Annotated in this window: 55 protein-coding genes and 1 riboswitch (1 of these 56 only partly in view); of the genes, 4 read left to right on the top strand and 51 right to left on the bottom strand. The window is 71.6% G+C overall.

Features of this window, described 5'->3' with window-relative positions; genetic code table 11:
- Positions 1 to 13: 13 nt before the first annotated feature.
- The 15 genes from pyk to VGN50_RS12515 form a co-directional block, all read right to left on the bottom strand.
- The gene (gene pyk, locus VGN50_RS12445; protein ID WP_327445119.1) at positions 14 to 1,471 is read right to left on the bottom strand and encodes a pyruvate kinase; all 1,458 of its coding nucleotides are present in this window, start codon (positions 1,469 to 1,471) and stop codon (positions 14 to 16) included.
- Between the two features lie 129 nt (positions 1,472 to 1,600).
- Positions 1,601 to 3,055: a glutamate synthase subunit beta gene (locus VGN50_RS12450; protein ID WP_327445120.1), complete on the bottom strand. Its 1,455-nt coding sequence runs from the start codon at positions 3,053 to 3,055 to the stop codon at positions 1,601 to 1,603.
- On the bottom strand, positions 3,048 to 7,592 hold the full coding sequence (gene gltB, locus VGN50_RS12455) for a glutamate synthase large subunit (RefSeq protein WP_327445121.1): 4,545 nt from the start codon (positions 7,590 to 7,592) through the stop codon (positions 3,048 to 3,050). Before gltB ends, VGN50_RS12450 begins: the two co-directional genes overlap by 8 nt.
- A 170-nt stretch (positions 7,593 to 7,762) precedes the next feature.
- Positions 7,763 to 8,626: a prolipoprotein diacylglyceryl transferase gene (lgt, locus tag VGN50_RS12460; RefSeq protein ID WP_327445184.1), complete on the bottom strand. Its 864-nt coding sequence runs from the start codon at positions 8,624 to 8,626 to the stop codon at positions 7,763 to 7,765.
- A gap of 2 nt (positions 8,627 to 8,628) precedes the next feature.
- Positions 8,629 to 9,378 carry a DsbA family protein gene (locus VGN50_RS12465; RefSeq protein ID WP_327445122.1) on the bottom strand — a complete coding sequence of 250 codons (750 nt, stop codon included), beginning with the start codon at positions 9,376 to 9,378 and terminating at the stop codon, positions 8,629 to 8,631.
- Positions 9,375 to 9,890 carry a MauE/DoxX family redox-associated membrane protein gene (locus VGN50_RS12470; RefSeq protein ID WP_327445123.1) on the bottom strand — a complete coding sequence of 172 codons (516 nt, stop codon included), beginning with the start codon at positions 9,888 to 9,890 and terminating at the stop codon, positions 9,375 to 9,377. Before VGN50_RS12470 ends, VGN50_RS12465 begins: the two co-directional genes overlap by 4 nt.
- Before the next feature lie 3 nt (positions 9,891 to 9,893).
- Complete coding sequence (gene trpA / locus VGN50_RS12475; protein WP_327445185.1) at positions 9,894 to 10,691, bottom strand: tryptophan synthase subunit alpha; 798 nt, start codon at positions 10,689 to 10,691, stop codon at positions 9,894 to 9,896.
- 2 nt (positions 10,692 to 10,693) lie between these two features.
- Positions 10,694 to 11,935: a tryptophan synthase subunit beta gene (gene trpB / locus VGN50_RS12480; protein WP_327445124.1), complete on the bottom strand. Its 1,242-nt coding sequence runs from the start codon at positions 11,933 to 11,935 to the stop codon at positions 10,694 to 10,696.
- Positions 11,932 to 12,723, bottom strand: a complete 792-nt coding sequence (gene trpC / locus VGN50_RS12485; RefSeq protein ID WP_327445125.1) for an indole-3-glycerol phosphate synthase TrpC — start codon at positions 12,721 to 12,723, stop codon at positions 11,932 to 11,934. Before trpC ends, trpB begins: the two co-directional genes overlap by 4 nt.
- Before the next feature lie 85 nt (positions 12,724 to 12,808).
- The gene (locus VGN50_RS12490) at positions 12,809 to 13,066 is read right to left on the bottom strand and encodes an HGxxPAAW family protein (protein ID WP_327445126.1); all 258 of its coding nucleotides are present in this window, start codon (positions 13,064 to 13,066) and stop codon (positions 12,809 to 12,811) included.
- A 53-nt stretch (positions 13,067 to 13,119) separates the two neighbouring features.
- Positions 13,120 to 13,719: a Trp biosynthesis-associated membrane protein gene (locus VGN50_RS12495; protein WP_327445127.1), complete on the bottom strand. Its 600-nt coding sequence runs from the start codon at positions 13,717 to 13,719 to the stop codon at positions 13,120 to 13,122.
- Complete coding sequence (locus VGN50_RS12500; RefSeq protein ID WP_327445128.1) at positions 13,716 to 15,269, bottom strand: anthranilate synthase component I; 1,554 nt, start codon at positions 15,267 to 15,269, stop codon at positions 13,716 to 13,718. The genes VGN50_RS12495 and VGN50_RS12500 overlap by 4 nt, the downstream gene beginning before the upstream one ends.
- On the bottom strand, positions 15,266 to 15,640 hold the full coding sequence (gene hisI, locus VGN50_RS12505; protein ID WP_327445129.1) for a phosphoribosyl-AMP cyclohydrolase: 375 nt from the start codon (positions 15,638 to 15,640) through the stop codon (positions 15,266 to 15,268). Before hisI ends, VGN50_RS12500 begins: the two co-directional genes overlap by 4 nt.
- A gap of 12 nt (positions 15,641 to 15,652) precedes the next feature.
- Positions 15,653 to 17,434, bottom strand: coding sequence for an ABC transporter ATP-binding protein (locus VGN50_RS12510; RefSeq protein ID WP_327445130.1), 1,782 nt, complete (start codon positions 17,432 to 17,434; stop codon positions 15,653 to 15,655).
- Complete coding sequence (locus VGN50_RS12515) at positions 17,431 to 19,260, bottom strand: ABC transporter ATP-binding protein (protein ID WP_327445131.1); 1,830 nt, start codon at positions 19,258 to 19,260, stop codon at positions 17,431 to 17,433. The genes VGN50_RS12510 and VGN50_RS12515 overlap by 4 nt, the downstream gene beginning before the upstream one ends.
- Before the next feature lie 68 nt (positions 19,261 to 19,328).
- On the opposite strand from VGN50_RS12515, the gene VGN50_RS12520 reads away from it, so the two are divergent.
- On the top strand, positions 19,329 to 19,970 hold the full coding sequence (locus VGN50_RS12520) for a TIGR03085 family metal-binding protein (protein WP_327445132.1): 642 nt from the start codon (positions 19,329 to 19,331) through the stop codon (positions 19,968 to 19,970).
- Positions 19,971 to 20,001: 31 nt separating this feature from the next.
- On the opposite strand, the gene hisF is transcribed toward VGN50_RS12520, so the two are convergent.
- Positions 20,002 to 20,775 carry an imidazole glycerol phosphate synthase subunit HisF gene (gene hisF, locus VGN50_RS12525; RefSeq protein ID WP_327445133.1) on the bottom strand — a complete coding sequence of 258 codons (774 nt, stop codon included), beginning with the start codon at positions 20,773 to 20,775 and terminating at the stop codon, positions 20,002 to 20,004.
- A 31-nt stretch (positions 20,776 to 20,806) separates the two neighbouring features.
- Here hisF and VGN50_RS12530 point away from each other — a divergent pair, with 31 nt between their 5' ends.
- Together VGN50_RS12530 and VGN50_RS12535 are read left to right on the top strand one after the other, a co-directional pair.
- Positions 20,807 to 21,361 (top strand): hypothetical protein, encoded by a 555-nt coding sequence (locus VGN50_RS12530; protein WP_327445134.1) that lies wholly within the window; start codon positions 20,807 to 20,809, stop codon positions 21,359 to 21,361.
- A 48-nt stretch (positions 21,362 to 21,409) separates the two neighbouring features.
- On the top strand, positions 21,410 to 22,603 hold the full coding sequence (locus tag VGN50_RS12535; protein ID WP_327445135.1) for a CynX/NimT family MFS transporter: 1,194 nt from the start codon (positions 21,410 to 21,412) through the stop codon (positions 22,601 to 22,603).
- 30 nt (positions 22,604 to 22,633) lie between these two features.
- Here VGN50_RS12535 and VGN50_RS12540 read toward each other — a convergent pair whose 3' ends face one another.
- The 9 genes from VGN50_RS12540 to rpe all read right to left on the bottom strand — a co-directional run bounded on the left by VGN50_RS12540 (position 22,634) and on the right by rpe (position 29,357).
- Entirely contained in the window at positions 22,634 to 23,146 is a 513-nt protein-coding gene (locus VGN50_RS12540; RefSeq protein WP_327445136.1) for a PH domain-containing protein, read from the bottom strand.
- Complete coding sequence (hisG, locus tag VGN50_RS12545) at positions 23,134 to 23,979, bottom strand: ATP phosphoribosyltransferase (protein ID WP_327445137.1); 846 nt, start codon at positions 23,977 to 23,979, stop codon at positions 23,134 to 23,136. Before hisG ends, VGN50_RS12540 begins: the two co-directional genes overlap by 13 nt.
- A 9-nt stretch (positions 23,980 to 23,988) precedes the next feature.
- A complete protein-coding gene (locus VGN50_RS12550; protein WP_327445138.1) occupies positions 23,989 to 24,252 on the bottom strand; it encodes a phosphoribosyl-ATP diphosphatase in 264 nt (87 codons plus the stop codon).
- A complete protein-coding gene (gene ribH, locus VGN50_RS12555; protein ID WP_327445140.1) occupies positions 24,249 to 24,734 on the bottom strand; it encodes a 6,7-dimethyl-8-ribityllumazine synthase in 486 nt (161 codons plus the stop codon). The genes VGN50_RS12550 and ribH overlap by 4 nt, the downstream gene beginning before the upstream one ends.
- Positions 24,731 to 25,954: a bifunctional 3,4-dihydroxy-2-butanone-4-phosphate synthase/GTP cyclohydrolase II gene (locus tag VGN50_RS12560; RefSeq protein ID WP_327445141.1), complete on the bottom strand. Its 1,224-nt coding sequence runs from the start codon at positions 25,952 to 25,954 to the stop codon at positions 24,731 to 24,733. The genes ribH and VGN50_RS12560 overlap by 4 nt, the downstream gene beginning before the upstream one ends.
- On the bottom strand, positions 25,954 to 26,664 hold the full coding sequence (locus VGN50_RS12565) for a nicotinamide mononucleotide transporter family protein (RefSeq protein WP_327445142.1): 711 nt from the start codon (positions 26,662 to 26,664) through the stop codon (positions 25,954 to 25,956). The genes VGN50_RS12560 and VGN50_RS12565 overlap by 1 nt, the downstream gene beginning before the upstream one ends.
- Positions 26,661 to 27,332 (bottom strand): riboflavin synthase, encoded by a 672-nt coding sequence (locus VGN50_RS12570; protein WP_327445143.1) that lies wholly within the window; start codon positions 27,330 to 27,332, stop codon positions 26,661 to 26,663. The genes VGN50_RS12565 and VGN50_RS12570 overlap by 4 nt, the downstream gene beginning before the upstream one ends.
- Entirely contained in the window at positions 27,332 to 28,399 is a 1,068-nt protein-coding gene (gene ribD / locus VGN50_RS12575; RefSeq protein WP_327445144.1) for a bifunctional diaminohydroxyphosphoribosylaminopyrimidine deaminase/5-amino-6-(5-phosphoribosylamino)uracil reductase RibD, read from the bottom strand. The genes VGN50_RS12570 and ribD overlap by 1 nt, the downstream gene beginning before the upstream one ends.
- 105 nt (positions 28,400 to 28,504) lie before the next feature.
- Positions 28,505 to 28,633, bottom strand: a riboswitch (FMN riboswitch).
- A gap of 67 nt (positions 28,634 to 28,700) precedes the next feature.
- A complete protein-coding gene (rpe, locus tag VGN50_RS12580; protein ID WP_327445145.1) occupies positions 28,701 to 29,357 on the bottom strand; it encodes a ribulose-phosphate 3-epimerase in 657 nt (218 codons plus the stop codon).
- A 128-nt stretch (positions 29,358 to 29,485) separates the two neighbouring features.
- Here rpe and VGN50_RS12585 point away from each other — a divergent pair, with 128 nt between their 5' ends.
- Positions 29,486 to 30,928: an HNH endonuclease signature motif containing protein gene (locus VGN50_RS12585; RefSeq protein WP_327445146.1), complete on the top strand. Its 1,443-nt coding sequence runs from the start codon at positions 29,486 to 29,488 to the stop codon at positions 30,926 to 30,928.
- Here VGN50_RS12585 and VGN50_RS12590 read toward each other — a convergent pair.
- The 26 genes from VGN50_RS12590 to mltG all read right to left on the bottom strand — a co-directional run.
- Positions 30,925 to 32,472 (bottom strand): RsmB/NOP family class I SAM-dependent RNA methyltransferase, encoded by a 1,548-nt coding sequence (locus VGN50_RS12590; protein ID WP_327445147.1) that lies wholly within the window; start codon positions 32,470 to 32,472, stop codon positions 30,925 to 30,927. The two genes, VGN50_RS12585 and VGN50_RS12590, sit on opposite strands and share 4 nt — an antisense overlap.
- Positions 32,465 to 33,403, bottom strand: a complete 939-nt coding sequence (gene fmt / locus VGN50_RS12595; protein ID WP_327445149.1) for a methionyl-tRNA formyltransferase — start codon at positions 33,401 to 33,403, stop codon at positions 32,465 to 32,467. Before fmt ends, VGN50_RS12590 begins: the two co-directional genes overlap by 8 nt.
- Positions 33,404 to 33,405: 2 nt before the next feature.
- Entirely contained in the window at positions 33,406 to 33,951 is a 546-nt protein-coding gene (gene def / locus VGN50_RS12600) for a peptide deformylase (RefSeq protein ID WP_327445150.1), read from the bottom strand.
- A 135-nt stretch (positions 33,952 to 34,086) separates the two neighbouring features.
- Positions 34,087 to 36,144 carry a primosome assembly protein PriA gene (locus VGN50_RS12605; protein WP_327445151.1) on the bottom strand — a complete coding sequence of 686 codons (2,058 nt, stop codon included), beginning with the start codon at positions 36,142 to 36,144 and terminating at the stop codon, positions 34,087 to 34,089.
- Between the two features lie 75 nt (positions 36,145 to 36,219).
- Positions 36,220 to 37,440, bottom strand: a complete 1,221-nt coding sequence (metK, locus tag VGN50_RS12610; protein ID WP_327445152.1) for a methionine adenosyltransferase — start codon at positions 37,438 to 37,440, stop codon at positions 36,220 to 36,222.
- Between the two features lie 85 nt (positions 37,441 to 37,525).
- A complete protein-coding gene (gene coaBC, locus VGN50_RS12615) occupies positions 37,526 to 38,770 on the bottom strand; it encodes a bifunctional phosphopantothenoylcysteine decarboxylase/phosphopantothenate--cysteine ligase CoaBC (RefSeq protein ID WP_327445153.1) in 1,245 nt (414 codons plus the stop codon).
- A 27-nt stretch (positions 38,771 to 38,797) separates the two neighbouring features.
- Positions 38,798 to 39,061, bottom strand: coding sequence for a DNA-directed RNA polymerase subunit omega (gene rpoZ / locus VGN50_RS12620; protein ID WP_327445154.1), 264 nt, complete (start codon positions 39,059 to 39,061; stop codon positions 38,798 to 38,800).
- A gap of 22 nt (positions 39,062 to 39,083) precedes the next feature.
- Positions 39,084 to 39,668 (bottom strand): guanylate kinase, encoded by a 585-nt coding sequence (gene gmk, locus VGN50_RS12625; RefSeq protein ID WP_327445155.1) that lies wholly within the window; start codon positions 39,666 to 39,668, stop codon positions 39,084 to 39,086.
- Positions 39,665 to 39,982 (bottom strand): integration host factor, actinobacterial type, encoded by a 318-nt coding sequence (gene mihF, locus VGN50_RS12630; protein WP_327445156.1) that lies wholly within the window; start codon positions 39,980 to 39,982, stop codon positions 39,665 to 39,667. Before mihF ends, gmk begins: the two co-directional genes overlap by 4 nt.
- A gap of 178 nt (positions 39,983 to 40,160) precedes the next feature.
- A complete protein-coding gene (pyrF, locus tag VGN50_RS12635; protein WP_327445157.1) occupies positions 40,161 to 41,027 on the bottom strand; it encodes an orotidine-5'-phosphate decarboxylase in 867 nt (288 codons plus the stop codon).
- Positions 41,024 to 42,070, bottom strand: coding sequence for a dihydroorotate dehydrogenase (locus tag VGN50_RS12640; protein WP_414694599.1), 1,047 nt, complete (start codon positions 42,068 to 42,070; stop codon positions 41,024 to 41,026). The genes pyrF and VGN50_RS12640 overlap by 4 nt, the downstream gene beginning before the upstream one ends.
- Complete coding sequence (locus VGN50_RS12645) at positions 42,070 to 42,963, bottom strand: dihydroorotate dehydrogenase electron transfer subunit (RefSeq protein WP_327445158.1); 894 nt, start codon at positions 42,961 to 42,963, stop codon at positions 42,070 to 42,072. The genes VGN50_RS12640 and VGN50_RS12645 overlap by 1 nt, the downstream gene beginning before the upstream one ends.
- Entirely contained in the window at positions 42,960 to 46,265 is a 3,306-nt protein-coding gene (gene carB / locus VGN50_RS12650; protein WP_327445159.1) for a carbamoyl-phosphate synthase large subunit, read from the bottom strand. Before carB ends, VGN50_RS12645 begins: the two co-directional genes overlap by 4 nt.
- Positions 46,265 to 47,461 carry a glutamine-hydrolyzing carbamoyl-phosphate synthase small subunit gene (gene carA, locus VGN50_RS12655; RefSeq protein ID WP_327445160.1) on the bottom strand — a complete coding sequence of 399 codons (1,197 nt, stop codon included), beginning with the start codon at positions 47,459 to 47,461 and terminating at the stop codon, positions 46,265 to 46,267. Before carA ends, carB begins: the two co-directional genes overlap by 1 nt.
- Entirely contained in the window at positions 47,458 to 48,054 is a 597-nt protein-coding gene (locus tag VGN50_RS12660; RefSeq protein ID WP_327445161.1) for a hypothetical protein, read from the bottom strand. Before VGN50_RS12660 ends, carA begins: the two co-directional genes overlap by 4 nt.
- Positions 48,051 to 49,346, bottom strand: a complete 1,296-nt coding sequence (locus tag VGN50_RS12665) for a dihydroorotase (protein WP_327445162.1) — start codon at positions 49,344 to 49,346, stop codon at positions 48,051 to 48,053. Before VGN50_RS12665 ends, VGN50_RS12660 begins: the two co-directional genes overlap by 4 nt.
- A complete protein-coding gene (locus tag VGN50_RS12670; protein ID WP_327445163.1) occupies positions 49,343 to 50,293 on the bottom strand; it encodes an aspartate carbamoyltransferase catalytic subunit in 951 nt (316 codons plus the stop codon). The genes VGN50_RS12665 and VGN50_RS12670 overlap by 4 nt, the downstream gene beginning before the upstream one ends.
- Entirely contained in the window at positions 50,290 to 50,892 is a 603-nt protein-coding gene (gene pyrR, locus VGN50_RS12675) for a bifunctional pyr operon transcriptional regulator/uracil phosphoribosyltransferase PyrR (protein WP_327445164.1), read from the bottom strand. The genes VGN50_RS12670 and pyrR overlap by 4 nt, the downstream gene beginning before the upstream one ends.
- Before the next feature lie 169 nt (positions 50,893 to 51,061).
- Positions 51,062 to 51,475, bottom strand: a complete 414-nt coding sequence (gene nusB, locus VGN50_RS12680) for a transcription antitermination factor NusB (RefSeq protein ID WP_327445165.1) — start codon at positions 51,473 to 51,475, stop codon at positions 51,062 to 51,064.
- Positions 51,476 to 51,492: 17 nt separating this feature from the next.
- On the bottom strand, positions 51,493 to 52,053 hold the full coding sequence (gene efp / locus VGN50_RS12685) for an elongation factor P (protein ID WP_327445166.1): 561 nt from the start codon (positions 52,051 to 52,053) through the stop codon (positions 51,493 to 51,495).
- An 80-nt stretch (positions 52,054 to 52,133) separates the two neighbouring features.
- Positions 52,134 to 53,249 (bottom strand): 3-dehydroquinate synthase, encoded by a 1,116-nt coding sequence (gene aroB, locus VGN50_RS12690; protein ID WP_327445167.1) that lies wholly within the window; start codon positions 53,247 to 53,249, stop codon positions 52,134 to 52,136.
- Positions 53,246 to 53,770: a shikimate kinase gene (locus tag VGN50_RS12695; protein WP_414694600.1), complete on the bottom strand. Its 525-nt coding sequence runs from the start codon at positions 53,768 to 53,770 to the stop codon at positions 53,246 to 53,248. The genes aroB and VGN50_RS12695 overlap by 4 nt, the downstream gene beginning before the upstream one ends.
- Positions 53,764 to 54,987, bottom strand: a complete 1,224-nt coding sequence (gene aroC / locus VGN50_RS12700) for a chorismate synthase (RefSeq protein WP_327445168.1) — start codon at positions 54,985 to 54,987, stop codon at positions 53,764 to 53,766. The genes VGN50_RS12695 and aroC overlap by 7 nt, the downstream gene beginning before the upstream one ends.
- 37 nt (positions 54,988 to 55,024) lie before the next feature.
- A complete protein-coding gene (locus VGN50_RS12705; RefSeq protein WP_327445169.1) occupies positions 55,025 to 55,720 on the bottom strand; it encodes an A24 family peptidase in 696 nt (231 codons plus the stop codon).
- A complete protein-coding gene (locus tag VGN50_RS12710; protein ID WP_327445170.1) occupies positions 55,717 to 56,556 on the bottom strand; it encodes a shikimate dehydrogenase in 840 nt (279 codons plus the stop codon). The genes VGN50_RS12705 and VGN50_RS12710 overlap by 4 nt, the downstream gene beginning before the upstream one ends.
- Positions 56,549 to 57,135, bottom strand: the end of a protein-coding gene (mltG, locus tag VGN50_RS12715) for an endolytic transglycosylase MltG (RefSeq protein ID WP_327445171.1). It continues 631 nt past the right edge of the window; the window shows 587 of its 1,218 coding nt (coding positions 632-1,218); its start codon lies beyond the right edge, outside the window; it ends in the stop codon at positions 56,549 to 56,551. The genes VGN50_RS12710 and mltG overlap by 8 nt, the downstream gene beginning before the upstream one ends.

The following is a 57,135-nucleotide window of genomic DNA, read 5'->3' on the forward strand; positions in this document are numbered from 1 at the left end:
GAGCCCGGCCCGCTCAGGCTCCGGCGTCGAGGTCCTCGTAAGCCGGCGCCACCTTGTTGATGGCATCACCCATCTTGTGGACCCGCAGGGCGTTGGTCGAGCCGGGAATGCCGGGCGGGGACCCGGCGACGATGACGACGAGGTCGCCCTCCACCGCCCGGCCGTTGGCCAACAGCGTCAGGTCGACCTGACGCGCCATCTGGTCGGTGTGCCGAGCCATCGGGACGAGGAACGTCTCGATGCCCCAGGCCAACGCGAGCCGGGAGCGCGTGTGCTGCTCGGGAGTGAAGGCCAGCATCGGGATGCGGGGACGCACCCGGGACATCCGCTTGGCGGTGTCACCGGACTGGCTGAACGTGATGAGGTACTTGGCCCCCAGGAGCTCACCGATCTCGACCGCGGCAGCAGAGACTGCCCCACCCATCGTGTGGGGCTTGGTCCCCAGCGGTGGGATGCGCTCGAGCCCGTGCTCCTCGGTGCTCTCGATGATGCGCGCCATCATGCGCACGGCCTCGATGGGATGGGCGCCGACGCTGGTCTCGCCCGAGAGCATGAGCGCATCGGCACCGTCGAGGACGGCGTTGGCGGCGTCGGACGCCTCGGCCCGGGTGGGGCGCGGGTTCTCGATCATCGACTCGAGCACCTGGGTGGCGACGATGACCGGCTTGGCCTGGCGCCTCGCCAGCTCGATCGCGCGCTTCTGGACGATCGGCACCTCCTCCAGGGGGAGCTCCACGCCGAGGTCGCCGCGGGCCACCATGACGCCGTCGAAGGCCGCGATGATCTGCTGGAGGTTGTCCACCGCCTGCGGCTTCTCGATCTTGGCGATCACCGGCAGCCGCACGCCCACCTCGTCCATCACCTCGAACACGTCGTCCAGGTCTGAGGCGGAGCGGACGAACGACAGCGCGATCATGTCGGCGCGCAGCCGCAGGGCCCAGCGCAGGTCCTCCTTGTCCTTCTCGGACAGGGCCGGCACCGAGACGGCCACCCCCGGCAGGTTGATGCCCTTGTTGTTGGACACCGTGCCCGGGACCCGGACCACCGTGCGCACGTCGGTGTCCGTCACCTCGGTCGCCTCGAGCGCCACCTTGCCGTCGTCGATGAGCAGCATGTCGCCGGGGTTGACGTCGCCGGGAAGGCCCTTGTACGTGGTGCCGACCTCGTGCCTGTCGCCGTCGACCTCACGGGTGGTGATGGTGAAGACGTCGCCCTCCGCGAGCTCCACCGGGCCATCCTTGAAGCGGGCCGTGCGGATCTTGGGCCCCTGCAGGTCGACCAGGATGCCGACCGCGTGGCCGCTCTCGTCGCTGGCCGCGCGGATGTGGCGATAGATGGCCTCGTGGTCGGAGTACGCCCCGTGGGAGAGGTTGAGCCGAGCGATATCCATGCCGGCGGCGACCAGCTCACGGATCCGCTCCGGGGAGGAGACAGCGGGGCCCAGGGTGCAGACGATCTTGGCGCGGCGCATGGGTTTGAGCCTATCGGTCGGCCCCGCGCCACGTGACCCCGGTCACTCTGCGGACAGGGGTGCCGGACAGGCGTCGGCTAGGTGTCAGAGAGGCGTCGGCTAGGTGTCGCACCGCCCTGCCGGACGCCGCTAGACGACCAGCGGGCGGTCGGTCGGGTTGACCGGTCGCGGCAGGGCCGAGTGCCCGGTGAGGAACCGGTCCACCCCCGCCGCGGCCGAGCGTCCCTCGGCGATGGCCCAGACGATGAGCGACTGCCCACGCCCGGCATCCCCGGCGACGAACACCCCTGGCACCGAAGCCATGTAGTTCCGGTCGCGCTTGACGTTGGAGCGCTCGTCGAGCTCGACCTCGAGCTGCTCGACGACCCCGGTGCCCTGCGGCCCCAGGAAGCCCATGGCCAGCAGGATGAGCTGGGCCGGGAGCACCCGCTCGGTGCCCTCGACCTCCTCGAAGCCCTTCTCGCCCAGGCGCACGTCCACGACCTGTATGCCGGAGACCTTGCCGTCCTCGCCGAGGATCTGCTTGGTCGACGCGGCATACACCCGGTCGCCGCCCTCCTCGTGAGCCGAGGCGATCCGGAAGAGCATGGGGTAGGTCGGCCAGGGCTGGTTCGGCGAGCGCTCCTCGCCCGGCTGGGGCATGATCTCGAGGCTCGTCACCGAACGTGCGCCCTGGCGGTGCGACGTGCCGATGCAGTCGGCACCGGTGTCACCTCCGCCGATGACGATGACGTCCTTGCCCTCCGCCGTCACCTGACCGGGGACCGTCTCGCCGAGGGCGACCCGGTTCGCGGGAGGGAGGAACTCCATGGCCTGCATGACACCGTCGAGCTCACGCCCGGGCACCGGCAGGTCACGCGGGACGGTCGCGCCGATGGCGAGGACCACGGCGTCGTAGCGGTCGCGCAGCTGCTTGCCCGTGACATCCGTGCCCACGTCCACGCCGCTGCGGAAACGGGTGCCCTCCGCCTCCATCTGGGCGATGCGGCGGTCGAGGACGGACTTCTCCATCTTGAACTCCGGGATGCCGTAGCGCAGCAGCCCGCCGGGCTTGTCGGCACGCTCGTAGACCGCGACCGTGTGCCCGGCGCGCGTGAGCTGCTGGGCGGCGGCCAATCCCGCGGGACCCGACCCGACGACGGCGACCGTCTTGCCGGACAGCCGCTCGGGCGCCTGCGGTAGCACGTAGCCGGAGTCGAAGGCGCGGTCGATCGTCGTGACCTCGACCTGCTTGATCGTCACCGCAGGCTGGTTGATACCCAGGACGCACGCCGTCTCGCACGGCGCCGGGCAGAGGCGGCCGGTGAACTCCGGGAAGTTGTTGGTGGCGTGGAGCCGCTCGATCGCCTCGCGCCAGTCGCCCTTCCAGGCCAGGTCGTTCCACTCGGGGATGAGGTTGCCCAGCGGGCAACCGCTGTGGCAGAACGGGATGCCGCAGTCCATGCAGCGCCCGGCCTGACGCTGCAGCTGCCCGAGCTCCTGCTCCTCGTAGACCTCTTTCCAGTCTCTGATGCGCACCGGAACCGGCCGGCGGGCCGGCAGCTCGCGCTCGCGGGTCTTCAGAAAACCCTGGGGGTCAGCCACGGGAGGCCTCCATGATCCGCTCCCACACCTCGGAGCCGTTGACGTCGAGTCCTTCTGCCTCAGCGGCGGCGCGCACGTCGAGGACGCGCTGGTAGTCCCGCGGAAGGACGAGCGTGAACCGCTCGCGCACCGCCTCCCAGTCGGACAGCAGCGCGGCGGCCACCATGGACTCGGTCCACTGGACGTGCTTCTCGAGCAGCTCGCGCACGACCGGCTCATCGCCGGGGCGCAGGGCCGACAGGCCGACGAGCTCGCCGTTGACGCGGTCGTGGTCGAGATCGAGGACGTACGCGACGCCGCCTGACATGCCGGCCGCGAAGTTGCGTCCCGTCGGTCCGAGGACCAGGACTGTGCCTCCGGTCATGTACTCGCAGCCGTGGTCACCGACCCCCTCGACCACCGCGGTCGCGCCAGAGTTGCGCACGCAGAAACGCTCACCGACCTTGCCGCGCAGGTAGATCTCGCCGGTCGTCGCGCCGTAGCCGATGACGTTGCCGGCGATGACATTCTGCTCTGCGGGTAGGGCCGCGGCCCGGTCCGGCCGCACCGCGATCCGGCCACCGGACAGGCCCTTGCCGACATAGTCGTTGGCATCGCCAAAGAGCCGCAGCGTGATGCCCTTGGGCAGGAAGGCGCCCAGGGACTGGCCCGCCGAACCCGTCAAGGTCAGGTCGATCGTGTTGTCAGGCAGCCCGTGCGGATGGGCCTTGGTGACCTCGTGCCCCAGCAGGGTGCCGATCGTGCGGTTGACGTTGCGCACCGCCACCTCACCGGTGACGGGCGTGCCGTCGTTGATCGCCTCGCGCGCCAGGGCGATGAGGCTGTGGTCCAGCGCCTTCTCGAGGCCGTGGTCCTGGACCGTGGTGTTGCGGCGGGCGGAGCCGTCGGGGCTCTGGACGTCAGCGAAGATGGGCGACAGGTCGAGCCCCGCCGCCTTCCAGTGGGCGACCGCCCGGCTGGCGTCGATCACCGACACCTGGCCGATGGCCTCCTCGACCGAGCGGAAGCCCAGGGCCGCGAGGTGCTCGCGCACCTCCTCGGCGATGTACTCGAAGAACGTCTCGACGAACTCCGGCTTGCCGGAGAAGCGGGCTCGCAGCTCGGGGTTCTGGGTCGCGATGCCGACCGGACAGGTGTCGAGGTGGCAGACCCGCATCATGACGCAGCCGGACACGACCAGGGGTGCCGTGGCGAACCCGAACTCCTCGGCGCCCAGCAGCGCAGCGATGACGACGTCCCGGCCCGTCTTGAGCTGGCCGTCGCACTGCACGACGATGCGGTCGCGCAGGCTGTTGAGGACCAGGGTCTGCTGGGTCTCGGCAAGACCGATCTCCCACGGGCCACCCGCGTGCTTGAGCGAGGTGAGCGGCGAGGCGCCGGTGCCGCCGTCATGACCTGAGATGAGGACGACGTCGGAGTGCGCCTTGGAGACGCCCGCGGCCACGGTGCCGACGCCGACCTCGGAGACGAGCTTGACGTGGATCCGGGCCTCGGGGTTGGCGTTCTTGAGGTCGTGGATCAGCTGGGCGAGGTCCTCGATGGAGTAGATGTCGTGGTGCGGAGGTGGGCTGATGAGACCGACGCCCGGGGTGGAGTGCCGCGTCTTGGCGACCCACGGGTAGACCTTGTGGCCGGGCAGCTGGCCGCCCTCGCCGGGCTTGGCGCCCTGCGCCATCTTGATCTGGATGTCACCGGACTTGGTCAGGTAGAGCGACGTGACACCGAACCGTCCCGAGGCGACCTGCTTGATGACGGAGCGGCGCTCGTCGTCGAGCAGCCGCTCGACGTCCTCGCCACCCTCTCCGGTGTTGGAGCGGCCGCCGAGGCGGTTCATCGCGATGGCCAGGGTCTCGTGGGCCTCCTGGCTGATCGAGCCGTAGGACATGGCGCCGGTGTTGAAGCGCTTGACGATCGCGCTGACCGGCTCGACCTCCTCGATCGGCACCGGCGGACGCTCGGCCGACCCCGTGAGCTCGAACAGCCCACGCAGGGTCATCAGCCGTTCGGACTGCTCGTCGACGCGCTGGGTGTACTGCTTGAAGATGTCGTAGCGCCGCTGCCGCGTCGAGTGCTGCAGCCGGAACACGGTGTCGGGGTCGAAGAGGTGCGGCTCGCCCTCGCGGCGCCACTGGTACTCGCCACCGACGGTGAGCTTGCGATGCGGCAGGCGCACCCCGTCCGGCGGGTATGCCGCGGCGTGCCGGGCCGCGGTCTCGGCCGCGATCACGTCGAGCCCGATGCCCCCCAGCTGGGAGACGGTGCCGGTGAAGTAGCGGTCGACCAGCTCCTGGGACAGGCCGATGGCCTCGAACACCTGCGCGCCGCGGTACGACGCCACCGTCGAGATGCCCATCTTGGACATGACCTTCAGGACGCCCTTGCCGAGCGCCTTGATGAGGTTCTTCACAGCCTTCTCGGGGTCGACACCCTCGATGGCCCCGGAGCGGACGAGGTCCTCCACCGACTCCATCGCGAGGTACGGGTTGACCGCTGCGGCGCCATACCCGATGAGCAGCGCGACGTGGTGAACCTCGCGCACGTCACCGGCCTCCACGAGCAGGCCGACCAGCGTTCGGGTCTTCTCGCGGATGAGGTGGTGGTGGACGGCCGAGGTCAGCAGCAGCGACGGGATCGGCGCGAAGTCGCGACCCGAGTCGCGGTCGGACAGCACGACGAACCGGGCGCCCTCGGCGATGGCCTGTGAGACCTCGGCGAAGATCTCCTCGAGCCGGGCCTGCATGGCCTGCGCGCCGCCGGTGACGTCGTAGAGGCCGCGCACCACGTGGGTCGCGTAGCCGGGCAGGTCGCCGTCGGCGTTGACGTGCACGATCTTGGCGAGCTCGTCGTTGTCGATGACCGGGAAGGGCAGGACCACCTGGCGGGCGTGCGCTGGGGTCGCCGCCAGGGCGTTGCCCTCGGGCCCGATGACCGTCCCGAGCGACGTCACCAGCTCCTCGCGGATGGCGTCCAGCGGCGGGTTCGTCACCTGCGCGAACAGCTGGGTGAAGTAGTCGAAGATGAGCCGCGGACGGTCGGACAGCACGGCGATGGGCGTGTCGGTGCCCATCGACCCGAGCGCCTCCCCCCCGGTCTTGGCCATCGGCGACAGGAGGATCTTGAGCTCCTCCTGGGTGTAGCCGAAGGTCTGCTGTCGGCGCGCGACGGACGCAGCGGTGTGCACGATGTGCTCGCGCTCGGGCAGGTCCTCGAGGTGGATCAGGCCGGCGTGCAGCCACTCCTCGTACGGCTGCTGGGCGGCGAGCGAGGACTTGACCTCGTCGTCGGAGACGATGCGGCCGTGCTCGGTGTCGACAAGGAACATCCGGCCCGGCTGGAGCCGTCCCTTGCGGACCACGCGGGTCGGGTCGAGGTCGAGGACTCCGGCCTCGGACGCCAGCACCACGAGCCCGTCGTCGGTGACCGAGTAGCGGCCGGGGCGCAGGCCGTTGCGGTCCAGGACCGCCCCGATCAGGGAGCCGTCGGTGAAGGTCACACAGGCGGGGCCGTCCCACGGCTCCATGAACGTCGAGTGGAACTCGTAGAAGGCCCGGCGCTCGGCGTCCATCTCCTCGTGGTTCTCCCACGCCTCCGGGATCATCATGAGGACCGCGTGGGGCAGCGAGCGACCGCCCAGGTGCAGCAGCTCCAAGGTCTCGTCGAAGGACGCCGAGTCCGACGCCTCGGGCGTGCAGATGGGGAACAGCCGCTCGAGGTCGCCCGGGATGAGGTCGGAGACGAGCTGGCTCTCGCGAGCCCGCATCCAGTTCCGGTTGCCCTTGACCGTGTTGATCTCGCCGTTGTGAGCGATGAGCCGGTAGGGGTGGGCCAGCGGCCAGCTCGGGAAGGTGTTGGTGGAGAACCGGGAGTGCACCAGCGCCAGCTGGGTCTCGAAGCGACGGTCCGACAGGTCGGGGAAGAACGGCTCGAGCTGGCCCGTCGTGAGCATGCCCTTGTAGACCAGGGTGCGGCACGACAGCGACGGGAAGTAGACCTCGGTCTCGCGCTCGGCGCGCTTGCGCAGGCAGAAGGCCAGCCGGTCGAGCCCGAGGCCCACCATGCGCCCCGCCGAGGCGGCGACGAAGAGCTGCCGGAAGAACGGCATACAGTCACGGGCGGTCTGGCCCACCAGCTCGGCGGCCACCGGCACGTCGCGCCAGCCGAGGACGCGCAGCCCCTCCTCAGCGGCGATGGCCTCGATGCGCTGCACCACGGTCGCGCGCTCATCGCCGTCCTGCGGCAGGAAGGCGATGCCCACGGCGTAGGCGCCCGCGACGGGGAGGTCGAAGTCCACCGCTTCGCGCAGGAAGGCGTCGGGGACCTGCGTCAGGATGCCGGCGCCGTCGCCCACGAGGGGGTCGGCACCCGTGGCGCCGCGGTGCTCCAGGTTGCGCAGCGCCGTCAGGGCGTGGTCGACGATGTCGTGACCGGCACTCCCCCGCATCGTGGCGACCAGCGCGACGCCGCAGGCGTCGTGCTCGAACTCGCGGCGGTACAGCCCGGTGTCCGCGGGCTGGGCGGAGAAGCGCGCGAAAGTCACGTTCGGGTCACCGTCCTTGTGGGGTCAAAGCGTTGTGACCTCTGACCCGAGAGCTGAGTCGTCAGCGGTCCGGTCTCGTGAAGGGCACATCGGTCATGCTCGTGGACGGCCTTGGCCACGGCTGCACGCAGAATAGCCCTTGCCACTCTCGTCCCGCTATGTGAGCCGGCTCATTCCGGATGTTGAGATAGCCGGGATGCGGCGACCGCCGGCTCACGGCGTCGCGCCCACCAGACCAGGAAGACGCCGAACAGGAACACCAGGATGCTGGTCCAGACGTTCACGCGCAGCCCGAGGATGTGGTTCGCCTCGTCACTGCGCATCAGCTCGAAGACGACCCGGCCCAACGGGTAGCCCGCCACGTAGAGCCCGAAGACCTGCCCGCGGCGCAGGGCGAGCCTGCGGTCGGCCAGGACCAGTCCCAGGGCGAGCAGCATGCACCACACCGACTCGTAGAGGAACGTGGGCTGGAAGGTGCCGAGCACCACGGGGTGACCGGCGGCGTCGCGGACGGCCCGGCCGGCCGACTGGTCCCACTCGTGGATGGTCAGACCCCACGGAACGGAGGTCGGGCGCCCGTAGAGCTCGTTGTTGAACCAGTTGCCCCACCGGCCCAGCGCCTGCGCCACGGCGACGCCCGGAGCCGCAGCGTCGACGAAGTCGAGGAAGGGCACGCCCTGGCGTCGGGCGCCGATCCAGGCGCCGAGGGCGCCGAGGGCCACCGCGCCCCAGATGCCGAGACCGCCCTGCCAGATGTAGAGCGCGCGGATGGGGTGGCCGCCGACGCCGAAGTAGGGCTGCGGCGTGGTGATGACGTGGTAGAGCCGTCCGCCCACGATGCCGAACGGGACCGCCCAGGCCGAGATGTCGATGGCCAGCTCGCGCCGGTGACCGCGGTCGACCAGCCTGCGGCCGGTCATCCAGACGGCGACCACGATGCCGGCCAGGATGCACAGGGCATAGGCGCGGATCGGGAAGGGGCCGAGATGCCAGACCCCGGTGGTGGGGCTCGGGATCGAGGCGGGCAGGGACAGGATCACCGCTGCGCTGCCTTGACGGCGTCGTCGAGGGACTGGGCGTTCGTGAGCGAGGAGAGGGGCACGTCCTTGCCGTTGAGCCTGATCGTGGGCGTGCCGTTGACGTGGTCCTTGTCGGCCTGGTTCTGCACCGACACCACGTACTGGTTGTGCCTCTTGGCGGAGTAGCAGGACTGCCAGGTCCGCAGCGCCGGGCCAGTGATGCCGGCGGTCTGCGCGAAGCCGGCCAGCTGGGCGTCGGTGTAACCCGCCCCCTCCTGTGTCGGCTGCCCCGCGAAGACCGCGGCGTGGTAGGGGAAGAACCGACCTGCGTCAGCCGCACAGGCGGCTGCGTTCGCCGCCCGGTTGGAGCTGTCGTTGCGCAGGTTGTCGTCCAGGAAGCTGAGCATGTGGACGACCAGCTTGACGCGGTTCTGGGCGGCGAGCTGGGTGACCCGGGTGCCGTAGAGCTGCTCGAACCGGCCGCAGATGGGGCACTGGAAGTCCTCGTAGAGGTCCATGGTCGGCACCGTCGAGGGTGCGCCCGGGTTGACCACGATGCCGGCCCCGATCGCCGCGACGTTCTTGGGCAGCGCCGACCCACCTGCAGAGTCCGCCTGGCCCTTGCCGCGGGCTCCGAGGATCACGGCCGTGACGACCGCAGCCAGGACCAACACGACGACGACGGTGGCGACCACCACGCGGTTCGGGCCGCCACCGCGTGGGGCGGCCGCCTCGATCTTGCTCCGGCGGGCGTCGGCGTTGCTCATGCGGTGGTTCCTTCGTCGGCGGTCAGGGACGGGGCGGCTCCCGGGAAGAGCATGCGGTCGAGGCCGTATGCCGTGTGCGGGCGGACCGCCAACCAGGCGGCGCAGACGATCAGCCCGAGATCCCGGGCGATCTCCTGGGGGTACTGGGTCTGGGAGGCGGCGATGGTTCCCCCATGGCCGAAGCAGCCGCAGTCGATGGACAGCCCACGGGCCCAGGCAGAGGAGATGCCCACGACGAACGCGGCCATGAGCAGGCCCCCGATGATCGCGTTGACCCGGGTGAACAGCCCCAGCACCAGCAGGACGCCGACAGCGATCTCGAGGACCGGCAGCGCGTAGCCGACATAGCCGGCGACGTCGAAGGGCAGAAGCTGGTAGGCCCGGACCGACCGGGCCGAGGTCTCGGGGTGGCCCACCTTGAGCGCGCCCGCTACGAGCACCACCACCCCCAGGACGAGACGGGCCAGCAGGCCGGTCACGTCGAGCAGGCGAGAGCTGCGCAGGTCGGGCACCGGTCAGCGCCCCCGACGCACGCCGTCAGCCAGCTCCTCGACGAGGCCGCGCAGGGCCTTCAGACCCGACTCCAGGTCTCCTGCCTCGGTGAGACAGCGCACGAGGGCCGAGCCCACGATCACGCCGTCCGCGTAGGCGCCGACCTCCGCCGCCTGGTCGCCGTTGGAGACGCCCAGGCCCACGCACACCGGCAGGTCGGTGACCTCGCGCGTGCGGCGCACGATCACCTCGGCGGCATCGCCCATCGAGGTCCGTGCTCCGGTCACGCCCATGTGCGACACGGCATAGACGAAGCCACGGCACTGGCGGGTCACGAAGGCGAGGCGCTCGGGGGTCGAGCTCGGCGCGACGAGGAAGATGCGGTCCAGGCCCGTCTCGTCGCTGGCCCGGATCCAGGGACCGGCCTCGTCGGGGACCAGGTCGGGAGTGATGATGCCAGCACCACCCGCCGCAGCCAGGTCGCGGGCGAACTCGCCGGGCCCGTGGCGCAGGATGAGGTTCCAGTAGCTCATCACCAACGGAGGCGCGCCGGCGTCGCGCACGGCTCGGGTCGCGGTGAAGACGTCGCCCACCCGCACGCCCCGCTTGAGGGCCTGGTCCGCGGCATACGCGATCACCGGGCCGTCCATGAGCGGGTCGCTGTAGGGCACACCCACCTCGACGATGTCGACGCCGGCCTTGACCATGGTCACCATCGCCTCGACCGAACCCTCGACGGAGGGGAACCCGACCGGCAGATAGCCGACCAACGCGGCCCGGTCCTCGTCGTGGCAGCGCCGCAGCACCTCGGAGACGCCGATGCTCACTGGACACCGTCCCTGTCGTCGATGAGACCGAAGTACTCGGCGGCCGTGTGCATGTCCTTGTCGCCCCGGCCCGACAGGTTGACCAGCAGCAGGGCCTCCGGGCCCAGCTCGCGACCGACCTCGATCGCCCCGGCGAGCGCGTGAGCGGACTCCAGGGCCGGGATGATGCCCTCGGTGCGGCACAGCAGCTCGAACGCGTGCATGGCCTGCTCGTCTGTGGCGTAGCGGTACTCGGCCCGGCCCGTGTCGCGCAGGTAGGCGTGCTCGGGACCGACGCTGGGGTAGTCCAAGCCGGCCGAGATGCTGTGGGACTCGAGGGTCTGGCCGTCGTCGTCCTGCATGAGGTAGCTGAACGTGCCGTGCAGGACGCCCGGCGAGCTGGCGGCGAAGCGGGCGGCGTGCCGGCCCGACTCGACTCCGGTGCCGCCGGCCTCGATGCCGATGAGGCGCACTGCGGCGTCGTCGATGAAGCGGTGGAAGATGCCCATCGCGTTGGACCCGCCGCCCACACAGGCGATGACGGCGTCGGGCAGCCGGCCGACGACGTCGAGGACCTGCCCACGCGCCTCCACGCCGATGATGCGGTGGAAGTCGCGCACCATCTCGGGGAACGGGTGCGGGCCGGTGACCGTGCCGAGGATGTAGTGGGTGTTGCCCACATTGGTGACCCAGTCGCGCAGCGCGTCGTTGATGGCGTCCTTGAGGGTGGCGCTGCCCGTCGGGACGGCCACCACGGTGGCGCCGAGCATTCGCATGCGCGCGACGTTGAGCGCCTGGCGCTCTGTGTCGACCTTGCCCATGTAGATGACGCACTCCAGGCCCATGAGGGCTGCAGCGGTCGCCGTGGCGACGCCGTGCTGGCCCGCGCCGGTCTCGGCGATGACGCGGGTCTTGCCCATGCGCTTGGTCAGCAGCGCCTGGGCCAGGACGTTGTTGATCTTGTGGGAGCCGGTGTGGTTCAGGTCCTCGCGCTTGAGGATGATGCGCGCCCGCCCGGCGTGCTCGGCGAACCGCGGCACCTCGGTGATGATGCTCGGACGCCCGGTATAGGTGCGGTGGAGGCGGTCCAGCTCGCCGAGGAACTCGGGGTCGACCATCGCCTTGCGGCGGGCCTCGTCCAGCTCCTCCAGGGCGGGGATCAACGCCTCAGGCACATAGCGCCCACCGAACTCACCGAACCGGCCCAGCCGGCTCAGCGGCTCGGGGGTCATGCCCGTCGTCACGGCAGTCTCGTTCATCGCTGTGCTCCTGCCGCAACCAGGTCGTGTGCCGCTCGGCGCGGGTCGCCGTCGCGGACGAGGGCCTCGCCGACGAGGACGGCTCCGGCGCCCTCCGCGGCATACCGAACGGCGTCGGCCGGGCCGGCCACGCCCGACTCCGCCACCCGCACGCACGTGTCCGGGATCAGCGGGGCCAGCCGGCCGAACGTGTCGGGGTCGACCGTCAGCGTCTTGAGGTTACGGGCGTTGACGCCGATGACGGTGGCCCCCGCATCGATGGCCCGCGCGGTCTCGTCCTCGTCGTGCACCTCGACGAGCGCCGTCATACCGAGGTCACGAGCGAGTGCCTGCATCCGGACGAGATCGGCCTGGGTGAGCGCGGCCACGATGAGCAGGATGAGGTCGGCACCGTGGGCCCGCGCCTCGAACAGCTGGTAGTCCGCGACCATGAAGTCCTTGCGCAGCACTGGAATCCGCACCGACTTGCGCACGGCATCGAGATCGTCGAGGGAGCCCTTGAACCGGCGACGCTCGGTGAGCACACTCACCGCCGAGGCCCCGGCGGCTTCGTATGCGGATGCCAGCGCGGCAGGGTCGGCGATGTCGGCCAACGCGCCCTTGCTGGGGCTGGCCCGCTTGACCTCGGCGATCAAAGACAGCCCCGGCCGGCGCAGGACCGCCTCGGCGTCGAGGGCCGCAGGGGCCTCGGCCGCGAGCTGCTCGACACGGGCCCGCGGGACGGCCGCCTCGGCGTCCGCGAGGTCGGCGCGGACGCCGGCAACGATGTCGTCGAGCACGGTGGGCATGCAGACAGGCTAACCAGCGGACCTGAGGTCACCGGGGCCGGGTCACGAGCTGGACGCGAGGTGTCCAGCCGGACACCGGCTCAGCTCACTTGACGCCCATCTCCGGCTTGGTGCTCTCGGGGGTGTCCACACCGCTGACCGTCTTGGCGCCATAGCCGGCCATGCCGAGCAGCTTGCCTGCGACCGCACCGATGACGCAGATGACGATGCCCACGACGAAAAGCGGGACGCTGGCCAGGACCACGGCCAAGGAGGCCACGGCGGAGCCGACCAGGATGATGACGACGGCCGTCCAGGCGGCGACGCTGTGGCCGTGGTCTTCGTGGATCTCGTGCTCTGACATGAGCTGCTGCTCCTGTGGGTGGGGTGTCGACGAGGGCATCGGCGGTATCAGGTTCATTGTGTCAGGTCGCGGGGCTCCGGCGCCGTGGGGTCGTCGCCTGCGTCGAGGCGGTCCCAGTCGCTGGCGACCCGCTGGCCGCGCGCTCCGGTGGCCGTCCCCTGCGCCTCGTAGCGCGCCCCCAGGCCGCGCCACGATGAGGCTCCCACCCAGCCGCCGATCGCTGCCACCAGCAGGAGCAGGCCAGCCACGAGGCACACCCACGGCCAGGCCGTCGTCGTCACGTGCGTCTGCACCGAGCCGGTGCGGCCCATCGCGCGGGCGGCCACCGAGCCCATGACTCCCGACGGGTCATGGAGCACCCGACCGGACAGCACCCCCAGCCCGACCGCGGCGAGGGCAAGCACGACCAGGGCGACTCGCCGCACGACCCGCCCCGACGTGGCACTGGCGAGGGCGGCGGCAGCGCCCACCAGGGCCAACGCAGCCAGGCCAGAGGCCACCTCGGTGCCGGTCCCGGTGATCTGGCTGGCGCCGAGGGGGTCCTGCACCGACCCGTGGACCCACTCGCGCGAGCCGCTCACGAGCACGAGCAGGGCCCCGCCGACGGCGAGCACGATGACCATAGCCTTGGAGGTCACCCGCAGCCGGCTCATCGGACGGTCCTCAGGGCGCCGGCTGTGGCGACCGCTCGCAGGGCTGCGGCAGCCTTGTTGACGGTCTCCTCATACTCGGCCGTGGGGACCGAGTCGGCGACGATGCCGGCGCCCGCCTGCACGTGGGCCACCCCGTCCTTGATCACCGCGGTGCGGATGGCGATGGCCATGTCGAGGTCGCCGTGGAAGTCCAGGTAGCCCACCACGCCTCCGTAGACCCCTCGCCGGCTGGGTTCGTAGTGCTCGATGAGGGTCAGCGCCCGGGGCTTGGGGGCGCCGGAGAGGGTGCCCGCCGGGAACGTGGCGGCGAGGACGTCATAGGCGCTGCGGTCCGGCTGCAGCTCCCCCACGACCGTCGACTCCAGGTGGATGACGTGGGAGTAGCGCCGCACGGTCATGAGCTCCACGACGTCCACGGTGCCGGCACGGCATACGCGCTGGAGGTCGTTGCGGCCGAGGTCCACGAGCATGACGTGCTCGGAACGCTCCTTGGGGTCGGCGAGCAGGTCCTCGGCGAGCCGCTGGTCGTCCTCGGGGGACTTGCCACGCGGTCGCGACCCGGCGATCGGGTGGGTGATGGCCTTGCGCCCGGTCACTTTGACGAGCGCCTCGGGCGAGCTGCCCACGACGTCGTAGGTCGAGCCGTCGGCTGCCGGGAGGCGTAGGAGGTACATGTACGGGCTCGGGTTGGAGGACCGCAGGGCCCGGTAGACGTCCAGCGAGTCGGCCGGGCAGGGCGTGGAGAACCGCTGGGACAGCACGACCTGGAAGACCTCGCCGGCGCGGATGTCCTCCTTGGCCTGCTCGACCATCGCCTCGAAGTCGGCCTGGGAGAAGTTGCTGCGCACATCGGCTCGGGCGCGGTCGAAGGACTCGGCATCCACGGTGGCGACGGTGCTCGGCGCGGGGACGGCCAGGTCACGCGTCATAGCGTCCAGACGGCCCATGGCGTCGGCCCAGGCCTGCTCGACCCGCTCGTCGGTGGCGTCGTAGTTCACGGCGTTGGCCACGAGCAGCAGCGACCCGTCGGAGTGGTCGAGCACGGCCAGGTCGGTCGCCAGCATCATCGAGATCTCCGGCAGCCCGAGCTCGTCGGGCAGGGTCGCAGGCACGCGTTCCCAGCGACGGACGGCGTCGTAGGTGACCGCGCCGACCATCCCACCGGTCAGCGGCGGGAGACCGTCGATCGGGTCGGTGGCGAGGGCCGCGACGGTCTGGCGGAGCGCCTCGAGCGGGTCGCCGCTCGTCGGCACTCCCGCCGGCGGCTCGCCGACCCAGTGCGCCTCGCCGTCGCGCTCGGTCAGCGTGGCGTGACTGGCCACCCCGACGATGGAGTAGCGGGACCAGACACCGCCGTGCTCGGCAGACTCCAGCAGGAACGTGCCGGGGGCGTCCTTGGCCAGCTTGCGATAGACACCCACCGGGGTCTCGGCATCGGCCATGAGCCGGCGCACGACAGGGATGAGCCGGCGGTCCTTGGCGAGGATCGTGAAGGTCTCGAGGCTCGGCCAGGTCGACCCGAACGCCAAGTCGGGAGCCACGTCGCTCACGGCTCTCCCACCTGCGCGTCCAGGTCGCCGGCGTCGAAGCAGGTGCGGTCGCCGGTGTGGCAGGCGGCCCCCACCTGGTCGACCCGGACGAGCAGCGCGTCGCCGTCGCAGTCGATGGCCACCGAGCGGACCAGCTGGACGTGGCCGCTGGTGTCGCCCTTGCGCCAGTACTCGCCTCGGCTGCGGGACCAGAACGTCACCCGGCCCTCGCCCAGAGTCCGGCGCAGCGCCTCGTCGTCCATCCACCCCAGCATCAGGACCTCGCCGGTGTCGTGCTGCTGCACGATCGCCGCCACCAGCCCGGCGGGGTCTCGCTTGAGGCGGCCCGCGATCGCAGGGTCCAGCGGAGTCGGTGAGGTCACGGCCCCCATTCTGCCAACCCCTCAGCCGCGTTGCTGCGCCGCCCACGAAGCGTGCAGCGCGGCATACACCCCGCCTTGGGTGACCAGGAGGCGATGGGGACCACGCTCGACGACCCGGCCCCGGTCGACGACGACCACCTCGTCCGCAGCCTCAGCCGTGGACAGGCGGTGCGCGATGGCCACCGAGGTGCGACCCCGCGTCAGGCCCTCGAGGGCCCGCTGGAGGCGCACCTCCGTGGAGGGGTCGACCGCGGACGTGGCCTCGTCGAGCACGAGCAGGTCGGGGTCGGCGAGGTAGGCGCGGGCCAGGGCCACGAGCTGCCGCTCGCCCGCCGACAGCGACTCGCCACGCTGACCCACCTCGGTCGCCAGGCCCCCTGGCAGCCCGGCCAGCCAGGCGTCCAGGCCCAGCTCGGTCAGCGCCAGCTGGACGTCCTCCTCGGTCGCGCTGGGCCTGCCGAACCGGACGTTCTCGAGCAGCGTCGCGTCGAACAGGAAGCCCTCCTGGGGGACCATCACCACCCGCTCGCGCAACGAGGAGAACCGCACCTGGCGCAGGTCCACCCCGTCGATGCGGACCATTCCCTCCGTGGGGTCCATCAGCCGCGTCAGGAGCTTGGCCATCGTCGACTTGCCGGAGCCGGTCTCGCCGACGATGGCGATGCGCGAGCGGGGGGCGATGGACAGCGTGACGTCGTGGAGCACGGTCCCGGCTCCGGGATACGCGAACGACACCCCGTCGAAGTCGACCGTGATCGGCCCGCGAGGCAGCACCGTGCCGGCGTCGCCGGGGTCGGCGACGTCGGCCGGGGTGTCGATGACGCCGATGACGCGACGCCACCCCGCCACGGCGTTCTGGAGGTCGTTGAGGATCTCGGTGGCCTGCTGCACCGGCTGGGTGAACAGGTTGACCAGGAAGGTGAAGGCGAGCAGCTCGCCGATGGTGAGATGACCGCCGGCCGCCTGCACCGTGCCGACCACGAGCACCACCGCCAGCGTCAGGCCCGCGACCAGCTGGCCCGACGAGAACGCCACGACGGACCGCACCTGCGCGCCGATGGCCGCGCGCCGATGCGCCTCGATGGCCTCGTCGATCCGCTCCCCGGTGCGCTCCTCCACGCCGTACGCGCGGATCGTCGCGGCGCCGACCACGGCCTCGGAGACCGCGGCGAGCAGGTCGCCGACGCGTTGTCGCACGGCCGTGTAGGCGCGGCCCACGATGGCTTGGAATCGCCGGACGACGAACAGCACGGGCACGAAGCAGAGCCAGACGACCGCGGTGAGCAGCGGGCTGTAGTAGAGCATCAGCCCACTCGCCACCGCGATCTGCCCGAGGCTCAGGATCAGCGTGATGCCACCGGACTGCACGAACTGGCTGATGGTGTCGACGTCCGAGGTGACCCGGCCGACCATCGACCCGCGCCGCTCGGTGTTCTGGGTGAGCATCGACAGGTCGTGGATGTGGCGGAAGCCCTTGAGCCGCAACGTCGCCAAGCCCGCCTCGGACGCGCGGAAGAGCCGCACGTTCACGGCATACGCGGTCGTCGCGGTCACCAGCACGGCGATGACCGCGAGGCCGACGTAGCGCCACACCAGCGCCGGGTCGGGCCCCTGTTTGCCGAGCAGGCCGTGGTCCGTCGTCTGCTGCACCACCAGCGGGACGACGACGCGACCGACCGTCGTCACCGCCGCCAGGGCGAGTGTCACGCCCAGCCCTCGGCGCAGCTCCGGGGACAGCTCGAACCCCCGGCGCAGGGTCGCCCACGTGCCCAGGCTCGACGTCGCCTCCACGGTGGTGCTCATACGCTCGCCCCCTGCTCGTCCGCAGCCACGGCGGCCCGCTCCGCGGCCTCTCTGGCGTATGCCGTGACGAGATGCTCATAGCCCTCGCACCGGGCCAACAGCTCCGCATGGGTGCCGTGGTCGAGGACGCGGCCCAGCTCCACGTAGACGATGTCGTCGGCCAGAGTGATGGTGGACATCCGGTAGGCGACGACCAGCACGGTCGTCTCGGTGCTCGACTCGCGCAACGCACCGAGGATCTGCAGCTCGACCGCGGGGTCCACCGCGCTCGTGGCGTCGTCGAGCACCAAGAGCTGGGGGCGCCGGATGATGGCTCTGGCCAACGCGACCCGCTGTCGCTGGCCACCGGAGAGAGAGGCGCCCCGCTCCCCCACCCTGGTGTCCAGACCGGCCGGGAGCTCGCGCACGAACCCCGCCGCCTGGGCCACCTCGAGCGCCCACCACACCTGGTCGTCGCCGAAGTCGGCCCCCAGGGTGATGTTGCCGCGCACGGTGTCGTCGAACAGGAAGGTCTGCTGCGGGACCAACGTGGCTGCCGCGCTCACGCCGCCCTTGGCCACCTCGCGCAGGTCGAGGCCGTCGAGGGTCACCACACCGCTGGTCGGGTCGACCAGCCGCAGGGTCAGGTTGGTCAGGGTGGACTTGCCCGAACCGGTCGGCCCCACCAAGGCCGTGGTCCATCCTGCGGGGACGTCGATGGTGACGCCGTGCAGGGCCGGGAACGGCGAGAGCCGCCCGTGCTCGTCCATCACCTCGTAGGCATAGTCGACGGAGTCGAGCCGCATGGCGGAGGCGTCGCGCCTCGGCACGCTAGCCGTCCCGAAGGGCAGCTCGCCTCGAGCCTGGAGCACCGCGTCGACGCGGTCCCAGCCGACGACCGTCCGGGGCAGCTCACCGAGCACCCAGCCCAGGGCACGCACAGGGAACGCGAGCACCGAGATGAGATAGGCCACCTGCACCACCGCCGCGGGGGTCAGCGCTCCGGAGGCCACCTGCTCGGCGCCGACCGCCAGCACGGCCAGGGTGCCGAGAGTCGGTATGGCCTCGATGACGGGGTCGAAGGTGCCGCGGGTCCGGCCGACGTCGACGTTCGCCACCTGCAGCCGCCTCGCGACCTCCTCGAAGCGGGCCGCCTCCTGCTCCTCGCGGCCCATCGCCTTGACGACCAGCGCGGCCTCGAAGCTCTCGTGGGCGACCTCGCTGACCTCTGCGCGCAGCTGCTGGGCCCGAGACACCTTGGGCGACATGGCCCGCTGGAACACCAGGTTCGCGACGAACAGGGCGGGAAACACGGTGAGGCCGATGACCGCCATGGCCGGCGCGACGAGGACCATCTCGACCACGCCGGCGACGAGCATCACGACGACGCCGATGGCCATGGGGAGCGGGGCGAACACGTTCCAAGTCGCCTCCACATCGGCGTTGGCGTTGGACAGCAGCTGCCCGGAGGGGTGGCGGTGGTGCCAGGACAGTGGGAGCCGCAGGTACTGGCGGGTGACCTCACGCCGGAAGCCCGCGGCGACGTTGAACATGGTGAAGCCGGCCGCGATCCGGCGGATCACGACACCGACGACGTTGGCGACCACGACGCCGGCCACCCAGCCGAAGATGGCCATCAGCTGTGCGGTCGTCGCATGGCCGGCGGCCACGGCCGGCTGGATCTCCTCGCGGGTGACGCGGCCGATGGCCCAGGCCGTCAGCACGGTCATCACGCCGTAGACGGTGCTGCCCGCCACGGCCAGCGCGAACGACCGCGGCTCGCGCCGCACCCCCACGCCGACGATCCGCAGACTGCGCCGTAGCGAGGGACCGGCGTCGACAGACACAGCTGACCTCCGGGACGAGCGTGTGGGCGGGAGGTCCAACCCTCTCACGCGGACGGCATGATGGGCTCATGACCCACCTCGCTCGGATCGAGCGCGACGCCCTCTGTGCCACCTTCGCCGACGTGGGTCCCCAGGCGCCCACCCTGTGCTCCCCGTGGAGCGCCGCGGACCTCGCCGCCCACCTCGTGCTGCGCGAGCGGCGGCCCGACCTCGCGCCCGGCATCTGGCTGCCCGCGCTCGCCGCCCGTACCGAGCGAGGCATGCGGGAGTATGCCGCCAAGCCGTGGCCCGAGCTCGTCGACCTGGTGCGCTCCGGCCCGCCCGTATGGTCGCCCGCGCGGGTGCCGTCCGTCGACGACACGGTGAACTTCGTCGAGCTCTTCGTGCACCACGAGGACGTCCTGCGCGGCGACGAGACGCCCGGACCCCGCCGCGAGCTGTCCACGCGCGAGACGGCTGCCGTGTGGAAGGCCCTGACCCGCAGCGCCAGACTGATGTTCCGGCGCAGCCCGGTCGGCGTCGTCCTGGAGACCCCACAGGGGCAGCGCCTGCAGGCGCGCGCCACCGATGGCGACGCGGTGGTCCTGCGGGGCGCACCAGCGGAGCTGCTCCTCGCGGCATACGGCCGTCGACGCGTGGCCGAGCTCGAGGAGGTGGGCGACCACGCGGCCGTACAGGCCCTCTGGGCCGCCCCGACGGGGCTGGGCTGACGGGCGCGACCGGCAAAGGGCGACCGGCGCCTCAGCGTACGGTGATGCCGTCGGCGCGCAGCGCGTCCTTGACCTGACCGATGCTGAGGTCGCCGAAGTGGAACACGCTCGCCGCGAGCACCGCATCCGCGCCCGCCCGTACTGCCGGCGTGAAGTGCTCGACCCGGCCCGCGCCCCCACTGGCGATCAGCGGCACGTGCACCTCGCGGCGCACCAGGGCGATGAGCTCGAGGTCGAATCCGTCCTTGGTGCCGTCGGCGTCCATCGAGTTGAGCAGGATCTCGCCCGCACCCAGCTCGGCGGCCCGCGCACACCACTCCACGGCATCCAGGCCCGTGCCGGTGCGACCACCATGCGTCGTCACCTCGAACCCGCCCACCAGCTCACCCGACGGGTCACGCCGCCGCCGCACGTCCGCCGACAGGACCAGGACCTGGGACCCGAAGCGGTCGGCGATCTCGCTGATGAGCTCAGGCCGAGCGATGGCGGCGGTGTTGACGCCCACCTTGTCGGCGCCCGCTCGCAGCAGCAGGTCGACGTCGTCGGCAGAGCGCACGCCGCCCCCCACGGTGAGCGGGATGAACACCTGCTCCGCGGTGCGCCGCACGACGTCGTAGGTCGTCTGGCGGTTGCTGCTGCTGGCCGTGACGTCCAGGAACGTGAGCTCGTCGGCGCCCTGGTCGCCGTACGCCTTGGCCAGCTCCACCGGGTCACCGGCGTCGCGCAGGTTCGCGAAGTTGACGCCCTTGACGACCCGGCCGGCATCGACGTCCAGACACGGGATCACGCGGGTAGCCAGGCTCACGAGGGGATCGTATCCACCTAGGGTGGAGCGCATGCCGGCCGACCACGTCCCTGCCCTGGTCGCCCTCGTGGAGGCCAGCGCACCCCGTTGCGGCCGCACCCGCCTGGTCGCCATCGACGGACCGAGCGGGGCCGGCAAGACCTGCCTGGCGGCCCGGGTGGCGGCGGCGTTCGATGCCCCGACCGTGCACATGGACGACCTCTATCCCGGGTGGGACGGGCTCCAGGAGGGCACTCTGCGCGCCCAGGAGTGGGTCGTCGAACCGCTGACAGCGGGCCGGGCCGCCCGTTACCGCCGCTGGGACTGGGCTGCGGGGGCGTATGCCGAGTGGGTGCAGCTCCCCGTCTCCGACGTCGTCGTGCTCGAAGGCTGCGGTGCGGGAGCCCTGCCCGCGGGCGCTTCGGCCTCGGTGCTGGCCTGGGTCGAGGCGGACGAGGCGGTGCGGTACGCCCGGGGCATCGCCCGCGACCCCGAGTACGCCGACCACTGGCAGCGCTGGGCCCGACACGAGCGCAGCCTCTATGACGCCGACGGCACCCGGGCGCGCGCCCACCTGGTCGTCGACACCACCGACGAGCCGTACTGACCCACCACCGACGACCGGCACCGCCCCAGCCTGAGAGACTCGGGGACGATGACTCCCCAGCGCCCTCACCTGCCCCCGGTCTGGTTCCTGTGCGTCGCCCTCGTCGCGGTGTCCGCGAACCTGCGCACGGCCATGGCCAGCGTGCCGCCGTTGACCCAGACGATCGCGGCCGACCTCGGCCTGTCCAACACCGCCCTCGGTGCCCTGACCACCCTTCCCGTCCTCTGCATGGGGTTGTTCGCTCCAGGCGCGCAGCGCGTCGCGGCCCGGCTCGGTGCGGCGGCGTCCGTCGAGGTGGCCATCGGCTGCGTGGTGGTGGGCCTGGGGCTGCGGTTCCTGGGCGGCGAGGTGTGGCCCCTGTATGCCGGGACCTTCGTCGCGGGAGTGGGCATCGCCCTGGGTGGCACGCTGCTGCCAGGCCTGGTCAAGGAGCTCTTCCCGCCCGAGCGGTCCGGGCTCGTCACGGGCCTCTACATGCTGGCGATGATGAGCGGCGCCGGCGCCTCGTCGGCCCTGTCCGTCCCGCTCCAGGGCTGGCTGGGGTCCTGGCAGGCCTCGCTGGGCTCGTGGGCGGTGCTGGCCCTCGTGGGCGCGGTGGCCTGGCTTCCTGTGGTCTCCGGGCATCGGCGCCACCGGGCCGCCAACCCCACGGTCGTCGCGCCGACCCGCCTACCTTGGCGTCACCTCACCGCCTGGCTGGTGGCGGCCTACCTGGCGGTGCAGTCCGTGGAGTTCTACTCCTCGCTGGCGTGGCTGGCGCCGTCCTACACCGCCCGCGGCTGGGACCCGACCCACGCGGGATACCTCCTCTCTGCCTTCACCGCCGCCCAGCTCGTCTCCGGCCTCCTCGGGCCCGCGCTGACCGACCGGATCAGCGACCACCGGCTCCTGCTCCTCGGGGCCTCCGTGCTGGGCCTGGCCGGCCAGGTCGGACTGTGGCTGGCGCCGACGTCCGCACCCTGGGGGTGGGTCGTCGTGCTGGGCCTCGGACAAGGAGCCTCGTTCGCGCTCGGGCTGGTGCTGATGGTCGACTACGCCCGCACGCCCTCGGCCAGCGCCCGCCTGGCGGGCATGGCCTTCTTCGTCAGCTACACGCTGGCGTCGTTCGGGCCGGCCACCCTGGGCGCGGTGCGGGACGCGACCGGTGGCTTCACGACGGTCTGGATGACCCTCTCACTGCTGATGGTCGTGCAGCTCGGTCTGTGCGCCCTGATGCGCCCCGGACTGCCCAAGATCGACTGACCACCCCCTCCACGAGCCCGGCTCGCCGACTCAGTCGAGGGTGACGCCCGGGCTGGTCGCGGAGGGGCCGAGCGCCTGCACGAGCGCGACGAGGCGACGGGCCTCGGCCCGGGCGAACGCACCGTCGGCCTTCTGGATCGCCATGAGGGCCAGCACATCGGTGTCCTCGAGCTCGAGGCTCACCCACGGGTCGCCCCCGGCGAACCGGACATCGACGATCGAGCGCCAGGAGACCACCCGCGTCGTGAACAGGTTGCGGACCGTGAGCACCTCCCGCGTGGGGGTCGCCTGAATCGAGGCGTAGCGCCACAGGAGCAGCGCCATGGCCACACCCAGCGCCGCGAAGAAGAGACGGTCACCGATCTGCCAGTTCCCACCGTCGGCAGGTCCCGGCAGGAAGAGTGCGATGGCGACGAACACCACGACCGACAGCACGGCGGAGACCAGCGCCACCGACCGTCCACGACGTGGTCGGAAAGGGGCGAACGCCTCCTGCTCGTCGGTCGGATGCTCGCCTTGGCGCATCGAGGTCAGAGCCGGCACGCGGCGATGTCGGTGACCAGGATCGCGCGCGCGCCGAGGTCGTAGAGCTCGTCCATGATGGCGTTGGTGCGGGCTCGCGGCACCATGGCCCGGACCGCAGCCCAGTCCTTGTTCTGGAGCTGGGAGACGGTGGGCGACTCGAGCCCAGGCGTGACAGCGCAGGCCTGCTCGACGAGGTCCACCGGCACGTCGTAGTCGAGCATGACGTAGTGACGCGCGGTGATCACTCCGGTCAGCCGACGGCGCAGAACCTCGACGGCGGCCGTCTCGTGCGAGCCCTCCCGGCGGATGAGCACCGCCTCGCTGCGCAGGATGGGGTCGCCGAAGACCTCGAGGCCCTGGTTGCGCAGCGTCGTGCCGGTCTCGACGACATCGGCGATGACGTCGGCCACCCCCAAGGTGATCGCCGTCTCGACGGCGCCGTCGAGCCGCACGACCTGGGCACCGACCCCGTGCTCGGCCAGGTGCTTCTCGACCAGACCGGGATAGCTCGTGGCCACGCGGTGCCCCGCGATCTGCTCGACGCTTGCACAGGTGCCCGGCTTCGCGGCATAGCGGAAGGTGGAGCCACCGAACCCCAGGGTCATCACCTCGATCGCCGCGCTGCCCGAGTCGAGCAGCAGGTCGCGACCGGTGATGCCGCAGTCCACCGTGCCGGATCCGACGTAGACGGCGATGTCGCGCGGCCGCAGGTAGAAGAACTCCACCTCGTTGTCGACGTCGCTGACGACGAGCTCCTTGGCGTCACGGCGCACGCGGTAGCCGGACTCGCGGAGCATGTCGACGGCCGGCTCGGACAGGGAGCCCTTGTTGGGGACGGCGATTCGCAGCATGGTGACTCTCTAGAGGTGGGCGTAGACGTCGTCGAGCGAGATGTCGGAGGCCACCATCAGCACCTGCAGGTGGTAGAGCAGCTGGCTGATCTCCTCGGCGGCCCGGTCCTTGCCTTCGTGCTCGGCGGCCATCCACACCTCGGCCGCCTCCTCGACGATCTTCTTGCCGATCGCATGCACGCCGGCGTCGAGCGCGCGCACGGTGCCCGAACCCTCCGGGCGGCTCACGGCCTTCTCGGCCAGCTCGGCGTAGAGATCCTCGAAAGTCTTCACGCGCCAAGCCTACGGGGAGCCAGCCGCCCCACCGTGACCGCCGTGGCCACTGCGGCCATCGCAGCCTCGTAGCCCTTGTCCTCGCTCGATCCAGGCAGACCGGCCCGGTCCAGCGCCTGGGCGTCGTCGTCACACGTGAGCACGCCGAACCCGATCGGGATACCGGTCACCACGCTCACCTGGGTCAGCCCGTGGGTGACGCCGGAACAGACGTAGTCGAAGTGCGGCGTGCCGCCGCGGATGACGACCCCGAGAGCGACCAGCGCGTCGTATGCCGGGGCGAGACGAGCGCAGGCCACCGTGAGCTCGACCGTGCCCGGGACCCGGACCACCAGCGCGTCCTGCACGCCGGCCTCGGCGAGCGCGCGCTCGGCTCCGGCGACCAGGCCGTCCATCACCTCGGTGTGCCACGAGGCGGCGACCACCGCCACTCTCAGCCCGCTGCCGTCCGCGTGGACGACCGGGGCACCGTGTCCGCTCATGCGGTCTCTCCGTTGTCGAGTGCGTCCACGAGCAGGTCGTGGCCCATCCGGTCGCGTTTGGTGCGCAGGTAGCCGCGGTTCGCCGCCGTGGCCGCGACGGAGATCCGCTCCACGGCGGCCACCTCGACGCCGTGACCGCGCAGCGCCTCGACCTTCGCCGGGTTGTTCGTCAGCAGCCGCACCGCGCCGACGCCGAGATCGGTGAGGATCGCCGCACCGGCGGCATACTCACGGGCATCCACCGGCAGGTCGAGCTCGAGCTGGGCGTCGACGGTGTCGAAACCCTGGTCCTGCAGCGCGTAGGCCTGCAGCTTGGAGACCAGACCGACCCCACGGCCCTCGTGGCCGCGCAGGTAGACCAGGACCCCGCCCTCGGCGCCGATGCGCTCCATCGAGCGCTGCAGCTGCGGGCCGCAGTCACACCGCTGCGAGCCGAACGCGTCGCCTGTGAGGCACTCGGAGTGCAGCCGCACCAGGGGCACCGAGCCGCCGAGGCCCGCCGGGCTGACCAGCGCGACATGCTCGTCGCCCGTGAGCCGGTCACGGAACGCCAGGGCGGCGAACTCGCCGTGACGCGTCGGCAGAGTCGTCTCGGCCAGTCGCTCCACGCGGTCGTGCCGCTGCCGCCACGCGATGAGCTGGGCGATCGTGACGACCGGCAGGTCGTGCTCGGCCCCCGTCGCGAGGACCTGGGGCAGACGCATCATCGTGCCGTCGTCGTTGACGAGCTCACCGATCGCCGCCACCGGAGCCAGGCCTGCGATCCGGCACAGGTCGACGCCGGCCTCGGTGTGGCCGGGGCGCTCGAGGACGCCACCGACCTTGGCGCGCAACGGAACCACGTGACCGGGGCGCACGAACGAGTCGGCGGTGGCGGCCGGGTCAGCGAGCAGCCGGATGGTCAGCGCCCGGTCGGCGGCGCTGATCCCCGTGGTCACCCCCGCCGCCGCGTCGACGGTCACCGTGTAGGCGGTCCGGAGCGGGTCGCGGTTCTCGGTCACCATCAGGGGCAGCCCGAGCCGGTCCGCCGTCGACGACGTCATCGGCGCGCAGATGTACCCGCTCGTATGCCGGATGGTCCAGGCCATCCACTCGTCGGTGAGCGTCTGCGCGGCGAGGATGACGTCGCCTTCGTTCTCGCGGTCCTCGCTGTCGGTGACCAGCACCGGTCGACCGTCTCGCAAGGCCTCCAGAGCCTGTTCGACCGTGGCCAGCGCCATCACGCGAGCACCTCCTCACGTTGAGGCTCCGGCGCCCGCTCGGTGCGCGATGCCTTGAGCCACACGAAGAACCCGTAGATGACCAGTCCGGCATAGACGACGTAGAGCACCGCAGACGGGTAGAACTTCGACTGGACCAGAAGAGGCACACCGACGAGGTCGACCGCGATCCAGGCCAGCCAGAAGTCGTTCCAGCCGCGGGCCATCGCGAAGGTCGCGACGATCGACCCGACGAAGATCCAGGCGTCGCACCAGTAGTACCAGCGCGGGGCGGGCCAACCGGCGCCCACCACGGCGAAGACCCACTGCAGGACGACGACGGCCGCGACCCAGAAGCCGACGTAGGCCAGACGCTCGCGAGGGGTCGCCCAGCGCGGGGTGAGGACGGGACGGTCCTTGCCCTCCGCGTGGTTGACCCGGCGGACCTGGTTCCAGCGCCACCAGCCGTAGACGCTGGTGATGATGAAGAAGATCTGCCGGGCAGCCTGGCCGAACAGGGTCGTGTGCTGCGGGTTGCTGAAGGCCACGCCGAAGAAGACCGTGAACAGCAGGGCGTTCCCGACGATGCCGACGGGCCAAGCCCAGACGCGGCGACGCAGGCCGCCGATGGCAGAGGCGAAGCCGAAGACGTTGCCGATCACCTCGCGCCACAGGATCTGCTGGCTTCCGATGGTCAACTGGGCTTCGAAAAGACGCTCGAGCCAGCTCATGCGTGGGTCTCCCTGCTGTCGGTGGTTGCGTGGGGGGTGGTTGCGTGGGGGGTGGTTGCGTGTGCGGTGGTTGCGGGTGCTGTGGTGGCGAGGAGGCGCTCGACGTACTTGGCGAGCACGTCGACCTCGAGGTTGACGGTGGCGCCGGTCGCCTTGTGGCCCAACGTGGTCAGCGCCAGCGTGGTCGGGATCAGCGAGACGCTGAACGTGTCGTCGCCGACGGCCGAGACGGTGAGGCTGACCCCGTCGACGGTGATGGAGCCCTTCTCGACGACGTACCGAGCCAGCTCGCCAGGCAGGCTGAAGGTGACCACCTCCCAGCGGTCACCTGGCGTGCGTTCGAGGATGGCGGCGGTCCCGTCGACATGGCCCTGCACCACATGTCCACCGAACCGGCTCGACGCCGCCATGGCGCGCTCGAGGTTGACCCGGTCACCAGGCGCGAGGGCACCGAGGCTGCTGCGCTGGAGCGTCTCGGCCATCACGTCGACCGTGAACCGGTCGTCCCCATGCTCCACCACCGTCAGGCAGACGCCGTTGACGGCGATCGACGCCCCATGCACGGCGTCCGACGTGACGAGCGGACCCTCGACCGTGAGCCGGGCGGACTCGGCGCCAGCCTGGAGCCCGACGACGTGGCCGAGCTCCTCGATGATTCCGGTGAACATCAGTGGCTCTCCTGGGCAGATGAGGTGACCAGCGCGGTGATCCGGGCGTCGTCGCCGAGAGACGTGATGTCCGTGGGACTCAGTCGCAGCGCGTGGTCCATCGTGGTGATCCCGAGGTCCGCGACCGTCTGCCGGCCGCGCCCAAGCAGGACCGGGGCGACATAGGCGACCACCTCGTCCACCAGGCCCGCCGCCATGAACGCCGCCGCCACGGTCGGGCCGCCCTCGAGCCAGACGTGGTGGATCTCCGCCCCGGCCAGCGCGGCCAGCACCTCTTTGGGGTCACGGGTGCGCAGGTGCCACGTGAGCGCGGCGTCGTCGAGGACACGAGCGGCGGGCGGCAGGTCTCGCTCCCCCATGACGACGCGCACCGGCTGGTGGTCGTAGAGCGAGCCGTCGGGTCGGCGAGCGGTCAGCTGGGGGTCGTCGGTCAGTGCGGTGCCTGTGCCGACGAGGACGGCCCCGCAGCGGGACCGCTGGAGGTGGACGTCCGCCCGAGCGGGCTCCCCGGTGATCCACCGGCTCGTCCCGTCCGCTGCGGCGCTGCGCCCGTCTAGGGTTGTCGCGAGCTTCCAGGTCACCCAGGGACGGCCGGTGACCTGGCGGTGGGTCCACGTGCGGTTGAGTGCCTCGGCCTCGTCGGCCAGCAGGCCGCTTTCGACCGCGACCCCCCGGTCGCGCAGCCAACGCGCTCCTCCGGCAGCGGCCGGGTTGGGGTCGGTCTGCGCGTGCACGACACGCCGCACACCCGCGGCATACAACGCGTCGGCGCACGGCTGGGTGCGCCCGGTGTGGTTGCACGGCTCCAGGGTGACGTATGCCGTCGCGCCGGCGGCGCGGTCGCCCGCATGGGTCAGTGCGTCGGCCTCGGCGTGGGAGGTGCCCGCGCCTCGATGCCAGCCCTCGCCGACGACCGTGCCGTCGGGACCGACGATCACGGCGCCCACCCGTGGGTTGGCATCCGCCTCGGGACCGTTGGCCGCCAGGGCCAGTGCGCGCCGCATCATCGCCACATCGGTCGTGGCCTGGTCTGCGGTGGCGTGCTCGGTCGTGGCCCGGTCTGTCATGTCCTGCCCTCATGCTCGAGATGGTTCGAGCTCCGGGGGACCATGCAGGCGGACCACGAGCACTCGGACGGGCAAGCCGACCGAGGAACCCACTGGTCCTGCTGTCGCGTGCTGCCTACCATCCGGACTTTCACCGTCGGTCTGGGAGTTCCACCCAGTCAACCGGCCGCTGGCTGCGGTCGGGTCGCGGACTGTCACCGCCGGTTCGGAGTTACACCGACCCCGGAGCACGTCCCCCTCAGTATGCCAGCGTCCGTGTCGGGGCCGGAACGACGGTCCGCGTGACGGTCCTCACGAGCCGTCAGTGAGCATGGCCCAGCGCCAGCGCACGCAGCTCGTCGACGGCGGCTGCCGCGTCCTCGGCGCCGTAGACAGCCGAGCCGGCCACGAAGACGTCGGCCCCGGCGTCGGCGCACTGCTCGATGGTGGTGGCAGACACCCCGCCGTCGACCTGGACCCAGGTCTCGCCACCCATCCGCTGTACCGCCTCGCGGACCTGGGCCACCTTCGGCATCTGGTCGGCCATGAAGCTCTGACCGCCGAAGCCGGGCTCGACCGTCATGACGAGCACCATGTCGAGGTCGCTCAGCAGGTCCTCGTACGGCGCGAACGCCGTCCCAGGCTTGATGGCCATGCCGGCCCGGGCTCCGGCCTGCCGCAGGGTGCGTGCCAGCGCTCGTGGGTCACTGGCTGCCTCGATGTGGAAGGTCACCGAGGATGCTCCGGCCTCGGCATACATCGGCGCCCACCGGTCGGGGTCGTCGATCATCAGGTGGCAGTCGAGCGGAATCGGGCTGACCTTGGCGAGCGCCTCGACCACCGGCAGGCCGAGCGTCAGGTTGGGGACGAAGTGGCCGTCCATGACGTCGACGTGGGCCCAGTCCGCGTTGGCGATGCGGTCGAGCTCGCTCTGCAGGTTGGCGAAGTCGGCGGACAGGATGCTCGGGGAGATCTGCACGGCGCTCACTCTAGCGGGCCTGCATCAGCGGGCCGTACCAGCACCCCTGCACGAATCATGTTGGCGTTATTGGGATTTGGAGACCCACCCGTTGCGGGCTGTCGGTCGCGTGCACGAGGATCGAACGCATGTTCGACTGGTCGCTCGAGGAGGCACCCGGGGTCGCGCCCGAGGTGCTTGCCGCGGCTGCCCTGGGGATCTCGTCCGAGGACCTGGACGCCATGACGGTCGAGCAGGCCGAGATCATGGTCATTGCGACCCAGCGGGCGATGAACGCGCTTGCGGCCCGCCAGGCCCGCGCCATCGACGTGCATGCCGAGCGCATCGAGGAGGATGCCCTCCGAGCCCGCCACGAGGCCGAGGCCGCTGGTCGCGGTCAGCGCCGTCGTATCGGGCAGCGGCTCCCGATCGAGCCGGAGCGGGTCAGTGCTGCGAGCCTTGCCCCGCTGTTGCACATCTCGCCAAGGGCCATGGCGACCCGGATGTTCCAGGCGCGGGTCGTCACGCGCGCGCTCGAGCGGACCCACCAGCTCGCCTGGCACGGCGAGCTGGAGCCCTACCGCGTCGAGGCCGTCGCGAGGGCTGCTCGTGATGTCGGGCTGGACCGGCTGGATGAGTTCGAGGCGCGGCTGTTCGACCGCGATGTCACCGAGCTGGACCGATCCTCACTTGCTGAGCGTGCCCGCCGGGCCGCCGCCAAGGCGGACCCCGAGGCGCTCCTACGGGCCGCCGAGCGCGGCCGACGCGGCCGGCACGTCACGCTTCGGCCCGGTGACGAGCCGGGCATGACCACCTGGACGATGTCGCTCACCTCGGCCCAGTCGCTGCGCCTGTGGGCGGCGGTCGAGACGCTCGCGGCCGACTACGTGCGAGCAAACCCCGGGCTGGCCGTGGGCGCCGCTCGCGCCGACGCGCTCGTCGACCTGGCCCTCAGCGAGGTGCAGGTGATGACCACCGTGACCCTCGTGGCTCCCCTGCCCGGCGAGATTGACGGTGACGTCGAGTTCCGAGCCATCGGCGAGCAGGTCTGCGCCGCGTGCTCATCCGCGGGCGGCCTGTTCGCCGGACCTCAGCCTGACCGGGACGACTGCGGGTGCCGCCCAGGCCTGCCGGCTATGGTCTCGGTCAGGCGCGGGCTTCGAGATCCGGTCGAGGATCCGAGACTGGGTGCGATCCTGCCCAGCATCGTCGAGGAGCTCCTCGACGACCCGGACATCCGTCTGCGGCTCGCGGTGCGACATCCGGGCACGGGCTCCCTGCGCCACCAGGACCCGACGACCTATCGGCCGGGCAAGGCCCTCGCGGCCGCCGTCCGACTTCGCGATGGCCGCTGCCGGTTCCCGGGTTGCCGCACCGCCGCTGAGCGCTGCCAGCTCGACCATGTCGTTCCGGCACCGGCTGGGCCTACCGAGGCGTCCAACCTGCAGTGCCTCTGCACCGCCCACCATGGGTTCAAGCACCATGCCGGGTGGCGGGTCACCATGGACGAGCAGGGGTTCTGCACCTGGATCGCCCCGACCGGGCGCACGCATCACACTGCGCCGCGCGACTTCGGTTTCCAGGCTGCCTAGCGGTCCAGTGCTCCAGGACGCTTACGCAGGAGCGCGAGGAACATGCCGTCGGTGCCGTGCAGATGGGGCCACAGCTGGACCATCGGGCCGTTGCCCGGCATCGGCACGGGCGCGCCGTCGGCATCGGTCACGTAGTCACGGGCGTCGAGCAGGTCGACGTCGTCGCGGCGCTTGGTGACGTCGCCGACCACGAACACCGTCTCGGCCAGGTGCGGACTGCACGTCGCGTACGCGATGACCCCACCCGGGGCGGTGGCGTCGATGGCCGACGCCAGCAGCTCACGCTGGAGCCGGCCGAGGTCCGCCAGGTCGGCCGGGGAGCGTCTCCAGCGCGCCTCCGGACGCCGTCGCAGGGCACCGAGGCCGGTGCAGGGAGCGTCGACGAGCACCCGGTCATAGCGGCCGGGCTCGTCCTCACCCACGACGCGCCCGTCGCCGGTGCGGACCTGGAGCGTGCGGCCCGCAGCCCGCGCCCGTGCGCTCGCCGGCCGCAGGGTCTGGCGCACCAGGTCGGCGCGATGCTCGCTCACCTCGTTGGCGGTCAGGTCGGCGCCGGCCTCCACGGCGAGCGCCGCGAGCAGCCCCGCCTTTCCCCCGGGCCCGGCGCACAGGTCCAGCCACCGCTGCGGGCTCGTGGGGTCCCGATCGTCCAGGGGCACCGCTGCGAGCGCCAGGGCGACCAGCTGCGACCCCTCGTCCTGGACCGCGGCCCGCCCCTCGCGCACGGCCGCGATCCCCCCAGGATCCCCGCCTGGGAGCACCCCACCGACCGGTGAGAGACGCGACGGCTCAGCCCCGGCGTCGACCAGCTCGGCGACGCTCGCCAGCCCGGGGCGGGCGACCAGCGACACCTTGGCGGCCGCGTTGTCCGTCGCCAGCAAGACCGCGAGGTCGGCGTCCACCGTCTCGGGTGAGGAGGCGCCGTGACCGAGCAGCGCCGCGCGCAGCGCCTTGACCACCCACTCAGGGTGCGAGTGCTCGACGGCAAGCCGGGCGGTCGGGTCACCGGTCGCAGGCAGCACCTCGGCGAGCCACTCGTCGAGGGACCGCTCGCTCACCCGCCGCATCACCGCGTTGACGAACCCGGACGCCCCCGCACCGTTGACCTTGCGCGCCAGGCCGACCGTCTCATCGACCGCCGCGTGGGTGGCGACGCGCATGCCCAGCAGCTGGTGGGCCCCGAGGCGCAGGGTGTCGAGGACGTTGGCGTCGATGCTCGTCACCGGGCGTCCGGCAGCCACCGCGATGATGGGGTCGTAGAGCCCGCGCATGCGCACCGCCCCGTAGACGAGCTCGGTGGTGAAGGCCGCGTCTCGTCCGTGAATCCGCTTGTCGCGCAACACCGTCGGCAGCTCGAGGTTGGCATAGGCGCCACCGGCGACTGCCCGAAGGACGGTGTATGCCGCGAGCCGCTGCGGGTCGGTCGTGCGGCTTCGCTCGGCGGGCCGCTGAGCCGAACGCTCGGTGCCGCCGTGGACGCGCGCGGGACGCTGCCGTCCCTTGGCGTTGCGGCGGCCGCGCCCGCCGTCAGTGCTGTCACTCATCGGTGAACCGCTCTCCTGCCTCGATGCGCACGCCGCGGGCCCAGTCGCCGGCGGCCATCTGCCTCTTGCCATGGGGTCGCACGTCGGACAGGAGCACCGGGCCGGTGGGAGTGCCCACGAACACCTCGCGCTTCGTGGCGGCGAGCTCCCCCGGGGCGAGGGGCCGGTCGGCATACGACCCGTCGGGCTGGACCGGGAGCACTCCCAGACGCTGCCCGCGGAAGGTCGTCCACGCGCCGGGCGCGGGGGTGCACCCTCGCACCTGGCGGTCGACGGCAAGGGCGGGCCGCTCCCAACGGACGCGGGCGTCGGCGACCTCGATCTTGGGCGCCAGCGACACTCCGTCGGCGGGCTGAGGCACCGGCTGCAGCGAGCCGTCGGCCAGGCCGTCCATGGTGGCCACGAGCAGGCCCGCACCACCGTCGGCCAAGCGCGCAAGCAGGGCACCGGCCGTGTCCCTGGGGCGGATCCGCTCGGTCATCACCCCGAACACCGGTCCGGTGTCGAGACCCTCCTCGATGAGGAACGTGGAGGCGCCGGTGACCTCGTCGCCGGCCATCACCGCGTGCTGCACGGGCGCCGCGCCCCGCCATGCCGGGAGCAGCGAGAAATGCAGGTTGACCCAGCCACGTCGCGGGATGTCGAGAGCCGACCGCGGGATGAGTGCGCCGTACGCGACGACCGGGCACGCGTCGGGGGCCAGCTCGCGCAGCCGCGCCTGGAAGTCGGGGTCGCTGGGCCGCTCGGGTGTGAGCACCTCGATGCCGCGGGCCTGCGCATGCTGGCTCACGGGTGAGGCCGTCAGCGTGCGCCCACGTCCGGCCCGGGCGTCGGGACGGGTGACGACGGCCACGACCTCGTGGTCGGAACCGAGCAGGGCCTCGAGGGCGGGGACAGCCGCCTGTGGGGTGCCTGCGAAGACCAGCCGCATGCTCACATGCCCCGGCCGAAGGTCGAGTGCGGGCTGAGCTTGACGGTCGGTGTCGGGCCGCCGGCCCACTCGGCCTCACGGATGGCCCGCATCGCGGCCTTGCGCTGCTCGCGGTCCATCCGGTCGATGAACAGGATGCCGTCGAGATGGTCGGTCTCGTGCTGCAGGCACCGGGCCATCAGCTCGGATCCCTCGATGGTGACCGGCTCGCCGAACTGGTTGAGCCCCTTGGCGACGGTGCGCAGGGCGCGGGGAGTGTCGAACCTCAGGCCGGGGAACGACAGGCACCCCTCCTCGCCGTCCTGGAGCTCGACGGACAGCTCGAGATCGGGGTTGACCAGGTGACCCAGCTCGCCGTCGATCCAGTAGGTGAACACCCGCAGGCCCACACCGATCTGAGGAGCCGCCAGGCCGGCCCCCGGCGCGTCCATCATCGTGTCGGTCAGGTCCTTGACCAGCTGGCGCAGCTCACGGTCGAAGTCGACGACGGGCTCCGCGGGCGTGCGCAGCACGGGATCGCCGAACAGGCGGATGATCTGGATCGACAAGGGCGTTCCTGTGGGGGCGGTGGATGGCTCACGCGGTGGGCGTCGCAGCGGCCCAGTGTATGCCGGGTGCCCACGCCGCCCCGCATCCGCTGCGGCCCACGGGCCCCGACAGGAGGCGCCCCAGGTCGCAGCCCGCTAGGCGGCCGGGTCGGGCGGGTCGACCCGAACGTGGATGGGAACCGGCTCCTTGCGGGCACTGCGCACGGCCCTCATGCTGGCCAGCGCGCAGGCCAGTGCGGCACCCTCCTCGCGCGGAGCGCGCAGCAGCACACGGACGTCGCTCTCCCCCGCGGGCAGCGGCCCCAGACGCTCCACCTCGGGGCCGAGGTCGGCGTGACGCAGGGCAGTCTCGACGGCCCGGCGTTCGCCCGTCACGACAGCCATCGCCACCGTCGGCGGCAGGCCCAGGGGTCCACGCTCGGCCAGCTCTCGGGTGGCGAGCCAGGCCGGGTCCCACCGCACGAGTGCCTCGACGGACGGCAGCGTCGTGTGGGTGGGTGCGCCACAGAGGACGACCTGACCACCGTCGGCCGACGCCCTCGTGAGCGCCGCGGCAGCCAGCCAGCGGCGCAGCGCCTCCTCGGCGGCGTCGAGGGTCGGACGGTCGAGACTCGCCCAGGCGTCGAGCAGCAGGGCAGCGGCGTAGCCGCCGTCGGCCACCGGCTCTGCGCCGGGGGTCGCGATGACCAGCGCGGGGGCCTCGGCCACCCGGTCGAGCACCGCACCCGCCCCCGACGTGTGCACGGGCACTCCGGGGAAGGCCCGGCCGAGCTCCTCGGCGGTGCGTCGAGCGCCGACCACGGAGGACCGCAGCTCGCGGCCTCCGCACGCCCGGCACTCGAACCGCCCGACGCCGCGACCACACCAGCGACAGGCAGGCTCCGCTCCCCTGCCGGACACGGCCACCGGCCCCGAACAGTGCGCGCAGCGCACCGGGGTGCGGCAGGTCTGGCACGCCAGTGAGGGGACGTATCCCCGGCGCGGCACCTGCACGAGCACCGGCCCGGACTGCAGAGCGGCCTTGGCCGTCCGCCACGCGATCGACGGAAGGTGAGCCGACGCCGCGGCCGGGTCACGGTCGGCCTCGGTCCCCTCCCCCGCGACGACGACACGCGGCACGGCGCGCCGGACCGATGATGCCGCGATGGGTCGCAGCTCGCCGGTCTCCACCAGCGACTGCACCGCCACGGACCGGGCGAACCCACCCGAGAGCACCGCCGCCCCCTCGAGCCGCCCGCGCTCCACGAGAATCTCCCGGACGTGCGGATAGGGGGCGCGCGGCTCGTCGAGCAGGTCGTCGCCGTCGTCCCACCACGCCACCAGTCCGAGGTCGCGCACGGGGGCGAAGGCAGCCGCGCGGTTGCCGACGACGACCGAGACGTGCCCGCGCAGCACCTTGAGCCACGCGGTGTAACGCGCCTGCGGCCCCTGGTCGGCCGTCAGCCGAACGTGGCGACCTGGGCCCAGCGCGGCCGTCAGTGCGGCATCGACACGGGCGACGTCGCGGTGGTCCGGCACGACGAGGACGCTCCCCCGGCCCCCGGCCAGGGTCGCCTCAGCGGCCGCGGCCAGCGCGGCCGGCCAGTCGCGATCCGGGTCGGTCGCGGGAAGCGCCAGCCAGGACGCGGCAGGAGACTCGCCTGCCGCGAGCCGCGCGAGGTAGGCCGGGCCGGCGGCATATCTGCTCCAGGCGGGCCCCGGGCCGTCCCACACCGGGAGAGCGTCGGGCACGGGCGGGTCGAGGGCCAAGGCTCGCTCCGCGGCGGCATGCCGCGGAGGAACCGCAAGCCGCAGCACGTCGCCGAGCGTGCCGGCGTAGCGTGCGGCGACCGCCCGCGCGAGCGCCAGCAACGCCGGCGTGAGGACCGCCTCGGGCGAGACCACCCGCCGGATCGGGCTGAGCCGCCCCTCGTGCTCGGCCACCGCCTGGCGCTGCACCACGAACCCGTCGAGGTCCTGGCCGGCGAAGCGCACCTTGACCCGGGCTCCCGGCACAGCCGTCTCGGCGAACGCCTGCGGCACGAGGTACTCGAACGGTCGGTCGAGGTGGGCGAGGCCGGTGTCGACCACGACCGAGGCCACCGGGTCCGTGGACGCGGCGGCCTCGTCGGGTCGTCGCCGAGCGGTGCTCGGCGACGGTGGCAGTGCGGCGCGGATCAGCTCCAGCTGCTCGCTTGCGCCCCGTCCGCTCATGAGGGCGAACCTATGACAGGGCGCTGACAAGCAGGCCACGGGGCGGCGAGGACCGCCGCGTCCGGCCAGGCAGAACTAGCCCTTGACCGCCCGCTGAAGGGCCTCGACGCGGTCGGTGCGCTCCCAGGTGAACGGGTTGGCGATGCCGTCGACATGGGTGCGGCCGAAGTGACCGTAGGCCGCAGTGGGCTTGTAGATCGGGCGCAGCAGGTCGAGGTCGTGCACGATCGCGGCGGGGCGCAGGTCGAACACCGAGGTGATGGCGGCCTGGATCTTGTCGACCGGCTCGGTCTCGGTGCCGAACGTCTCGACATACAGGCCCACCGGCTGGGCCTTGCCGATCGCGTAGGCGACCTGGACCTCGCAGCGGCGGGCCAGCCCGGCAGCCACGACGTTCTTGGCCACCCAGCGCGTGGCGTAGGCCGCGGAGCGGTCGACCTTCGACGGGTCCTTGCCCGAGAACGCGCCGCCACCGTGGCGGGCCATGCCGCCGTAGGTGTCGACGATGATCTTGCGACCGGTGAGACCGGCGTCGCCCATGGGGCCACCGATCTCGAACCGGCCGGTGGGGTTGATCAGCGAGCGGTAGGAGGACGTGTCGAGCTCGGTGCCCTCGTCGGCCAGCTCGGCCAGGACCGGCTTGATGACGTGCTGCTCGATGTCAGGGGTCAGCAGGTCGTCGAGGGAGATGTCGGCGGCGTGCTGGGTCGACAGCACGACGGTGTCGAGCTTGACCGCCTTGTCGCCGTCGTAGGAGATGGTGACCTGCGTCTTGCCGTCGGGGCGCAGGTAGGCCACGTCGCCGCTCTTGCGCACGGCAGAGAGGCGCTCGGCCAGCCGGTGAGCGAGGAAGATCGGCAGCGGCATGAGCTCGGCGGTGTCGTCGCAGGCGTAGCCGAACATGAGGCCCTGGTCGCCGGCGCCCTGCTTGTCCATCGGGTCGATGCCACCGGTGCGGTTCTCATAGGCCGTGTCCACGCCCTGAGCGATGTCGGGACTCTGCTGGCCGATGGACACCTCGACACCACAGGAGGCGCCGTCGAAGCCCTTGGTCGAGGAGTCGTAGCCGATCCCCAGCACGGTGTCGCGCACGATCTTCGGGATCTCGACGTAGGCCTCCGTCGTCACCTCGCCGGCGACGTGCACGAGCCCGGTCGTGACCATCGTCTCGACAGCGACCCGGCTGCCAGGGTCCTGGGCGAGCATGGCGTCGAGGATGGAGTCGGAGATCTGGTCACAGATCTTGTCGGGGTGCCCCTCGGTCACCGACTCGGACGTGAACAGGCGTGCGGACACAGGGTCTCCTTCGGGGCAGCGGCTGCTTGCTGACTGCAGGTGTCAGGACAGACCGTCCCACAGCCACCCGCAGTCTAACGACCTGCTAGAGGATCTCCTGCACCGCGTCCCACACTGCGGCGGCGATGTCGTACTTCGAGGCGGGGCCCGCGTCGACGACGTGGCTCGAGCCCTGGCGCAGGATGTGCACGGTGTTGTCGTCCTGGCCGAAGGTCGTGTCGACGCCGACCTCGTTGACCACCAGCAGGTCACAGCCCTTGCGCCTCAGCTTGGCACGGCCGTGGTCGAGCACCGTGCCGTCGGCGTCACCGGTCTCGGCGGCGAACCCCACGATGACCGGGCTGGTGGCCTCCGCCCGCGCCTGGACCAGCCCGGCGAGGATGTCCGGGTTGCGGACCAGCTCGATCGAGGGCGCCCGCTCGGGGTCGTCGGGGTCGTGCGACTTCTTGATCTTGGCGTCGGCGTACCGGGCGGGACGGAAGTCCGCGACTGCGGCCGCCATCACGACGACATCGGCATCGAGCGCGGCCTTCTCGACGGCCTCCTGGAGCTCGACGGCGGTCTCGACGGGGAGGACCGCCACCCCTGCGGGGGCAGGCAGGGACGAGTTGGCACTGACCAGCGTGACGGTCGCACCGCGCCGGGCTGCTACCGCAGCGAGGGCGTAGCCCTGCTTCCCCGAGCTGCGGTTGCCGAGGAACCGAACGGGGTCGAGCGGCTCTCGGGTGCCTCCGGCCGACACCACCACGTGGCGCCCCCGCAACGGCAGCGGGGCCCGACCCTGCGCATGGTCGTGCGTCGCATGGGCCAGGATCCGCTGGCACACGGCATACAGCTCGGCGGCTTCTGGCAACCGGCCGGGACCGGTGTCGACGCCGGTGAGCCGCCCCGAAGCCGGGGGGATGACGTGGACCCCGCGCTCGGTGAGGGTGGAGACGTTGGCCTGGGTCGCCGCGTGGTCCCACATCTCGGTGTGCATGGCCGGGGCCATGACGACGGGGCAGCGCGCGGTCAGCAGGACGTTGGTGAGCAGGTCGCCGGCCAGCCCGTGGGCCGCCTTGGCGAGCAGGTCGGCCGTGGCTGGAGCCACGACGACGAGCTCAGCCTCCTGGCCGAGCCGCACGTGGGGCACATCGGGGACGTCGCTCCACACGTCGGTGTGCACCGGACGGCCCGACAGCGCCTCCCACGTGGGGGCGCCGACGAACCGCAGCGCCGACTCCGTCGGCACGACCGTCACGTCGTGGCCGGCCTCGGTGAACAGGCGCAGCAAGGAACAGACCTTGTATGCCGCGATGCCACCTCCGACACCGAGGACGATGCGCGCCATGGGAGTCCCGTCGCCGACCCGCGGGGGTCAGCTCTCGATCGGCTCGGCGGTGAGCAGGCCCTGGTTGATCTCGCGCAGGGCGATCGACATGGGCTTCTCGTGGACCTGCGAGTCAACGAGCGGGCCGACGTACTCGAGCAGGCCCTCCTGGAGCTGGCTGTAGTACGCGTTGATCTGACGGGCGCGCTTGGCCGAGTAGATGACCAGGGCGTACTTGGAGTCGGCCTTGGTGAGCAGGTCGTCGATCGGCGGGTTGGTGATGCCGATCGGGTTCGCGACGGTTCCAGACACGGGGGTACTCACTTCTGTGGGGTCAGTGGGATCGCATCAATGATACGAGTTCTTCGGCGGCGCGACGAACGTCGTCGTTGACGACGGTCACGTCGAACTCCTTCTCAGCTGCCATCTCGACCTTGGCGGTCTGCAGTCGACGGGCGCGTTCCTCGTCATCCTCGGTGCCTCGACCGACCAGCCTGCGCACGAGCTCGTCCCAGCTCGGAGGCGCCAGGAAGACGAACAGCGCCTCGGGCATGCTCTCGCGCACCTGACGGGCGCCCTGGAGGTCGATCTCGAGCAGGGCCATGCGGTTGGCGGCGAGCGCCTCGCGCACCGGTCCTCGAGGGGTGCCGTAGTGGTTCACCCCATGCACGACCGCAGACTCCAGGAGCTCTCCGTCGCGCTCCATCCGGGCGAACTCGGCCTCGTCGACGAAGTGGTAGTGCACGCCCTCGCGCTCACCCGGGCGGGGACGGCGCGTCGTCGCGCTCACGGACAGCCACACGTCGGGGAAATGCTCGCGCACGTAGGCAGACACCGTGCCCTTGCCCACGGCCGTAGGGCCGGCGAGGACGACCAGGCGGTGCCTGCGGTCGGGCGTCGCGGGAGCCGGCTCGCTCACGCCTCGTCGAAGCGGGTGAGCAGGGCGGAGATCTGGTTGGACCCCAGGCCCCGGACGCGGCGGCTCTCGGAGATGCCGACCTCCTCCATGATCTGGCGGGCCCGCACGCGGCCCACGCCCGGCATGGACTCCAGGAGCGCGGACACCTTCATCTTGCCGACGACCTCGTTCTCCTTGCCGTCGACGATGACGTCCTTGAGTGAGCCCTGGGCGTACTTCAGCCGGTTCTTGACGGCCGCCCGCTCCCGTCGGGCCACGGCGGCCTTCTCCAAGGCCGCGGCACGCTGCTCCGGGGTCAACGGGGGAAGGGCCACGTCATTGCTCCTTGTGGATCGAGCTGGGTCGACTCGCACGGCCCAGGCTAGCGTTTCGCAGGCTCTTGCGCCTCGGACCAGACGTTTCGAGCATGGGCCCTGACTGTAGCAACCACGTGCGCGGGTTTCTCGCCGAGGAGGCCCGGTCGGCTCGATGTCCGGAATGACCGAGCTGTGGTCAGCGCAGGACGGCGGCCAGGTTCTCGCTCACGCGCCTGGCGCGGTCGCGCAGCGCGGCCACGTCGGGGCCCGCCGAGAGGACCTCACGGCTGCTCGAGGGCAGCACGTTGGGAAGCGCGTCGCCGAACACCCGGCGCAGGTCCTCGGCCGTACCGCCCTGGGCGCCGATCCCGGGCGCCAGCAGGGGGGCGTTGGCCCCGGCGAGGTCCAGACCGAGCTCCTGCACCGCGGACCCGACCGTCGCGCCGACGACCAGTCCCACGCTGCCCAGGCGCCCCTGCTCGCGCGCGCCGGCGTTCTCGGCCGTAGCGCCCAGCACCATCGCCTCGGCGACGCTCACCTCGCGCAGGCGCGCGTGCTGCACCGTGCGCCCCTCGGGGTTGGAGGTCAGGCCCAGGACGAACATCCCACGACCCCGCTCCGCGGCGAGGTCGAGAGCGGGCCGCAGCGACTCGAAGCCGAGATAGGGGCTCGTGGTCAGGGCGTCAGCAGGCGCCACGGCGTCCTTGCCCAGGTACGCCTCGGCATACGCGGCCATGGTCGAGCCGATGTCGCCACGCTTGGCGTCGAGGACGACCAGGGTGCCGCGCTCGCGCAGGGCCACGACGGCCTCCTCCAGGACGGCCACGCCACGCGAGCCGAAAACCTCGAAGAACGCCGACTGCGGCTTGACGACCCCGACGTGACCGCCGAACGCCTCCACGCAGGCCTCGGTGAAAGCCGTCAGCCCTGCCACGTCGTAGCCCAGACCCCAGGACTCCACGAGCGCCCGATGCGGGTCGATGCCCGCGCACAGCGGCCCGTAGGCGTCCATCGCCGCCCTGAGCCGCTCACCGAACGTCGAGCCGGTCCAGTCCGCGCTCATCGCGCCACCCTCTCGTGAGCCACGCCCACCGCATCGGTGAGTCGCTCGAAGCCCTGCTCCTGCAGCAGGTCGCGCAGCTCTCGGCCGACCCGCACCGGCGCGCTGGGGTCGTTGAACGTGGCGGTGCCCACCTGCACGGCGCTCGCGCCGGCGGCCACGAGCTCGAGAGCGTCACGGCCGGTGCGCACTCCCCCGACGCCGATGATCGGCACCGTGGGGAGCCGGCCCTCGCGCATGGCGGCCCTGGTCTGCCAGATCGCGCGCACCGCCACCGGACGCACAGCGGGACCGGACAGTCCTCCTGTCACCCCGGCGACCTGCGGCCTGAGCGCATCGGTGTCGATGACCATGCCCAGCAGCGTGTTGATCATGGTGAGCCCGTCGGCACCGGCCTTGACCGCGGCCTGGGCCACGCTGACGATGTCGGTCACGTCGGCGGTCAGCTTGGCGAACAGCGGCACGTTGCGAGGGAGCTGCTCGCGGACGAGGGCGACCACCTTGGCACTCGCCAGGGGGTCGCACGCGAAGACGAGCCCACGGTTGGCGACGTTGGGGCAGGAGATGTTGACCTCGACGCCGACCACCGCGTCGAAGGCGTCGCTGCCTCGCAGGACGGCGGCCACGTCGGCGAACTCACCGCTGGTGTTGCCCGCTATCGACACGAGGGCACGGGCGCCGCGCGCCTTGAGCCACGCGAGGTCCTTCTCGACGAACGCGTGGATGCCGGGACCCTGCAGGCCGATCGAGTTGAGCATCCCGGACGGCGTCTCCGCCATGCGGGGAGTGCCACGCCCGGACCGCGGGTGGGCCATCACCGACTTCGTCACGAAGGCCCCCAGCTCGCGCAGGTCGAAGAACCTCGCCAGCTCCTGGCCGTTGGCGGCGCAGCCGCTGGCGGTCATCATCGGGCTGGGCAGCGTCACGCCGCCGAGATCGACTGACATGTCCACGGAGGGCGCCGTGGACTGCTCGGCCGGCGTCGGCTCAGCCACCTCGGCCAGCTCGGCCTTGGACGTATGCCGCGTGGACGTGAACAGCCCCATCAGTGACCTCCCTGCCCCGGTGCGCCCAAGGCATCGTCGGGGACCCGGCAGGCCCCGCCCTCGAAGGCGTCCCACCGGACCCGGTCCCCCCGGAACACCGGGCCTTCCACGCAGCTGCGGACCATGCGCGTGACTCCGTCGTTCCCCGTCACGGGAAGGACACAGGTCATACAGACGCCCACGCCACAGGCCATGGACTCCTCGACGGCCACCTGGGCGACCGCTCCCTCTGCCGTGGCGATGCGCGTCACCGACTCGAGCATCGCCATCGGGCCACATCCGTAGACCACTGCTGCACCGCTGCGGCGGATCACCTCGGGCAGGACATCCGATACCCAGCCCTTGGTGCCTGCCGACCCGTCGTCGGTGGTGACAGTGACGGCGTCGGCGGCTCGCCGAGCCTCGACGACACCGAAGAGCTTCTGCTCCGTCGCGGCGCCCAGGACGAGCTCGACCGCACAGCCGCGTCCGCGCAGCGTCTCGGCCAGCCAGAACAGCGGCGCGCTGCCGTAGCCCCCGCCGACCAGGACGCAGGGCACTGGCTCCTTGGGCACCGGAAAGGGCCGACCCAGCGGGCCCACGATGTCGACCTCGTCGTGAGCGCGCAGGCCGGCGAGCCAGGTGGTACCCGCGCCCACGGCCGACACCACGATGTCGACCGTGCCGCCATACGTGCCCGACGGGCTGACCTTGTGGATCGAGAAGCAGCGCCGCAACAGGTGCGCGCCGTCCTCGCCGCCGATGGCCAGCGCCACGAACTGCCCCGGACGGGCGTGCTCGGCCAGACCCGGAGCCACGAAGGTGAGGTGGTGGTAGGCGCCGGCCCTTCGCGAGGCGATGAGCTCGCCCGTCACCTGGACGACGCCCGCACCCGTGGTCGAGGTCGCTGTCATGCCTGCCCCCGCACCCCGTAGAGGTCGAGGTCGCGGGCGTGCTCCTGCAGGGGCTTGACCGTGAACTCACCGCGCAGCTGAGCCTCGATCCCCTGCACCGCGGCCGCGAGCTCCTGGACGGTCGTGATGATCGGGCGGTCCATGGACGTCGTCGCGGCCCGGATGGCATAGCCGTCCGCGCGCGCGTTGGAGCCCGAGGGCGTGTTGACCACCATGGCCACCTCACCGGCGAGGATGAGGTCGACGATGCTCTGCTCCCCCGCATCACGCTCACTGTGCTTGTGAACCACCTCGGAGGCAATCCCGTTGCGGCGCAACACATCGGCGGTGCCCGAGGTCGCGACGATCGTGAAGCCGAGGTCGGCGAGGCGCTTGACCGGGAAGATCATGGCGCGCTTGTCGCGGTTGGCCACGGAGACGAAGATCCGGCCCTCCTTGGGCAGTCCCGAGCCCGCGCCGAGCATGCCCTTGGCGAACGCCGTGCCGAAGTCCTGGTCGATGCCCATGACCTCGCCGGTGGAGCGCATCTCGGGACCGAGCAGGCTGTCGACGACCTGTCCCTCCCGAGTGCGGAACCGCTTGAAGGGCAGCACCGCCTCCTTGACCGCGACCGGGGCGTGGCTCGGCATACGGCCACCGTCGCCCTCGGGCGGCAGGAGGCCCTCGGCGCGCAGCTCCTTGATGCTGGCGCCCAGCATGACGCGGGCGGCCGCCTTGGCGACCGGGACTCCGGTGGCCTTGGCCACGAACGGCACCGTCCGCGAGGCACGGGGGTTGGCCTCGAGGACATAGAGGATGTCCTGTGCGAGGGCGAACTGGACGTTCATCAGCCCGCGCACCCCGATGCCCTCCGCCAGCTGCAGGGTGGCCTCGCGGACCCGCTCCAGCTCGGCCACGCCCAGAGTGACCGGCGGCAGGGTGCACGCCGAGTCGCCGGAGTGGATGCCCGCCTCCTCGATGTGCTCCATGATCCCGCCGAGGTAGAGGTCGGTGCCGTCGTAGAGGGCGTCGACGTCGATCTCGATGGCGTCGTCGAGGAACCGGTCGACGAGGACCGGGTGCTCGGGGCTGGCCACCGTGGCGCGGGTGACATAGCCGGACAGGGTGTCGTCGTCGTAGACGATCTCCATCCCGCGGCCGCCCAGGACGTACGAGGGCCGCACGAGGACCGGGTACCCGATCTGCCGTGCCACCTCGACCGCCTCGGGGGCGCTGTATGCCGTGCCGTGCTTGGGAGCGGGCAGCTTCGCCTCCGCGAGCACCCGACCGAACGCGCCGCGGTCCTCGGCCAGGTCGATGGCCTCCGGGCTGGTGCCGACGATCGGCACGCCCGCGTCCTTGAGCGCCTTGGCCAGGCCCAGCGGCGTCTGGCCGCCCAGCTGCACGATGACGCCTGCCACGGGACCGGCCTGCCGCTCGGCGTGGACCACCTCGAGGACGTCCTCGAGCGTGAGCGGTTCGAAGTAGAGCCGGCTGCTCGTGTCGTAGTCGGTGGAGACCGTCTCGGGGTTGCAGTTGACCATCACCGTGTCGTAGCCGGCCTCGCGCAGGGCGAAGCTGGCGTGGACACAGGAGTAGTCGAACTCCACGCCCTGGCCGATCCGGTTGGGACCGCTACCCAGGATGACCACGGCTTCGCGCTCCCGCGGCTCGACCTCGGTCTCCTCGTCGTAGGCGCTGTAGTGGTAGGGCGTCTGGGCCGCGAACTCCGCCGAGCAGGTGTCGACGGTCTTGTAGACCGGTCGCACCCCGAGAGCGTGGCGCACCCCCCTGACCACGGACTCCGGCAGCCCCCGGAGAGCACCGAGCTGGTGGTCGGAGAACCCGTGGCGCTTGGCCAGGCGCAGCAGCTCCGGCGTCAGCTCGGGGCTGGCCGCGACGCGGTCGGCGATCGCGTTGACGAGGGCGATCTGGTCGAGGAACCACGGGTCGATGCCCGTGGCGGCATGCACCTGCTCGACGGACAGGCCACCGCGCATCGCCTGCTGCACCGTGACGATGCGGCCGTCCGTGGGCGTCCGAGCGGCCTCCAAGAGGGCCAGCGCCTCGCTGCTGCTCGGCGCCGGACCGTCCCAGTGGAACGTGCTGTCGCGACGCTCCATCGAGCGCAGGGCCTTCTGGAGCGCCTCGGTGAAGTTGCGGCCGATCGCCATCGCCTCGCCCACCGACTTCATGGTCGTGGTGAGGGTCGGGTCGGCGGCCGGGAACTTCTCGAACGCGAACCGTGGCACCTTGACGACGACGTAGTCGAGCGTCGGCTCGAAGCTGGCCGGCGTCTCCTGCGTGATGTCGTTGGGGACCTCGTCGAGGGTGTAGCCGATGGCCATCTTCGCGGCGATCTTGGCGATCGGGAAGCCGGTGGCCTTGGACGCGAGTGCGCTCGACCGGGAGACCCGGGGGTTCATCTCGATGACGATGATCCGGCCGTCCTCGGGGTTGACCGCGAACTGGATGTTGCAGCCGCCGGTGTCGACGCCGACCTCGCGGATGACGGCGATGCCGATGTCGCGCAGCCGCTGGTACTCCCGGTCGGTGAGGGTGAGCGCCGGGGCCACGGTGATCGAGTCGCCCGTGTGCACACCCATCGGGTCGAGGTTCTCGATGGAACAGACGACGACGACGTTGTCGGCGTGGTCGCGCATGACCTCGAGCTCGTACTCCTTCCAGCCGAGGATGGACTCCTCCAAGAGCACCTCGGTGGTCGGGCTGTACTGCAGACCGGCACCCGCGATCCGGCGCAGGTCGGTCTCGTCGTAGGCGAAGCCCGACCCCAGACCACCCATCGTGAAGGATGGGCGCACCACGACCGGGTAGCCCAGATCGGCTGCGGCAGCCAGGCAGTCGTCCATGGAGTGGCAGATGAAGGAGCGGGCCGACTCGGCACCACAGCGCTCGACGACACCCTTGAACTTCTCGCGGTCCTCGCCGAGCTGGATGGCCTCGACGTTGGCACCGATCAGCGGGCAGCCGTACTTCTCCAGGACACCCGACTCGTGCAGGGCGATGGCGCAGTTGAGCGCGGTCTGGCCTCCCAGGGTCGCGAGCACGGCGTCGGGCCGCTCGCGGGCGATGATCGCCTCGACCACCTCTGGGGTGATCGGCTCGACGTAGGTCGCGTCCGCGAACTCGGGGTCGGTCATGATCGTCGCCGGGTTGGAGTTGACGAGGATGACGCGGATGCCCTCCTCGCGCAGCACCCGGCAGGCCTGCGTGCCGGAGTAGTCGAACTCGCACGCCTGGCCGATGACGATCGGCCCGGAGCCGATGACGAGGACGCTGCTGAGGTCGTTGCGCTTGGGCATCAGGCGCGGTTTCCCTTCTCCATGAGCTGCACGAACCGGTCGAACAGGTAGGCCGCGTCATGCGGACCCGCCGCGGCCTCCGGGTGGTACTGGACGGAGTACGCCGGCAGGTCGAGACACTCCAGGCCCTCGACCACCCCGTCGTTGAGACAGACATGCGAGACCCGCACCCGGCCGTATGCCGTGCCGTCGGCGTCGCTGGGCGCAGTCACCTCGCCGTCGGTCGGCGCGTCGACCGCGAAACCGTGGTTGTGGGCCGTCACCTCGACCTTGCCGGTCGTGCGGTCCATGACCGGCTGGTTGATGCCTCGGTGGCCGTACTTGAGCTTGAAGGTGCCGAACCCGAGTGCGCGGCCGAGCAGCTGGTTGCCGAAGCAGATGCCGAAGAAGGGGATCCGCGCGCCGAGGACCTCGCGAAGCACAGCCACCTCGCGGTCCGCCGTGGCCGGGTCACCCGGCCCGTTGGAGAAGAACACGCCGTCGGGGCCGCCGTCGCCCCCGACCGCCCGGATGTCCTCGAACGTCGACGTGGCCGGCAGGACGTGCACCTCGATGCCCTGCTGCGCCAGGAGCGTCGGCGTCATCGCCTTGATGCCGAGGTCGAGCGCGGCGACGGTGAAGCGCTTCTCCCCGACAGCCGGGACGACGTACGGCTCACTCGTCGTGACCTCGGCTGCGAGCGCGGCGCCCGACATCAGCGGGGCGTCGAGCACCGCCTCGGTCAGCTGGGCGACGGGCGAGCCGGCGCGGTCGCCGGAGAAGATACCCACCCGCATGGCGCCGCGCTCGCGCAGGTGCCTGGTCAGGGCGCGGGTGTCGATCCCGCTGATCCCGACCACACCCTGGGTGCGCAGCTCGTCCTCCAGGGTGCGTGCGGAACGCCAGCTCGAGGGCCGCAGGGCAGGATCGCGCACGACATAGCCGGCCACCCAGATCCGGCGCGACTCGTCGTCCTCGTCGTTGACGCCGGTGTTGCCCACGTGAGGCGTGGTCATGACGACCACCTGCCGGTGGTAGCTGGGGTCGGTCAGGGTCTCCTGGTAGCCGGTCATGCCGGTCGAGAAGACCGCCTCGCCGACGGTCTCGCCGACCGCGCCGTAGGCCTGGCCATAGAAGGCGCGCCCGTCCTCGAGGACGAGCACGGCCGGCTCGCCGTCGAGGATGCGGTCGAGGTCCAGCAGGGCGGACGCAGTCATGCGGTCGGGTCTCCTTCGGGGGCGGGGGTGTCGGTCGCGCCGGTGTGCCACCACAGGGCGGACTCGATCGTGTCGACGTCGGCGCGGAAGCGCGGTAGGAAGCCCGTCTGGTAGACGTCACCCTCGGGCGTCTTCCACTGCAGCACGACCATGCGGTTGGCGCCGATGAACTTGCCCGCCATGCCGCGGTCTCGGCGCACGGAGACCAGGCGTCCCGCGGGGATCACCACCGTGGACTCGCCCCGCCGGTCGATGCGGACGAGCTGGTCGGCCTGGCCCCGGTTCACGGTGAGCGTCGCCTTGGCCCGGTGGCCGAGCCCCTCGACGGTCACCCGCTCGAGACGGCTGGCGGCCGTGGTGGTGCTGACATAGGTGCCCTCGACGACGACCTGCGCGGTGCGGTCGTCCTTGACCTTCGGCGCGGGAGTGGGCGGGGCATGGTTCGGGTCGGCGGAGTCCTCGGTCCGGCGTCGCTCGGCGGCGATGGCCGCCGATGCGTGCTCACGGCCCTTGCGCACCCACGCGGCATACAGGAGCGCATAGATGAGGCCGAGGGCGACGAGCATGACGCCGACGGCTTGCAGCCTGCTCACGTGAGGGCTCCCTTCTGGGCGGTGACTCGGCCGCGCAGGACCGTGGCGTGGACGGCACCCTGCAGGGTGCGGCCGTGCCAGGGGTTGTTGCGCGACAGCGACAGCGAGGCTCCGCGGTCGACCGTGACCTCGGCGGACGGGTCGACCAGCGTGAGGTTGGCGGGGGCGCCGACCTCGAGCGCTCGGCCGTGGTTGGGCAGACCCGCGATGCGGGCGGGGTTCTGGGACATGATGCGGGCCACGCCGGCCCAGTCGAGCCGTCCCGACCGGACCATCACGTCGCTGACCACCGAAAGGGACGTCTCCAGGCCCACCATGCCGAAAGCAGCGTCGACGAACGCGTGCTCCTTGTCGTGGCGCGCGTGCGGGGCGTGGTCGGTGGCGACCGCGTCGATGGTGCCGTCGGCCAGGGCCTCGCGCAGCGCGTCGACATCCTCCTGGGGCCGCAGCGGCGGGTTGACCTTGAACGTGGGGTCGTAGCCGGCCAGCAGGTCGGTGGTCAGGACGAGGTGGTGCGGCGTGACCTCGGCGGTCACCGAGACCCCCTGGGCCTTGGCCCAGCGCAGCACCTCGACGGTGCCGGCCGTGGAGACGTGGGCGACGTGCAGGCGGGACCCGGTATGCCGCGCGAGCATGACGTCGCGCGCGACGATGGACTCCTCGGCGATGCCAGGCCAGCCCGGCAGGCCCAGGCGGCCGGAGAGCTCTCCCTCGTGGGCGCAGGCCTGCGGCCCGGCGAGGTGCGGGTCCTGGGCGTGCTGCGACACGACGCCGCCGAAGGCCCGGACGTACTCGAGGGCGCGCCGCATCACCCTGGCGTCGTGGACGCAGCGGCCGTCGTCGGAGAACACCGTGACTCCGGCCCGTGAGCGGTGCATGAGCCCCAGCTCGGCGAGCTCGTCCCCGCCCAGGCCTTTGGTCACGGCTCCGACCGGCACGACGTCGACCAGCCCGGCGGCCCGGCCCAGGTCGAGGATGCGCTCGGCGGCCTCGGCGGTGTCGGTGACCGGACTGGTGTTGGCCATGGCGAGGATGGCGGTGAAGCCGCCGACGGCCGCAGCGGCCGACCCGGAGGCGATCGTCTCGGCATCCTCTCGCCCTGGCTCGCGCAGGTGGGTGTGCAGGTCCACCAGCCCCGGAAGCACGACGAGCCCGTCGGCGTCGAGGACGTCCCAGCCGCGTGAGCCCTTGGCCCCGATGGAGCCGATCTCGACGATGACGCCGTCCTCGACGAGGACGTCCTGGGCGCCCGCGCCCGCGAGGTCGGCACCGGTGACCAACAGTGCGCTCACGAGGACACCTCCTCTCCGGCCAGCAGGTGATAGAGCACGGACATCCGCACGGCCACCCCGGCGCTCACCTGGTCGAGCACCAGTGACTGCGCCGCGTCGGCCGCGTCGGCGGCGATCTCGAGGCCGCGGTTCATCGGCCCCGGGTGGCAGATCACCGCGTCCGGGTTGGCCGCGACGAGCGCGTCGAGCCGCGCCCGGGTCAGGCCGTAGCCGACGGTGTACTCGCGGGCCGTCGGGAAGTAGCCCCCGCTCATCCGCTCCCGTTGCACGCGCAGCATCATCACCGCGTCGACCGTCGGGAGCACCTCGTCGAGGTCGTGCGACAGCGCGAAGCCCTCGGTCGCCGCCCAGGTGGTGACGCCGCTGGGCATGAGCGTGGGAGGCGCCACCAGCGTCACCCGCGCACCGAGGGTGCGCAGGGTGATCAGGTTGGAGCGGACCACCCGCGAGTGGGTGAGGTCGCCGACGATCGCCACGTGGCGGCCCTCGAGACTGCCCAGCCGCCGCTGCATGGTGTAGGCGTCGAGGAGGGCCTGCGTCGGGTGCTCATGGGTGCCGTCGCCGGCGTTGACCACGTGGGCGTCGACCCACTGGCTGACCTGGTGGGCAGCGCCGCTGGCCGGGTGTCGGATCACCAGGGCGTCGACCCCCATCGCCGCGACGGTCATGACGGTGTCACGCAGTGACTCGCCCTTGGAGGTCGAGGAGCCCTTGGCGCTGATGTTGATGACGTCCGCCGACAGCCACTTGCCCGCGATCTCGAAGCTGCTGCGGGTGCGGGTCGAGTCCTCGAAGAAGAGGTTGACGACCGTGCGGCCGCGCAGAGTCGGAAGCTTCTTGACCTCGCGGCGCTGCACGGTGTGCATCTCGGTGGCGGTGTCGAGGATGGCGCCGACCTGGTCGCGGTCGAGGTCGGCGGAGCTGAGCAGGTGGCGGCGCGCGGTCATCGGGCCTCACCGCCGCTGATCGTGACCTCGTCCTGGGCGCCATCGTGCTCGGTGAGCCGGACGCTGACCCGCTCCGAGCTCGAGGTCGGCAGGTTCTTGCCCACGTGGTCAGCCCGGATGGGCAGGTCGCGGTGCCCCCTGTCCACCAGCACGGCCAGGCGCACCGCGCGAGGGCGGCCGAGGTCCGACAGCGCGTCGAGGGCGGCCCGCACCGTGCGCCCGGAGTAGAGGACGTCGTCGACCAGGACGACGACCTTGTCGTCGATGCCCGATCCGGGGATGTCGGTGTGCAGGGGGCTGCGCGTCGGCTGGCGCCGCAGGTCGTCGCGGTGCATGGTCACGTCCAGGGCCCCCACGGGCACCGGACGGCTCTCGACCGACTCCATGACCCCGGCCAGCCGGTGAGCGAGCGCGACGCCGCGGCGCGGGATACCCAGGATGACCAGGTCCTCGGCACCCTTGTTGCGCTCGAGGATCTCGTGGGCGATGCGGCGCAGGGCACGGGAGACGTCGGCCGAGCTCATCACGGTGCGCACCGACGGGTCGTCGGCGGCGGGGACCACCGGAGCGGTCTCAGGTGCAGCAGAGTCAGGACGCATGGCGGCGCCAGGACCTCCTTCCCTGCCTCACAGGACAGGTCGTTAAAGGATGTCGGTCGCGGGCCACTCTAGCGGCTGCCGTCAGCCGAGCCGCACCCGGCTCCCTGTGTCGGTGCCGAATCGCCCGGATATGCCGAAGCTCGGGCACCGACCGGGGCGGGACGGCAGCTCACGCCAGGGTCGGCTTGACCTCGGCCAGGCGCCCGAGGAGGCCGTTGACGAACTTCGGGGAGTCGTCGGTCGACAGGCTCTTGGCCAGCTCGACGGCTTCGGAGATGGCGACGCTCTCGGGCACCTGCGCGGCATACAGCACCTCGAAGGCGCCCAGCCGCAGGATGGCGCGGTCGACGCTCGGCATCCGCTCCAGGGACCAGCCCTGCGAGTAGGTCGAGAGCAGCTCGTTGATGTCGGTCCAGTGCTCCACCACACCCTCGACGAGGTCGGCGGTGTACTGGTTGAGCGGCGCCTCGGTGACCGGCTTGGCGAGCCGCTCGGCGAGCAGGTCCCGCGCGTTCATGCCACGCTGCTCGGCCTCGAACAGCAGGTCGACGGCGCGCTTACGGGCTTTGCTTCTAGCAGACACAGTGTCCTGGCTCCGATTTAGTTCACGCGGCCGAGGTAGGAGCCGTCGCGAGTGTCGACCTTCACCTTGGTGCCCTGCTCGAGGAACAGCGGGACGTTGATCTGCGCGCCGGTCTCCAGGGTCGCGGGCTTGGTGCCACCGGTGGAGCGGTCACCCTGCAGGCCCGGCTCGGTGTAGGTGATCTCGAGGACGACCGAGGTGGGCAGCTCGACGTAGAGGACGGTGCCGTCGTGGGTCGCGACCTGCGCGGTCTGGTTCTCCAGGAGGTAGTTGGCGACGTCGCCGACAGTGGCCTCGGGGATGTGGATCTGGTCGTAGGTGTCGCCGTCCATGAAGACGTAGTCCGACCCGTCCTTGTACAGGTACTGCATGTCGCGACGGTCGACGTTCGCGGTCTCGACCTTGACGCCGGCGTTGAAGGTCTTGTCGACGACCTTGCCCGACATGACGTTCTTGAGCTTGGTGCGCACGAACGCCGGACCCTTGCCGGGCTTGACGTGCTGGAACTCCACCACGGACCAGAGCTGGCCCTCGAGGTTGAGGACAAGGCCGTTCTTCAGGTCGTTGGTCGATGCCACAGGAGGAGTCGCTTTCGGTTGGGCTGGAAGTCGCCGAGCAGTCTAGCCGCCGCGCCACCAGCGCCCGAATCGCGCCAGTCTCAGTCGCGGCTGATCTCGGCGTATGCCGCGTGCAACAGGGCCGGGTCGGGACCCTCGAGGCGGGTCGGCTGCGCGAGCCCCGACAGCACGACGAAGCGCAGCAGGGAGCCCCGGGTCTTCTTGTCGCGCTTCATGGCGTCCAGCAGCTTCGGCCAGCGGTCGCCTCGGTAGGTGACCGGCAGTCCCAGCGAGCCCAGGATGCTGCGGTGGCGCTCGACGAGGTCGTCGTCGATGCGGCCGGCCAGCCGCGCCAGCTCGGCGACGTAGACCATGCCGATCGAGACCGCGGCGCCGTGCCGGAACTGGTAGCGCTCCACGTGCTCGACGGCGTGCCCGAAGGTGTGTCCGTAGTTGAGGATCTCGCGCAGCGAGGACTCCTTGAGGTCCTGGGCGACGACATCGGCCTTGACCTGGACGGCCCGCTCGACGAGCTCGCGCACGGCCGGGCCGTCGAACCGGCGCGCGCCCTGCGGGTCCGCCTCCACGAGGTCGAGGATCGCGGGGTCGGCGATGAACCCGCACTTGACCACCTCGGCCAGCCCCGCGACGAAGTCGTGCTCGGGCAGCGTCTCAAGCGTGCGCAGGTCGCAGAGCACGCCCGTCGGAGGGTGGAACGCGCCGACGAGGTTCTTGCCCTCAGCCGTGTTGATGCCCGTCTTACCCCCCACCGCCGCGTCGACCATCCCGAGCAGCGTCGTGGGCAGGTGGACGACCCTGACCCCTCGCAGCCAGGTCGCCGCGACGAAGCCGGCGAGGTCCGTGGTCGCTCCCCCACCGACCGAGACGACCGCGTCGGACCGGGTGAAGCCCGCCTGTCCCAGGACGCCCCACAGGAATGCCGCCACCTGCGCGGTCTTGGCCTCCTCGGCGTCGGGGACCTCCGCGGCATACGCCTCGAATCCGGCCGAGGCGAGCTCCTCGCGGACGCCCTCACCGGTCGCGGCGAGCGCCCGCGGGTGCACGACGAGCACCCGCTGGACCCCCTCGAGCAGCCCGGGCAGCTCGCCCAGCAGGCCCGTGCCGATGACGACGTCGTAGGCGCCTCCGACGCTGATGCGCGTCGGGCCTGAGGGGGTCGTGGTCGCCGGCGTGGTCGCCCGCGCTGTCGGTGTCATGCGCGAGCCTTCAGCCATGCCACGATCTCTTCCACGATGTCCTGCGGCGGGCGTCCCGTCGTGTCCACCCGTGTCGCCGCCAGCGCCTCGTAGGTCGGCCGCCGCAGCTGCATGATCCTGCTCCACTGGGCGCGGGGGTTCACCCCGAGCAGCGGACGGCTGACACCGAAGCCCACCCGCTTGGCCGCGTCACCGATCGCCACGTCGAGGAACACGACGGCATGCCCGGCGAGCCGGTCCTGGGTGGCCTGGTCCATGGGCGCCCCACCACCGAGCGAGACGACCGGCCCGTCTGTCGCGAGTGCGCGCTCGACCTCCTCGCGCTCCAGCGCGCGAAAGGCCGGCTCTCCGTCGTCGACGAAGATGTCGGCGATGCTGCGCCCCTCCTGCGCCTCGATGCGAGCGTCGGTGTCGTGGAACGGCACGTCGAGCCGGTCGGCGAGCAGGGCGCCTACCGTCGACTTGCCCGCGCCCGGTGGCCCGATGAGCACGACGAGCGGTCGGCCGGTGGCGGTCACCACGTGCGCATCGTCTCTGGGATGGCCGCGAGGTATGCCGCGTGGTTGCGTGCCGTCTCGGTGACCGAGTCACCACCGAACTTCTCCACGCATGCCTGCGCGAGCACCAGCGCCACCATCGCCTCTGCGACGACCCCGGCAGCCGGCACGGCGCACACGTCGGACCGCTGGTGGATCGCCTTGGCGGCCTCGGCCCCCGTGGTGTCGACCGTGTCGAGGGCCCGTGGGACGGTCGAGATGGGCTTCATCGCAGCCCTGACCCGCAGGACGTCCCCGGTGGACATGCCGCCCTCGGTGCCACCCGCCCGGCCGGAGCGACGGCGGATGGTGCCGTCCGCGTCGCGCTCCATCTCGTCGTGGGCTGCGGAGCCCCGGCGTGCCGCCGTGCGGAAGCCGTCGCCGACCTCGACACCCTTGATGGCCTGGATGCCCATGAGGGCGCCGGCGAGCTGTGCGTCGAGGCGGCGGTCCCAGTGGACGTGCGAGCCCAGTCCCGGCGGCAGGCCGTAGGCGAGGACCTCGACCACCCCGCCAAGGGTGTCGCCGTCCTTCTTGGCCGCCTCGACCTCTGCCACCATGGCGGCAGAGCCGGCCGGGTCGAGGGTGCGCACCGGGTCGGCGTCGATCTGCTCGACCTGGTCGGGAGTCGGCAGCGGTGCGTCGTCCGGGACGCCTGCGGCGCCGATGGCCACGGTGTGCGAGACGAGCCGGATGCCGTAGGCCTGGTCGAGGAACCTCGCGGCCACCTCGCCGAGGGCGACGCGAGCGGCCGTCTCCCGCGCCGAGGCGCGCTCGAGCACCGGGCGCGCGTCGTCGAAGCCGTACTTCTGCATGCCGACGAGGTCGGCGTGGCCCGGGCGTGGCCGCGTCAGCGGACGGTTGCGGGCGATCTCCTTCTCGGCGTTGACGTCGTCGGAGGCCGCCAGCGCGTCGGCCGAGACGGGGTCGGCCGACATGACCGTCTCCCACTTCGGCCACTCGCTGTTACCGATGCGGATCGCGACCGGCGAGCCCATGGTGACACCGTGGCGCAGACCGCCGAGGAACTCGACCTCGTCCTGCTCGAACTTCATCCGGGCCCCGCGGCCGAACCCCAGGCGGCGTCGAGCGAGGGCGGCGGCCACGTCCTTGGTCGTCACCTCGACGCCGGCCGGCAGGCCCTCGATCGTGGCGAGCAGCGCCGGCCCGTGGGACTCACCTGCGGTCAACCAGCGAAGCATGGGTCGATCCTGCCATGACCGCGACGGGCCACTCCGGCTAGGCCACCCACTGGAACTCGAGCGCGAGCGCGACGAAGGCGCCCACGAGCATGGCCGGCCCGAAGGCGATGTGGGACCTGAGGCCGACCCGCCGGCCGAGCAGCATGACGAGCGCGACGACCCCGCCGACCAGGAACCCCGCCAGCAGCCCCAGGACGACCATCGGCACGCTCAGCCAGCCGAGGACCAGCCCGATCAGCCCCGAGAGCTTGACGTCGCCGAAGCCCAGCGAGCTCGGCGAGACCCAGGCCATGACGAAGTACAGGGCGAACACCGCGGCCATGCAGGCCAGCGCACGGACCAGCGGCGCCGGCTGGCCGGTGCCTGCGGTCGCCACCGCGACGAGCGCGAGCAGCGCGGGGTACGCGGGCAGCACGAGGCCGTCCGGCAGGCGGTGCACGTCGGCGTCGATCCACATCAGCGCGACCGCGAGCCAGGCGAAGAGCAGGTATACCGGCAGCGCGGCCCACCCGGCCGTCTCCCCGATGCGCCAGGCGAGGAACGCCCACAGCAGCCCGAGCACGAGCGGCGGCCACCACCAGTGGCGCGACGGCCGGCCGGAGCCGTCGGACTCGATCCGGTAGCCACCGGTGGCGAGCGTGCGGCCGGTGGCCGCGCCGACCACGGCACCCGCGAGCGCGGCGACGAGAACGAGCCACAGCGGCGTGCCCGCTCCCCCGCTCCAGACGATCATCGGCCCAGAGCCTGGCGCCCGGCGGCATACATCGCCTGCACAGGCGGCGTCCGGCCGGTGAAGAGCCGGAACTGCTCGGCCGCCTGGTGCACGAGCATGTCGAGGCCGGACACGACCGTCATGCCGACACGCTCGGCCCTCTGGGCAAGAGGGGTCGGCCAGTCGGCGTACACGACATCCATGAGGGTGCCGCCACGAGGACGGTCGCCGAGAGCTGCCGCGGCGACGAGCGCGCCCTCGGGAGGCAGCGTGCTCACCACCAGCTGGTCACCACCGTGGCCGCCGTTGCCGCCGTGGTCTTCGCCCCAGCTCGCGAGCGACACGACCTCGACGACGACACCCGAGTCGACTGCGACACGCAGTGTCTCCGGACGGGCCTCACCCCGGGTCGCGAGCAGCAGCCGCGTGACGCCCAGCCGGGCGAGGGCGACGATCGCCGACCGTGCGGTGGCGCCTCCCCCGAGCAGGACCGCAGAGCCGTCGTGGCTGACCTCGGCCAGGGCGGCCTCTATGCCGTGCACGTCGGTGTTGTCAGCGTCCCAGCCGAGGTCGGTGCGCCTCACGAGGGTGTTCACGGCGCCGGTCACCCGCGCCGTCTGCGTGACCGTTGTCGCCACGTCGAAGGCGACCTCTTTCAGGGGCATGGTGAGGCTCAGCCCGCGCCAGCTGCCGTCGAGTCGAGCGACGAAGGCGCCGAGCTCGTCGGCGCCCACGTCGTGGGCGGCATACGACCAGTCCCCCAGGCCTGCGGCGCGGTAGGCCGCCGTGTGCAGCACCGGAGACAACGAGTGGGCGACCGGACGACCGAGCACGGCAGCCCGGCTCGGCTCAGCCACTGCCCTCGCACTTCGGCTTGTGGGCGTCGCACCAGGCCTGGCGGATCGCGTTGTTGCGGTCGTGCTCGGCGCGCGTCGTGGCGAACAGCGTCTCGCCGGTGTCGTAGTTGACGGTCACGAAGTAGAACCACGGGCCAGGCGTGGGGTTCGCGGCGGCCTGGATGGCGAGGGCCCCGGGGCTGCTGATCGGCCCCGGTGGCAGGCCCTTGTGGGTGTAGGTGTCGTAGGGGTTGGTCTTGGCCGAGAGGTACTGCGCCCTGGTGAGGTTGCCTCGGCGCTGGAGCGCGTAGTTGACCGTCGAGTCCATCTGGAGCAGGCCGATCGTGGGGCCCTTGGGGTTCTGGAGCCGGTTCTCGACGACCCGGGCCACCTTGCCGCGGTCGGCGACGCCCGCCTCCCCCTCGACGATCGAGGCGATGGTGAGCGTCTTCTGGTAGTCGGCCGGGGCGACTCCGGCTGCCTGCAGCGTCGAGACGGCCTTGGCGACCATCGTGCTCAGCTGCTCGGCCGCGGTGGCCTTGGCAGGGAAGTCGTAGGTGGAGGGGAACAGGTAGCCCTCCAGGTTGCCCTTCGCCTGCG

Source organism: Pedococcus sp. (assembly GCF_036000045.1).
In the GTDB taxonomy this organism is placed as follows: Bacteria; Actinomycetota; Actinomycetes; order Actinomycetales; family Dermatophilaceae; genus Pedococcus.

Coding starts and splice junctions, on each gene's coding strand:
- trpC (WP_327445125.1), bottom strand. CDS start 12,723: ATGCCCACCGTGCTCGACGACATCGTTGCCGGCGTCCGCGCCGACCTC.
- VGN50_RS12530 (WP_327445134.1), top strand. CDS start 20,807: ATGCCGGCCGACCACGTCCCTGCCCTGGTCGCCCTCGTGGAGGCCAGC.
- pyk (WP_327445119.1), bottom strand. CDS start 1,471: ATGCGCCGCGCCAAGATCGTCTGCACCCTGGGCCCCGCTGTCTCCTCC.
- aroC (WP_327445168.1), bottom strand. CDS start 54,987: ATGCTTCGCTGGTTGACCGCAGGTGAGTCCCACGGGCCGGCGCTGCTC.
- hisI (WP_327445129.1), bottom strand. CDS start 15,640: ATGGGGGCCGTGACCTCACCGACTCCGCTGGACCCTGCGATCGCGGGC.
- VGN50_RS12510 (WP_327445130.1), bottom strand. CDS start 17,434: ATGAGCACCACCGTGGAGGCGACGTCGAGCCTGGGCACGTGGGCGACC.
- VGN50_RS12585 (WP_327445146.1), top strand. CDS start 29,486: ATGTTCGACTGGTCGCTCGAGGAGGCACCCGGGGTCGCGCCCGAGGTG.
- trpB (WP_327445124.1), bottom strand. CDS start 11,935: ATGAACGAGACTGCCGTGACGACGGGCATGACCCCCGAGCCGCTGAGC.
- VGN50_RS12535 (WP_327445135.1), top strand. CDS start 21,410: ATGACTCCCCAGCGCCCTCACCTGCCCCCGGTCTGGTTCCTGTGCGTC.
- VGN50_RS12605 (WP_327445151.1), bottom strand. CDS start 36,144: ATGAGCGGACGGGGCGCAAGCGAGCAGCTGGAGCTGATCCGCGCCGCA.
- pyrR (WP_327445164.1), bottom strand. CDS start 50,892: ATGCGTCCTGACTCTGCTGCACCTGAGACCGCTCCGGTGGTCCCCGCC.
- VGN50_RS12670 (WP_327445163.1), bottom strand. CDS start 50,293: ATGACCGCGCGCCGCCACCTGCTCAGCTCCGCCGACCTCGACCGCGAC.
- ribH (WP_327445140.1), bottom strand. CDS start 24,734: ATGAGCGGACACGGTGCCCCGGTCGTCCACGCGGACGGCAGCGGGCTG.
- VGN50_RS12705 (WP_327445169.1), bottom strand. CDS start 55,720: ATGATCGTCTGGAGCGGGGGAGCGGGCACGCCGCTGTGGCTCGTTCTC.
- VGN50_RS12590 (WP_327445147.1), bottom strand. CDS start 32,472: ATGAGTGACAGCACTGACGGCGGGCGCGGCCGCCGCAACGCCAAGGGA.
- carB (WP_327445159.1), bottom strand. CDS start 46,265: ATGCCCAAGCGCAACGACCTCAGCAGCGTCCTCGTCATCGGCTCCGGG.
- coaBC (WP_327445153.1), bottom strand. CDS start 38,770: ATGGCGCGCATCGTCCTCGGTGTCGGAGGTGGCATCGCGGCATACAAG.
- pyrF (WP_327445157.1), bottom strand. CDS start 41,027: ATGAGCGCGGACTGGACCGGCTCGACGTTCGGTGAGCGGCTCAGGGCG.
- VGN50_RS12560 (WP_327445141.1), bottom strand. CDS start 25,954: ATGGCGCTGGCCACGGTCGAACAGGCTCTGGAGGCCTTGCGAGACGGT.
- fmt (WP_327445149.1), bottom strand. CDS start 33,403: ATGCGGCTGGTCTTCGCAGGCACCCCACAGGCGGCTGTCCCCGCCCTC.
- VGN50_RS12640 (WP_414694599.1), bottom strand. CDS start 42,070: ATGGGGCTGTTCACGTCCACGCGGCATACGTCCAAGGCCGAGCTGGCC.
- VGN50_RS12570 (WP_327445143.1), bottom strand. CDS start 27,332: ATGTTCACCGGAATCATCGAGGAGCTCGGCCACGTCGTCGGGCTCCAG.
- VGN50_RS12495 (WP_327445127.1), bottom strand. CDS start 13,719: ATGAGCCGGCTGCGGGTGACCTCCAAGGCTATGGTCATCGTGCTCGCC.
- VGN50_RS12565 (WP_327445142.1), bottom strand. CDS start 26,664: ATGAGCTGGCTCGAGCGTCTTTTCGAAGCCCAGTTGACCATCGGAAGC.
- ribD (WP_327445144.1), bottom strand. CDS start 28,399: ATGACAGACCGGGCCACGACCGAGCACGCCACCGCAGACCAGGCCACG.
- VGN50_RS12520 (WP_327445132.1), top strand. CDS start 19,329: ATGACCCACCTCGCTCGGATCGAGCGCGACGCCCTCTGTGCCACCTTC.
- carA (WP_327445160.1), bottom strand. CDS start 47,461: ATGACTGCGTCCGCCCTGCTGGACCTCGACCGCATCCTCGACGGCGAG.
- VGN50_RS12645 (WP_327445158.1), bottom strand. CDS start 42,963: ATGACAGCGACCTCGACCACGGGTGCGGGCGTCGTCCAGGTGACGGGC.
- aroB (WP_327445167.1), bottom strand. CDS start 53,249: ATGACACCGACAGCGCGGGCGACCACGCCGGCGACCACGACCCCCTCA.
- VGN50_RS12465 (WP_327445122.1), bottom strand. CDS start 9,378: ATGAGCAACGCCGACGCCCGCCGGAGCAAGATCGAGGCGGCCGCCCCA.
- VGN50_RS12490 (WP_327445126.1), bottom strand. CDS start 13,066: ATGTCAGAGCACGAGATCCACGAAGACCACGGCCACAGCGTCGCCGCC.
- hisG (WP_327445137.1), bottom strand. CDS start 23,979: ATGCTGCGAATCGCCGTCCCCAACAAGGGCTCCCTGTCCGAGCCGGCC.